Origin of the sequence: Leuconostoc lactis (genome assembly GCF_007954625.1) — a bacterium.
GTDB lineage: Bacteria > Bacillota > Bacilli > Lactobacillales > Lactobacillaceae > Leuconostoc > Leuconostoc lactis_A.
Genome location: NZ_CP042420.1, coordinates 942501 through 1000171, shown reverse-complemented (window position 1 = coordinate 1000171; position 57671 = coordinate 942501). Strand labels below are relative to the sequence as shown.

At 44.6% G+C, this 57671-nt stretch carries 54 protein-coding genes and 1 tRNA gene (2 of these 55 cut by a window edge); 5 read left to right on the top strand and 50 right to left on the bottom strand.

Annotation, left to right across the window (positions count from 1 at the left end; all coding sequences use genetic code 11):
* Positions 1–1227 carry the 3' portion of an NCS2 family permease gene (locus tag FGL80_RS05050; protein WP_055308217.1) on the top strand. 81 nt of this gene lie to the left of the window's left edge, so the window shows 1227 of its 1308 coding nt (coding positions 82–1308); its start codon lies off the left edge, out of view; its stop codon occupies positions 1225–1227.
* 29 nt (positions 1228–1256) lie between these two features.
* Here the strand turns inward: FGL80_RS05050 and recN are convergent, their stop codons facing one another.
* The 22 genes from recN to gnd all read right to left on the bottom strand — a co-directional run bounded on the left by recN (position 1257) and on the right by gnd (position 28872).
* On the bottom strand, positions 1257–2951 hold the full coding sequence (gene recN / locus FGL80_RS05045; RefSeq protein WP_055308218.1) for a DNA repair protein RecN: 1695 nt from the start codon (positions 2949–2951) through the stop codon (positions 1257–1259).
* Between the two features lie 34 nt (positions 2952–2985).
* Positions 2986–3441 (bottom strand): arginine repressor, encoded by a 456-nt coding sequence (locus tag FGL80_RS05040; protein WP_010002025.1) that lies wholly within the window; start codon positions 3439–3441, stop codon positions 2986–2988.
* Positions 3434–4276, bottom strand: coding sequence for a TlyA family RNA methyltransferase (locus tag FGL80_RS05035; protein ID WP_010002026.1), 843 nt, complete (start codon positions 4274–4276; stop codon positions 3434–3436). Before FGL80_RS05035 ends, FGL80_RS05040 begins: the two co-directional genes overlap by 8 nt.
* Positions 4277–4278: 2 nt before the next feature.
* On the bottom strand, positions 4279–5178 hold the full coding sequence (locus FGL80_RS05030; RefSeq protein ID WP_055308219.1) for a polyprenyl synthetase family protein: 900 nt from the start codon (positions 5176–5178) through the stop codon (positions 4279–4281).
* Positions 5171–5395 (bottom strand): exodeoxyribonuclease VII small subunit, encoded by a 225-nt coding sequence (locus FGL80_RS05025; RefSeq protein ID WP_010002028.1) that lies wholly within the window; start codon positions 5393–5395, stop codon positions 5171–5173. Before FGL80_RS05025 ends, FGL80_RS05030 begins: the two co-directional genes overlap by 8 nt.
* Positions 5392–6672, bottom strand: coding sequence for an exodeoxyribonuclease VII large subunit (gene xseA / locus FGL80_RS05020; protein ID WP_147001832.1), 1281 nt, complete (start codon positions 6670–6672; stop codon positions 5392–5394). Before xseA ends, FGL80_RS05025 begins: the two co-directional genes overlap by 4 nt.
* A 53-nt stretch (positions 6673–6725) precedes the next feature.
* Positions 6726–7868 carry a CamS family sex pheromone protein gene (locus tag FGL80_RS05015; RefSeq protein ID WP_055308221.1) on the bottom strand — a complete coding sequence of 381 codons (1143 nt, stop codon included), beginning with the start codon at positions 7866–7868 and terminating at the stop codon, positions 6726–6728.
* Positions 7865–9910 (bottom strand): NAD-dependent DNA ligase LigA, encoded by a 2046-nt coding sequence (gene ligA / locus FGL80_RS05010; protein WP_055308222.1) that lies wholly within the window; start codon positions 9908–9910, stop codon positions 7865–7867. Before ligA ends, FGL80_RS05015 begins: the two co-directional genes overlap by 4 nt.
* A gap of 40 nt (positions 9911–9950) precedes the next feature.
* Positions 9951–12197, bottom strand: a complete 2247-nt coding sequence (gene pcrA / locus FGL80_RS05005) for a DNA helicase PcrA (protein WP_055308223.1) — start codon at positions 12195–12197, stop codon at positions 9951–9953.
* 97 nt (positions 12198–12294) lie between these two features.
* Entirely contained in the window at positions 12295–12930 is a 636-nt protein-coding gene (locus FGL80_RS05000; RefSeq protein ID WP_010002035.1) for a glycoside hydrolase family 73 protein, read from the bottom strand.
* Complete coding sequence (cydC, locus tag FGL80_RS04995; RefSeq protein WP_055308224.1) at positions 12930–14657, bottom strand: thiol reductant ABC exporter subunit CydC; 1728 nt, start codon at positions 14655–14657, stop codon at positions 12930–12932. The genes FGL80_RS05000 and cydC overlap by 1 nt, the downstream gene beginning before the upstream one ends.
* Positions 14654–16375, bottom strand: a complete 1722-nt coding sequence (gene cydD, locus FGL80_RS04990; protein ID WP_147001831.1) for a thiol reductant ABC exporter subunit CydD — start codon at positions 16373–16375, stop codon at positions 14654–14656. The genes cydC and cydD overlap by 4 nt, the downstream gene beginning before the upstream one ends.
* Positions 16376–16487: 112 nt before the next feature.
* On the bottom strand, positions 16488–17501 hold the full coding sequence (gene cydB / locus FGL80_RS04985) for a cytochrome d ubiquinol oxidase subunit II (RefSeq protein WP_055308226.1): 1014 nt from the start codon (positions 17499–17501) through the stop codon (positions 16488–16490).
* On the bottom strand, positions 17501–18973 hold the full coding sequence (locus tag FGL80_RS04980; protein ID WP_010002039.1) for a cytochrome ubiquinol oxidase subunit I: 1473 nt from the start codon (positions 18971–18973) through the stop codon (positions 17501–17503). Before FGL80_RS04980 ends, cydB begins: the two co-directional genes overlap by 1 nt.
* 181 nt (positions 18974–19154) lie before the next feature.
* Positions 19155–19451, bottom strand: a complete 297-nt coding sequence (locus FGL80_RS04975; RefSeq protein WP_055308266.1) for a DUF1292 domain-containing protein — start codon at positions 19449–19451, stop codon at positions 19155–19157.
* Positions 19452–19589: 138 nt separating this feature from the next.
* Positions 19590–20021 carry a Holliday junction resolvase RuvX gene (gene ruvX / locus FGL80_RS04970; protein WP_010002042.1) on the bottom strand — a complete coding sequence of 144 codons (432 nt, stop codon included), beginning with the start codon at positions 20019–20021 and terminating at the stop codon, positions 19590–19592.
* Complete coding sequence (locus FGL80_RS04965) at positions 20021–20272, bottom strand: IreB family regulatory phosphoprotein (RefSeq protein ID WP_010002043.1); 252 nt, start codon at positions 20270–20272, stop codon at positions 20021–20023. The genes ruvX and FGL80_RS04965 overlap by 1 nt, the downstream gene beginning before the upstream one ends.
* 123 nt (positions 20273–20395) lie before the next feature.
* Positions 20396–23077: an alanine--tRNA ligase gene (gene alaS, locus FGL80_RS04960; protein WP_147001830.1), complete on the bottom strand. Its 2682-nt coding sequence runs from the start codon at positions 23075–23077 to the stop codon at positions 20396–20398.
* 255 nt (positions 23078–23332) lie between these two features.
* Positions 23333–24667, bottom strand: coding sequence for an aspartate aminotransferase family protein (locus tag FGL80_RS04955; RefSeq protein WP_147001829.1), 1335 nt, complete (start codon positions 24665–24667; stop codon positions 23333–23335).
* Positions 24668–24728: 61 nt separating this feature from the next.
* Positions 24729–26156: an APC family permease gene (locus FGL80_RS04950; protein WP_055308229.1), complete on the bottom strand. Its 1428-nt coding sequence runs from the start codon at positions 26154–26156 to the stop codon at positions 24729–24731.
* Between the two features lie 154 nt (positions 26157–26310).
* Positions 26311–27852, bottom strand: coding sequence for a gluconokinase (gntK, locus tag FGL80_RS04945; protein WP_055308230.1), 1542 nt, complete (start codon positions 27850–27852; stop codon positions 26311–26313).
* Between the two features lie 111 nt (positions 27853–27963).
* The gene (gnd, locus tag FGL80_RS04940; RefSeq protein ID WP_055308231.1) at positions 27964–28872 is read right to left on the bottom strand and encodes a phosphogluconate dehydrogenase (NAD(+)-dependent, decarboxylating); all 909 of its coding nucleotides are present in this window, start codon (positions 28870–28872) and stop codon (positions 27964–27966) included.
* Between the two features lie 168 nt (positions 28873–29040).
* Between gnd and FGL80_RS04935 the strand changes: the two genes are divergently transcribed.
* A complete protein-coding gene (locus FGL80_RS04935; RefSeq protein ID WP_055308232.1) occupies positions 29041–29892 on the top strand; it encodes a MurR/RpiR family transcriptional regulator in 852 nt (283 codons plus the stop codon).
* A gap of 40 nt (positions 29893–29932) precedes the next feature.
* Here the strand turns inward: FGL80_RS04935 and udk are convergent, their stop codons facing one another.
* The 4 genes from udk to ccpA all read right to left on the bottom strand — a co-directional run bounded on the left by udk (position 29933) and on the right by ccpA (position 34406).
* On the bottom strand, positions 29933–30565 hold the full coding sequence (gene udk, locus FGL80_RS04930; RefSeq protein ID WP_055308233.1) for a uridine kinase: 633 nt from the start codon (positions 30563–30565) through the stop codon (positions 29933–29935).
* The gene (budA, locus tag FGL80_RS04925) at positions 30565–31278 is read right to left on the bottom strand and encodes an acetolactate decarboxylase (RefSeq protein WP_055308234.1); all 714 of its coding nucleotides are present in this window, start codon (positions 31276–31278) and stop codon (positions 30565–30567) included. The genes udk and budA overlap by 1 nt, the downstream gene beginning before the upstream one ends.
* Positions 31279–31421: 143 nt before the next feature.
* On the bottom strand, positions 31422–33281 hold the full coding sequence (locus FGL80_RS04920) for an acyltransferase family protein (RefSeq protein WP_055308235.1): 1860 nt from the start codon (positions 33279–33281) through the stop codon (positions 31422–31424).
* 117 nt (positions 33282–33398) lie between these two features.
* Complete coding sequence (gene ccpA / locus FGL80_RS04915) at positions 33399–34406, bottom strand: catabolite control protein A (protein ID WP_055308236.1); 1008 nt, start codon at positions 34404–34406, stop codon at positions 33399–33401.
* 206 nt (positions 34407–34612) lie between these two features.
* Here ccpA and FGL80_RS04910 point away from each other — a divergent pair, with 206 nt between their 5' ends.
* Entirely contained in the window at positions 34613–35710 is a 1098-nt protein-coding gene (locus tag FGL80_RS04910) for a M24 family metallopeptidase (protein ID WP_055308237.1), read from the top strand.
* A gap of 46 nt (positions 35711–35756) precedes the next feature.
* Here FGL80_RS04910 and FGL80_RS04905 read toward each other — a convergent pair whose 3' ends face one another.
* From FGL80_RS04905 to FGL80_RS04850, 12 genes are all read right to left on the bottom strand, one after another.
* Positions 35757–36482: a CPBP family intramembrane glutamic endopeptidase gene (locus tag FGL80_RS04905; protein ID WP_055308238.1), complete on the bottom strand. Its 726-nt coding sequence runs from the start codon at positions 36480–36482 to the stop codon at positions 35757–35759.
* A gap of 2 nt (positions 36483–36484) precedes the next feature.
* Positions 36485–36715, bottom strand: a complete 231-nt coding sequence (locus tag FGL80_RS04900; protein WP_055308239.1) for a hypothetical protein — start codon at positions 36713–36715, stop codon at positions 36485–36487.
* Positions 36699–37532: a Cof-type HAD-IIB family hydrolase gene (locus FGL80_RS04895; protein WP_147001828.1), complete on the bottom strand. Its 834-nt coding sequence runs from the start codon at positions 37530–37532 to the stop codon at positions 36699–36701. Before FGL80_RS04895 ends, FGL80_RS04900 begins: the two co-directional genes overlap by 17 nt.
* A 52-nt stretch (positions 37533–37584) precedes the next feature.
* Entirely contained in the window at positions 37585–38046 is a 462-nt protein-coding gene (locus FGL80_RS04890; protein ID WP_244297898.1) for a SprT family protein, read from the bottom strand.
* Entirely contained in the window at positions 38043–39557 is a 1515-nt protein-coding gene (locus FGL80_RS04885; RefSeq protein WP_055308241.1) for an ABC transporter permease/substrate-binding protein, read from the bottom strand. Before FGL80_RS04885 ends, FGL80_RS04890 begins: the two co-directional genes overlap by 4 nt.
* A gap of 104 nt (positions 39558–39661) precedes the next feature.
* Positions 39662–40141, bottom strand: a complete 480-nt coding sequence (locus tag FGL80_RS04880; protein ID WP_055308242.1) for a GAF domain-containing protein — start codon at positions 40139–40141, stop codon at positions 39662–39664.
* A gap of 366 nt (positions 40142–40507) precedes the next feature.
* Positions 40508–40756, bottom strand: coding sequence for an acyl carrier protein (locus FGL80_RS04875; protein ID WP_019040020.1), 249 nt, complete (start codon positions 40754–40756; stop codon positions 40508–40510).
* Between the two features lie 42 nt (positions 40757–40798).
* Complete coding sequence (plsX, locus tag FGL80_RS04870) at positions 40799–41851, bottom strand: phosphate acyltransferase PlsX (RefSeq protein ID WP_055308243.1); 1053 nt, start codon at positions 41849–41851, stop codon at positions 40799–40801.
* A 119-nt stretch (positions 41852–41970) separates the two neighbouring features.
* Positions 41971–43356 (bottom strand): amino acid permease, encoded by a 1386-nt coding sequence (locus tag FGL80_RS04865; RefSeq protein WP_055308244.1) that lies wholly within the window; start codon positions 43354–43356, stop codon positions 41971–41973.
* Positions 43357–43762: 406 nt separating this feature from the next.
* A tRNA-Lys gene (locus FGL80_RS04860) sits at positions 43763–43836 on the bottom strand.
* Between the two features lie 168 nt (positions 43837–44004).
* The gene (rpoE, locus tag FGL80_RS04855) at positions 44005–44589 is read right to left on the bottom strand and encodes a DNA-directed RNA polymerase subunit delta (protein WP_010002071.1); all 585 of its coding nucleotides are present in this window, start codon (positions 44587–44589) and stop codon (positions 44005–44007) included.
* Positions 44590–44614: 25 nt separating this feature from the next.
* Positions 44615–45064, bottom strand: coding sequence for a YwiB family protein (locus FGL80_RS04850; RefSeq protein WP_147001827.1), 450 nt, complete (start codon positions 45062–45064; stop codon positions 44615–44617).
* A 148-nt stretch (positions 45065–45212) separates the two neighbouring features.
* On the opposite strand from FGL80_RS04850, the gene FGL80_RS04845 reads away from it, so the two are divergent.
* On the top strand, positions 45213–46568 hold the full coding sequence (locus FGL80_RS04845) for an HD domain-containing protein (RefSeq protein WP_055308246.1): 1356 nt from the start codon (positions 45213–45215) through the stop codon (positions 46566–46568).
* Between the two features lie 502 nt (positions 46569–47070).
* Here the strand turns inward: FGL80_RS04845 and miaA are convergent.
* Both miaA and FGL80_RS04835 read right to left on the bottom strand, forming a co-directional pair.
* On the bottom strand, positions 47071–47964 hold the full coding sequence (gene miaA / locus FGL80_RS04840; protein WP_055308247.1) for a tRNA (adenosine(37)-N6)-dimethylallyltransferase MiaA: 894 nt from the start codon (positions 47962–47964) through the stop codon (positions 47071–47073).
* Positions 47957–48712 (bottom strand): glycerophosphodiester phosphodiesterase family protein, encoded by a 756-nt coding sequence (locus FGL80_RS04835; protein ID WP_055308248.1) that lies wholly within the window; start codon positions 48710–48712, stop codon positions 47957–47959. The genes miaA and FGL80_RS04835 overlap by 8 nt, the downstream gene beginning before the upstream one ends.
* 85 nt (positions 48713–48797) lie before the next feature.
* Between FGL80_RS04835 and FGL80_RS04830 the strand changes: the two genes are divergently transcribed.
* Positions 48798–48980 (top strand): DUF3042 family protein, encoded by a 183-nt coding sequence (locus tag FGL80_RS04830; RefSeq protein WP_029509042.1) that lies wholly within the window; start codon positions 48798–48800, stop codon positions 48978–48980.
* 169 nt (positions 48981–49149) lie between these two features.
* Here FGL80_RS04830 and FGL80_RS04825 read toward each other — a convergent pair whose 3' ends face one another.
* From FGL80_RS04825 to FGL80_RS04780, 10 genes are all read right to left on the bottom strand, one after another.
* A complete protein-coding gene (locus FGL80_RS04825; RefSeq protein WP_055308249.1) occupies positions 49150–49509 on the bottom strand; it encodes a PH domain-containing protein in 360 nt (119 codons plus the stop codon).
* Positions 49493–49888, bottom strand: coding sequence for a TetR/AcrR family transcriptional regulator (locus tag FGL80_RS04820; RefSeq protein WP_055308250.1), 396 nt, complete (start codon positions 49886–49888; stop codon positions 49493–49495). Before FGL80_RS04820 ends, FGL80_RS04825 begins: the two co-directional genes overlap by 17 nt.
* A 68-nt stretch (positions 49889–49956) precedes the next feature.
* Positions 49957–50739, bottom strand: coding sequence for an alpha/beta fold hydrolase (locus FGL80_RS04815; RefSeq protein ID WP_055308251.1), 783 nt, complete (start codon positions 50737–50739; stop codon positions 49957–49959).
* A 72-nt stretch (positions 50740–50811) separates the two neighbouring features.
* Positions 50812–52221, bottom strand: a complete 1410-nt coding sequence (gene lpdA / locus FGL80_RS04810; RefSeq protein WP_055308252.1) for a dihydrolipoyl dehydrogenase — start codon at positions 52219–52221, stop codon at positions 50812–50814.
* Between the two features lies 1 nt (position 52222).
* Positions 52223–53533, bottom strand: a complete 1311-nt coding sequence (locus tag FGL80_RS04805) for a 2-oxo acid dehydrogenase subunit E2 (protein ID WP_055308253.1) — start codon at positions 53531–53533, stop codon at positions 52223–52225.
* Positions 53526–54506 (bottom strand): alpha-ketoacid dehydrogenase subunit beta, encoded by a 981-nt coding sequence (locus tag FGL80_RS04800; protein WP_055308254.1) that lies wholly within the window; start codon positions 54504–54506, stop codon positions 53526–53528. Before FGL80_RS04800 ends, FGL80_RS04805 begins: the two co-directional genes overlap by 8 nt.
* Before the next feature lies 1 nt (position 54507).
* On the bottom strand, positions 54508–55644 hold the full coding sequence (locus tag FGL80_RS04795) for a thiamine pyrophosphate-dependent dehydrogenase E1 component subunit alpha (protein WP_055308255.1): 1137 nt from the start codon (positions 55642–55644) through the stop codon (positions 54508–54510).
* Positions 55637–56647: a lipoate--protein ligase gene (gene lplA, locus FGL80_RS04790; protein ID WP_055308256.1), complete on the bottom strand. Its 1011-nt coding sequence runs from the start codon at positions 56645–56647 to the stop codon at positions 55637–55639. Before lplA ends, FGL80_RS04795 begins: the two co-directional genes overlap by 8 nt.
* A 150-nt stretch (positions 56648–56797) precedes the next feature.
* Entirely contained in the window at positions 56798–57199 is a 402-nt protein-coding gene (locus tag FGL80_RS04785; RefSeq protein ID WP_055308257.1) for a rhodanese-like domain-containing protein, read from the bottom strand.
* A 63-nt stretch (positions 57200–57262) separates the two neighbouring features.
* Positions 57263–57671, bottom strand: partial view of an adaptor protein MecA gene (locus FGL80_RS04780; RefSeq protein ID WP_055308258.1) — the 3' portion only. The gene runs 302 nt beyond the window's last position; 409 of the gene's 711 nt are visible here — the last part of the coding sequence; its start codon lies beyond the right edge, outside the window; its stop codon occupies positions 57263–57265.

Below are 57671 nucleotides of genomic sequence, written 5' to 3'. Positions count from 1 at the left end.
TTCGTGTCAATGGCCTACATTCTGTTTGTTAACCCTTCTGTTCTTGGCGCAGCTGGTATGGATAAAGGCGCAGTTTTCACAGCAACAGCCGTTGCTGCCGCTATTGCTACATTATTCATGGGTATTGTCGCCCTTTACCCAATTGCTATCGCTCCTGGTCTTGGGGTGAATGCCTTCTTCTCTTATTCTGTTGTCATTGGTATGGGCGTTAAGTGGCAAACAGCCATGGCTGGTGTCTTAGTAGCCGCCTTAATTTTCTTGGTCTTGACATTCTTTAAGGTCCGCGAAAAGATTATCAACTTGATTCCACAAAACATGAAATTAGCCATTGCCGCAGGTATTGGTTTGTTCATTGCCTTTATTGGCCTTCACGATGCAGGCTTGATTGTGGCTAGCAAGGATACTATGGTATCCCTTGGTCACCTCACATCGCCAACATCATTGTTAGCCATCTTTGGCATTATTGTCACATTTGTCCTTTTGTCAATGCGAATGCCAGCGGCAATTTTCGTCGGGATGGTGTTGACATCAATTGTTGGGATCATCTTTGGTCTCATCAAGTTGCCTTCTTCCTTAGTGTCACCTGTACCATCATTGGCCCCAACTTTTGGTCAAAGTATCACACATCTTGGTGACATCAACTCAATTCAGTTGATCACAGTCGTGATTACTTTCTTGTTGGTCACATTCTTTGATACGGCTGGTACTATGATTGGCTTGGCCACACAAGCTGGTTTCATGAAGAACAATGAAATGCCACGTGCAGGTCGTGCTTTGATGGCTGACGCTGTTGGTATGACTGTTGGTGCTGTTGTTGGAACATCACCAACATCAGCTTATGTTGAATCATCATCTGGTATCGCTGTTGGTGGTCGTTCAGGTTTGACGAGCGTCTTTACTGGCTTGTTCTTCTTGCTTGCTTTGTTCTTCTCACCATTATTGACAGTGGTAACATCACAAGTCACAGCACCAGCCTTGATTGTGGTTGGTGTCTTGATGGCCAAGAGCCTACGCCAAATTGACTGGGATGACCTTGCCGTTGCGGCACCGGCATTCTTGGTTGTGATTGGTATGCCATTGACTTACTCAATCTCAGATGGTATTGCGTTGGGCTTCATCTTGTACCCAATTACAATGCTTGCAACAGGTCGTGGTAAGCAAGTACACGCTTTGATGTATGGTCTAGCTATTCTATTCGTCATCTTCTTAGCGATTGTCGCGCATTAAGCACACAAAAAAACAACTGACAGTTTATGTCAGTTGTTTTTTTTGTGCTTAATTTTTGGTGCTTGTTGGCGTAATTCTCGTGCATTGGCTAATGCAGTTGTAGTAATATCTTCACCAGACAACATCATGGCAATTGCCCCTTCACGACCAGCCTCATCTAAGGCAGTTACTTGCGTCACCGTACGTTCATTTTCAGTTGTTTTCGCAATCAAAAAATGATGGGTTGCCGCTGCGGCAACTTGTGGTAAGTGCGTGATGGCCAAAACTTGTGAATCGGTAGCAATCGTTAACATCTTACGCGCAATGGCTTGCGCCACGCGACCTGAAACCCCTGTATCTGCCTCATCAAATACAATTGACACAATATGCTGTTGCTTGGCAAAAGTTGTTTTTAACGCGAGCATCAAACGTGCCGCTTCACCACCTGACGCAATTTTAGCTAATGGTGCTAGGCCTTCCCCGACGTTTGTTTGGACATAAAATTCAACTTTGTCTGCGCCCGAGGAAATGTAACCAGTAATTGGTTCAAAGCGCACTGCAAATTCGGCGCCTGACATCAACAATTCACTTAATTGTTGGTTGACAGCTTGTTCCAAGTGCCGCGCCACTTCTTGTCGTACCTCACGCAATTTAACCGCTTGCTTACGGACTACTTGACGCAATTCGTTTTGTTTCACTTGCAATTGTTCAATATCAAACTCATCATGATCCAATACTGCTAATTCTTGATCAATCTTGGCTTTAAATTGTAAGACATCAGCGACTGTTGGGCCGTACTTTCGTTCCAACGTGTGAATCAACTGTAACCGGTCTTCGATGCGTAACAATTCCATTTCGTCATAAGTTAACGCGCCGATTTGTTCATCCACATCACGGCCGACTTCTTGCGCCGTATAATAACTGTCGGCAATCGTTGTCGCTAATTCAGCATAAGCAGCATCAAATTCCGCAATTTCCTGTAATTCATGCATGGCTTGTGCCAGCATGTCTACGGCACCACCTTGTTCACCATTCAAAGCCAACTGGGCATTTTGCAAACGATCCGCAATCTTTTTATGGTTTAAAAGCTTTCCCCGCGCATCCAGCAAAAATTCTTCTTCGTTGGGTTGGAGATCAGCTTCAGCTAATTCTTGTTGCTGGAACTGAAGTAAATCCAACCGTTGGGTCATATCTTGCTGCGATGTTTGAATCTTCCGTAATCGTTGGGTAACAGCACGAAATTCCTGAAATACCTGTTGATAAGCCGCCTTGGTAGCTTGTAACTTCTCCCCACCAAAACCATCTAGCAAAATGAGATGTTCATCCACATTCAACAACTGTTGGGTATCATTTTGCCCTTGAATATCGACCAAATACTGCCCGACACGAGCCAACGTTTTTAAATTAACAACAACCCCGTTTAAGCGGATTAAACTGCGACCATTGGCATTCAACTCACGGTAAATAATCAGTTCCCCATCCTCAATTGGTACCCCAATTTCGGCAAGATGTGCCAACAACTTGTCGTTTTCCGGTAAGCGAAAAACAGCTTGTAGCACAGCCTTTGGACTACCATGACGAATCATTTCCGAACTGGCACGACCACCAGTGAGCATCAATAGCGCATCAATAATGATGGATTTACCGGCGCCAGTCTCACCCGTTAACACACTCATGCCGGCTTCAAATTGCAAATCAACTTTTTCAATAATGGCAAAGTTTTCAATAATCAAATTTTCTAGCATTGCGATCACCGTGCCAAGGCACCTATCTTTCTCGTTATTTTTCCAGTAATTTTTGAATGATATTCGTCATTTGGTTGGCCGTCACGCCGTCTTTCAATAATACGAGGACTGAACTATCGTCACTTAGTGTCCCAAAGACTTCTGGGAAATTGACTTGTTCAAACAAATTCGCAACCATTTGACCGCTACCAGGTTGTACTTTTAAAAAGATTTGGCCGCGTTGCGCCCGTTGACTCAAAAATGATTGTTGCAAAACACGGCGTAACCGCTGCAAATGTGGGCGATCATCTTGTTTTGGCAAATGATAATGAAACCCGCCATGGGCGTTTGGCACTTTAATCAAGCCAAGTTCGTTAATGTCACGCGAAATCGTTGCTTGGGTGACAGTCTCCCCAAGTGTTTCAAAATGCGCCACAATATCTTCTTGTCGCCCAACTTGTTGGGTTTGAATCAAAGCCAGAAGCGTTTTTTGTCGCGTCTTCTTATTCATGCTCATTGCTTCCTGTATGGTTTAATTGTGCATAAGTTTGCGTGAGCAACGCATCAATGTCGATTTTGTCGGCAATTTTTGGCTTGTCATCGCGGGTTAAGACGGCCAAAAATTCAATGTTCCCTTGACCACCCTTGATTGGTGAATACGTGAGCTCTGTCACGGAGAACCCATCATTGACCATCATTTGCGTTACTTTTTGCAAAACTTGTTGATGAACCTTGGGATCTTTAATAATCCCGTTTTTGCCGACGTTTTCTCGTCCGGCTTCAAATTGTGGTTTAATCAACGCCACAACATGCCCGCCCATTTGCAAGATGTTGGCTAATGGCGGCAAAATTAAGCCTAACGAAATAAAGGACACATCAATCGTAGCAAATTCCGGTTGCCCAAACTTAAAATCTTGTAATTGTGAATAGCGGAAATTCGTATTTTCCATCACCTTCACACGATCATCTGAACGTAATTTCCAGGCCAACTGATTGGTCCCGACATCTAAAGCATAGACCAATTTAGCGCCATTTTGTAGGGCGACGTCGGTAAAACCACCCGTTGATGACCCAATATCGAGTACCACTTTATCTTGCACAGTGATATCAAAATCATTGAGGGCTTTCTCTAACTTAAGACCGCCACGTGAGACATACTTCAAGCGCTCACCCTTAAAGTGTAGCGCCGTAGTCACGGGAATTTTTTCCCCTGCCTTGTCCAGGCGTTCTTCATTTTCACCCAGGATTTGCCCAGCCATCACCGCACGCTTGGCCTGCTCGCGAGAACTAAATAACCCTTGCTGGACGAGTAACACATCTACGCGCTCTTTATCTACTGCACCCATACTTAATCTCCAATTAAAGTCAAAAAATCATCCAATAGTGTTCGGTCAAACGCTGGCACCAACATTGTTAACTGTGTCAAACGGTCGTTGGCATCTTGCAAGTAACGATCCCGCAGCGTCCGTGCTGCCGACACGCCAATCAAGTGTGGCAAGGCGCCAATGGTTGCCGTATCATCCTGTTCCAAATCATCAAGATCATCTTGAATTTGGAAAGCCAAGCCGAAATCCAAACCAAACTGCGTCATGGCTTGCGTCGCTTCTGGTACTTGTGTTTGATGAAGCGTGGCTAATTGCGCCCCTAATTTAGCCGCGAATTGAATCAAAGCCGCCGTTTTTGGGGTATAAATTTCTTGCAACAACCAGTCTGTTTCTGTCTGTAAGTTTTGGCCATGATTGGCCATATCATGCATTTGGCCAATCACCATGCCAGCGGCACCCGAAAAATGTGCCAAATCCTGGACAATTGTCACAATGGTCTGGTCGGGAATCTTGGTCTCAGCTGGTGCTAAGGCATTAGCCGTTGTGACCACTTCAAAAGCGCCCGTTAACAAGGCATCTCCAACTAAAATCGCTGCGGCTTCCCCAAATTTCGCATGGACACTTGGTTGCCCGCGCCGTAACAAATCATTGTCCATCGCTGGCAAATCATCATGCACGAGTGAATAAGAATGCACCCATTCAACTGCTGTCGCCAACTTAAGGGCTTGCGGTGTAATGGCTTGTTGAAAACTCGTGATGACAGCCAACGTTAATAACGGCCGTAAGCGCTTACCGCCATTCAAAACGGCATAAGCCATCATCTCTGAAAACTGGGCATCCGTTGTGATTTGTTTTAAATCCTGTGCTAATTGTGCATCAATTTTCGGCCCATAAGTCGCTCGTAATTCTGCAAATTTAGTCATTTGTTAATTCCAAATCCTTTAATTCACCGTCATCTGACATAACTTTTGCCAACGTTAATTCGGCATTTTTCAACGTCTCTTGTAATTCTTTAACCAAGCCAACGCCAGTCTGGAAATCAGCTAACGCGCCTTCTAGTGGCCGATCACCTTGTTCTAATTGGCTCACAATCGCTTCCAATTGTTCTAGCTTGTCTTCAAAAGTTACTTTTTCACTCATTTTAACTGGCTCGTTTCTATAATTTTTGCAGTTGCTTGGCCATCAGCTAAACGTACCGTGACCCTATCTTCTGGTTGCAATTCGTCGACATGACGGACGACTTGGTCGGCTTTAGAGAGCACAACATAGCCGCGCGTCAAGATTTTTAGCGGGCTCATCAAGTCTAATTTTGCGGTCAGTAATTGCACTTTTTCCCGCGGTGCTTGTAATAATGTTTGGCGTAATTGACGCTGGCGTTGCGTGAGATTGTCTAATTGATGCTGTGCCGCCACAAGGCGTTGCTGCATTTGTTGGCTGAGTCGTTGTGATAGCTGATCAACACGCTGATTATAGCCAACATACAAACGATCTGGCTGTTGAAAGATTGGTCGTTGGGCCACGCGTGCTAATCGTTGCTGGCGACTCGTTATCAGTGCCTTCATGCGAACTGTCAAACGCAGCTGCAATTCGTTCAAACGCGCAACCAATTGCGCCAGCGTAACGGGGGTGGCTAATTCAGCAGCCGCTGTCGGCGTTGCGGCGCGATGGTCAGCCACCAAATCGGCCAACGTATTGTCGGTTTCGTGACCAACAGAACTAATGATCGGAATTTTAGCGGCGGCAATAGTCCGCGCCAACGTTTCATCATTAAAGGCCCACAAATCTTCAATGGCGCCACCACCACGACCCACAATTAGCGTGTCATAGTCTCCGCTAGCATCAATGCGCTTAATTTGTTTGACCACAGAAGCAGCGGCTTTATCCCCTTGCACAAGAGCAGGAAACAACACCACCTGCGCCATGGGAAAACGCCGTTGCACGGTGCGCGCAATATCTTCAATCACTGCCCCAGTGGGCGATGTCACCACAGCAATTTTTTTTGGAAAAACGGGTAACGGCCGTTTTGGCAATTGAAATAATCCTTCAGCGGCTAATTTTTTCTTCAGCTGCTCATACGCTAAAAATAATTCCCCGATTCCATCAGGGGTCATCTGTTCCAGAATAATTGAATAAGTGCCGCTGGGCTCATAAACTTGAATCCGACCAACAGCATTCACTTTCATCCCCTCTTCTGGGACAAATTTCAACCGATTAGCGTAGGAAAACATGGCCGCTGAAATAACCGCTTGGCCTTCCGGATCCTTAATGGAAAAGTATAAGTGCCGACCACGACGACGACCAAGGTTCGAAATTTCCCCCGTCACATAGACTTTTTCTAAGTATGGATCGGCATCAAACTTCCTTTTTAAATAGGCCGTAAGGGCACGAATTGTTAAATATTTTTCCGATTCTGACATAGTTTAATTATACCATTTTTTGTATATATACAAAAAAGCATAGCACGCTATGCTTAATTGAGAAGTGTGATTGTAAAGGCCTTATCATTGGCTTGTCGTGTCAAAATAGCTTGCAGCTCGTTAGCCGTACGGACTTCAATACGAATTGGCACATTACTTGGTAAGAACTTCAAAGCTGACTGCGCAACATAAGTGGTAAAACTTTCAATTTCTGTCTGACTGTAGAATTGCGTCGTCACCGTCACGTTCATACTTGATAGTGTCCCTGACTTAAAGTTCGCCACCGCCGTTGCCCCAGCGATGTTTGGGAAGAAATTAGCCACGTCATTTTTAAAGTTGGCAAAACCATTATTTTCATCCGTGCCTAACTTAGACGTATCTGTCGCTTCTTTTGGCAAAACAATCGATTGGTTAGAAAAAGTTTGCCAATCTTTTAACGTTGTCCCTTGATCACTAATAGCTTCAGCGTAAAAATTCCCTGGTGCCAACGAATCTGATGGCGCGTTGGCATACATGGCAATCACAATTGGCGTATCTTTTGATACCCCAGCTTGTTCGCGTACTTTGGCCACAATTTTAGGCGCAATCTTTTTACCATAGGCAATCCGGTCAGCATCCGAAATATTTTGCGTATACGTTGCCCCATACTGCTCTTTTTGATACTCGTCTTGGGTATTCATCGCCACCCCAACGACCATCCCAGCCAATTTCAAATTATTGCCTTCTTTTGACATGAAATCTTGTTCGGTTAAGGTTTGGACATAAATTGGATTACGTGAGTCATCTGTTTTGCCATTATCTTCTGGGTTCAAGCCGTCTGGGTTACTGTTACTCTTGCGATCTAAGAGATTGGTTACCGTATCCGCTGATAAGTATTGGCCTTCTTGGAAAATATATTGACTGGGCTTAAACCTTGTTTTCGCTAAATCCAACAACCCTGATTCAAAGTGTTTCACATCTAAATTATTGGGTTCAGAACTGGCCGTAATACCACGGGCCGCACTGACTAAATAACGGCCATTCTTAATCACGGTTTGATATTGTCCTGGTGCACTTTGCGTAATTTGCACGCCTTGAGCTTTCTTAGTCGCTGTTGGGGTGACGCGATTCATATTAAAAAAATAGAGTCCCGCAACGGCGATAACCAGGATGGCGATTGCAATGATCATATAGCCTCGGAATCCAATTCGCTTCATTTTTCACTACCTTCTTTTGCTTGTGCTTCTAAAAATTCTTGTTCTGTCCAGACAAGCACCCCTAGTGCAGTCGCTTTTTCTAACTTACTACCAGCATCAGCACCAGCAATCAACAAATCGGTTTTTGCTGATACAGAACCCGCAACCTGTGCCCCATGGTCTTGTAACCACTTCGTTGCTGCTGGTCGGCTGCTCTGTTCTAGTTTACCAGTTAAGACGATCTTTTTACCATAGAAAAACGAATTTTCATCAACTTCAACGTCTGATAAATACGTCTGATTCACGCCAGCGGCGGTTAATTCAATTAATAGTTGTTGTGATTCCGGATGTGAAAAATATTGTACAATCGATTGCGCAATCGCATCCCCAATCCCATCAATGCTGGCGATTTCCGGCACGGTCGCTTCGGCAATCGCTGATAAGGTCTTAAACTTTTCCGCTACCAAACGCGCCGCTTTTGCCCCAACAAGTCGAATCCCTAGACCAAATAATAACCGTTCTAACGAATTTTCTTTTGATTGCGTAATAGCGGCTAACAAATTAGCAGCTGATTTCTCTTGAAACTTATCTAGAGACAGTAATTGCGTCATATCTAAACGATAAATTGACGCCACATCCTTGATATAGTTGGCCTTTAGTAATTGATCAATCACGCGTGGCCCCATACCGGCGATATTCATCGCATTGCGTGAGGCAAAATGCGTCAACCCTTCTTGGATTTGTGCCGCACAGAAAGGATTAATACAACGTAACGCCACTTCGCCTGAGATGTGGACTAGTTCTGATCCACACGCTGGACAGACAACCGGTATCGGATACGCGGTACTATCGGCCGGTCGCTGAGATAAAATTACTTGGCCGACTTCCGGAATAATATCCCCAGCTTTATGCAACGTGACCGTATCCCCGATGCGAATATCTTTTTGTTGCAAATAATCAGGGTTGTGCAAACTAGCACGTTGCACTGTGGTCCCAGCCAGTTGAACGGGATCCATGACAGCCGTTGGTGTGACGGCGCCCGTCCGACCCACGGTCCATTCAATATCGCGCACCACCGTCAAGGCTTCTTCCGGTGGGAACTTATAGGCAATCGCCCAGCGCGGAATTTTCACCGTATTACCAAGCTCCACTTGATTATCCAACGCATTGACTTTCACCACCACACCGTCAATCCCATAGGCCAACGTGTCACGCTTGGCTGTATAGGTTGCGATAAAATCAGCAATATCAGCCATTTTTTCAATCACTTGATTATGCGTATCGGTCGGCAAACCAAGCTCAGCAAAACGAGCCAACGCCCCACTTTGGGTCGTGACACCAAGTACCTCTGGTTCAGCCGTGTAGTACACAAAGGCTGATAATTCGCGTTGTTTCGTCACCTGTGCGTCAAGTTGTCGCAATGAGCCAGCTGCCGCATTTCTAGGATTAGCAAACGGTTCCAAGCCATCAGCTTCACGTTGTACATTTAAAGCGGCAAAACTTTTTTTAGGCATATAAATTTCGCCACGTACTTCAATGGTTAAGGGTTCCGTTAATTGTTGTGGAATGGCCTTAATCGTTTTGACGTTACGCGTGACATCCTCGCCAATTGTCCCATTCCCACGGGTTGACGCTTGGACAAGCCGGCCATCAACATAAGTCAACGCCACCGCTAACCCATCAATTTTTAATTCAAGGTTATAAGGCGATTGAAAACCGAGACTTTTGGTCGTCCGTTCATCCCAAGCTGCTAACTCTTCTAAGCTAAAAACATCCCCCAAAGATAACATTGGTGCCGGATGTTCCACTTTGGCTAAGCCAGACTTTGTCAGGGCACCACCAACATTTTGGGTTGGAGAATCTTGGGTCACAAACTGTGGAAAGGCTGATTCTAACGCCACTAATCGCGCATAAAGCGCATCATAGACATGATCTTCAACAAGTGGTGCATCTTGTTCATAGTAGGCGACCCCATATTTAGTGAGATCAGCTTGCAACTGGGCAACTTCTTGTTGTGCTGCTGACGTAGACAATTGTTCAATTGGTGTAAATTCTGGTAACATCCTATTTTCCTAATCTCATATTAAAGTCGCACTTACTTGGCTAGTCAACCTTTGTAATCGGTGCAAAAGCTGCCAGTAACTGCTTCACCCCTTCCGATGGGAAGGCCACTTTAAGTTCTTGATCCGAACGATCACCACTAACGGCAACCACTGTCCCGATCCCCCACTTTTTGTGAGAAACTTTATCCCCAGGTGCCCACGTGATTTGATCGCCACCAGTCGTGCCACTGGTTGTTTTCGTCACTGGGGTCGCACGATAAGTTGTCGCTTGTGCACGCTGGTTTTTCCGATCAAACGGTAAATCACGACGCGGTGTTACCCGTGTATTTTGACCATATTCGGTCTCAAGTAAAGCGGGGGAAATTTCATTAATAAAGCGGGAAGCCTCATTAGATTGTGTTCGGCCATATAGTAAGCGTGAAAAAGCATTGGTTAAGAACAGCTTTTTCATGGCGCGGGTAATCCCAACATACGCCAAGCGTCGTTCTTCTTCAAGCTGATCTTCAGCCATCAAAGCGCGTGACAAGGGGAAGATGCCTTCTTCCATCCCCACCAAAAAGACAACGGGGAACTCCAAGCCTTTGGCTGCATGTAACGTCATCAATGTCACAGCGCCGTCACCTTCTTCAAAGTCATCCAAATCACTCATTAAAGCAGTAGTCCCCAGAAAGTCCGTCATCGGATCAATGGCTTCTGGATCATCCGGTTGATACTTAGCATCAAACTCCTTAGTCACTGACAAGAATTCTTCCAAGTTTTCCAAACGTGCTTGGCTATCTGGATCATTTTTTTCCGCTAGCATTTGCCGATAACCTGACCGAGTCATCACAATTTCAGCGAGTTCCGTCACGTTCAAAAACTCAGCTTGCTGGCGTAATTCATGCATCATTTCAGCAAATTCAAGGAATTTTGACGTTGCCTTCGTTGAAATCGCGGGAGCCAATTCAATGCTTTCGATCGCTGTCATATATGAAACATTCAACCGATTGGCGAGTTCACGCAACCGTGTGATCGACGTTGCGCCTAAGCCACGCTTGGGTTCATTAACAATCCGTTCAAACGCTGCATTGTCATTGGGATTGGTTACCAGTTGCATGTAAGCCATAATATCCAGAATTTCTTTACGTTCATAGAACTTATGCCCACCAACCATCGTATAAGGCATATTAGCCTTCACCAAGGCTTCTTCGACGTTTCGCGATTGCGCATTGGTCCGATACAAAACGGCAAAATCACTGTACGCCATTTGCTTTTCGGCACGCATTTTTTGAATATTAGCTAAAATAAAGTTCGCTTCATCATGTTCAGATTGCGCGCGATAATACGTAATTTTGTCGCCCTGCCCATTTTGCGTCCAGAGATTTTTTGGCAGCCGTTCATTATTATTGTTGATCACGGCATTGGCCGCATCCAAAATATTTTGCGTCGAACGGTAGTTTTGTTCCAACAAAATCGTTTGTGCGTTAGGATAATCCTTCTCAAAGTTCAAAATGTTGTTCATGTTGGCGCCACGCCAACCATAAATTGACTGATCGGCATCCCCAACAACGGCGAGATTTTGTGAGCGCTGCGCTAGCATATTGACAATGGTATACTGCGCATCGTTGGTATCTTGATACTCGTCGACATGTAAATAGTCAAATTGATTTTGATAACGTGCTAAGACGTCAGGTGATGACTGGAACAAATCAATTGTCAACATAATCAAATCATCAAAGTCCACGCTTTGCGCACGCTTCAATTCAGCTTGATACGCCTCATAAATTTCTGCCACGGTCTCTTGGAACGCGTTATCAGCTTGTTGCGCATAGTCCTTTGGCCGCAACATGTCATTTTTCGCGTTGGAAATCATCCCAAGCACGGTGCGTGGCTCGTATTGATTCGTATCCAAGTTGAGGTCATTAATGACGCGCTTCATCAATGTGCGCTGTGCACTGGTGTCAATAATCGTAAAATTACGGGACAAGCCAATATTTTCACCATCACGACGTAAAATGCGCACCGCCAAAGCATGGAAAGTTGACACCCAAATGTCGCGCGCCACATCTTCAGACAATAACGCGCCAATTCGTTCGCGCATTTCCTTAGCGGCCTTATTGGTAAAGGTAATGGCCAAAATACGCCATGGCATTACGTTTAAATCTTTTACCAAATGGGCAATCCGGTGCGTTAACACGCGCGTTTTTCCTGATCCGGCACCTGCCATAATCAAAAGTGGGCCTTGCGTTGTTTGGACGGCTTCGGCCTGCTTGTCGTTCATTCCATTGATGAGTTCTTCTACTGACATGTGTGCTCCTAAAGTGTAAATTAACTCCTATTATTATACCAGATTTCCACACGAACAGAAGTTCGTCAACCACAAAAAAAACGAGCCGAAGCTCGTTTTATTTTTGCGGGATATCAAATCGTGATAATTGCCAAGTTTGAATGATTGAAATGAGTTTTTCCGCATAAGCTGGATCCGTAGCATAGCCATCGCGTGTCAAAGCAGTGGCAGCAGCTTGATAATCCTTTGCGGCTAAGACATGTTGATATTGGGCAGCATTCCAACTCGTGCCATGATAAAGCAGTTCCGCGTGCGCTTTCATACTTTGTTGCCAAGAATCATAGGCCGCAAAACGGCCTTGAATGGTTTTCCATTCCCCATTTTCAAACTCTTGGGTCGGCAATACCACACTTTTTTGCCCCGCACGCGCCTTAATCCCAAAAAGGTTATTATATTGTGTCGATAAGACTGACGTATGCCAATTGGACTCAAGAATTGCTTGCGCGATGCTAATGGAAGCAATCACGCCATATTGTTCTTGCATTTGACGCGCATAAGGGGCAAGTTCATTAATCCACGCGATACGTTGTGCTTTAATGTCGTCCTGCTTAGTGGTTGGTTGCGCTGGTTTAAAAATCGTTGTTTGTGACCAAAAACTAGCGACAATTGCCAGTATTAAAATCGTGCTCACCCAGAGCCATAAATCCAGTTTCAATAAACGTTTTCTGCCGCGTTTTTGTCTTTTTTTTGCCATTAGTTAAAAGTATCCAGTGCTAATAATTGTCTGAAGTGTTGGGACGTTTCCCGTAAGTGCTGTGGGGTGCCTGATAACGTAAAGTGCCCATTTGCCAAGAAATAGACTTGATCGACTTGATCAATCCCCGTCAAGTGATGCGTTACCCAAATAATCGTGCGATCATGTAACACTTTGAAAATTTGGTCCAACACGGCGCGTTCAGTTCTTGGATCCAAACTAACAGTTGGTTCGTCCAAAATAACAATTGGTGCATCTTGTAGTAAGATCCGTGCCAAGGCAAACCGCTGTTGCTCCCCACCGGAAAAGCGTTGCCCTGCTTCTTGCATTTGAGTGTCGTATTTGTCAGGCAAACGATCAATCAATGGCTGCAAACCAGCCTTACGAATGGCTTCTTTCACCTGGTCATCTGTCGCCCCAGGATTGCCCATCCGCACATTATTCAAAATTGTCGTATCAAATAAGTAGGCTTGCTGATCTAACACTGCAACAAGCCGCGCCAATTGATGACGCAGCGCTTGTACCGGCTGTCCGCCAATGGTCACCTGGCCAGTTGTCGGCGTTAAATCCCCCGTAATTAATCGCAACAGCGTTGTTTTCCCTGACCCTGAACGCCCTAGCAAAGCGATTTTTTCGCCTGGTTTAATGGTCAGGGTCATCTGATCAATAATGCGTTGCTGATCATATTGAAAGGTTACATCATGCAACGCAATCGTTGGATCAGTCACATGAATCGGGTTTTCTGGTGTTGGTTCTGGTACTGGCAATTCATTTAACCGCTGAAGACTGTCTTCATAAAAAGGCGCCTCACTCACACCTTGGTTAACACCCAAAAAGCTATCGACTAATGGGAAAATCGCTAACGTAAAGGCCGCAATATAGTTCACCGCAATCGTGTGACCCGCAAATTGATGGCCGGCCCAAAAAATAGTACTCATTGCTAACACTAACACCAGCATTTGGATGATAAAATCACGCCACCAACCAAATGACATCCCCCAATGCTTGGCTGCAGATAATGCCGCCATCGTGCGCCCTTGACGCGCCATCAAATCAGCTTGACGGCCTGACAACACCCAATCTTGTAAACCAAGCACAGCATCTGTTGTTTCCGTATAGAGTTGCGCTTGTAATTGCTTTTGGCGTTGAATGCGTTGACGATTCGCCCAAAAACTCAGAATCGGGATGACAACCAAAATAATCGTTAACATCACCAACCACCAAATCATGAAGCGCCAGTCCACCACGCCAAACCCTAAGTTGACAAACAAATATAACATTAATCCGGCGCCAAGTGGGAAAATTGTGCGCAAATACAGATTCTGTAATTGATCTAAGTCACCCGCTAACAACCCTAGAATTTCACCAGTTTGCAATCGGCCGCGAATGCTACTTGCAGTACTGGCCACACTTTCATAAAGACGTTGGCGCGACTTTGACACAAATTTCAACACCCAATTATGCGAAACAAGGCGTTGTGCATAACGAAAGACTGGGCGCACAATACCAAAACCACGCGTCAAAACAATCGGTACATAGATCAGCAAAATGTTATCTGGCCGCTGGGCTGCGCGTGAAATCAAATAACCCGACACAAACATCAGCGCCCCAGCCGCAAACGTGGTTAAGAACGCCAAAAAAATGGACCAAAACAAGCCTTTCTTTTGTGTTTTCAAGAAGGGTACGATCCAATGATCACGCCGTAAAAGTTGTTTTATTTTTGTCATTGTCCACCTCGTAATTCTGAGCGCAAGTGATTCAAGGCACTCTGACTATCAGCCAATAAGACGGCCGGTTCACCTTGTTCGACAATCTGCCCATCACGCATCACCAACACATAATCCATTTGGTCTAACCAGTGTAAGCGGTGCGTTGCAAAAAAGACGAGATGATTCGCCAAGATGGGCGCAATCGTTTGTTTCAACTCATACTCAGTTTCAATGTCAAGATGGGCTGTCGGCTCATCAAACAATAACACATGCCGTTGTTCATCCAGCAACATCCGCGCTAACGCAATGCGCTGCGCCTGACCACCAGACACCTGGCGTCCACTTTCCCCCATCACCGTGTCTAAACCATCGGGTAACGTCGCCACCAAGCTTTGTAGCCCCGCCTGCTCAATTGCTGCCGTAACGGCTGCGTCAGAAGCCTGTGGGGCGTAAAAAGTGATATTATCGCGCAGTGTTTCATGGAAAATATAAGGGTGTTGTGGCATGTAGAAAAATTGTTTTTGCCAATCTTTTTGCGCAAAATGCGGCATCATTTGGCCAGCAATTTCAAAATCACCACTGTTTGGACGCAAAAAGCCACCTAAGAGATTAAGTAACGTTGACTTACCAGCGCCACTTTCCCCAACAATCGCAATTTTTTGATATCCTTGAGCTTGTAGCGTAATGTTTTTCAACACTAGCGTCCCATCGTACCCAAAATTCATATCGCTAACCGACAAAGTTGACGTTGGTGCCCACGTTGATAAGTGCAAGACATCGCGTTGCGTCACCTCTGGCTTGTCTAACATCTCCAAGACATCTGTTAAGGCATTTTTACCATTGAGGGTGGCATGATAATCATCAGAGAAATTGCGTAACGGTAAAAAATATTCCGGTGCGAGGATCAGAATCGTTAAAGCCGGCAATAACGTCATCTTACCATCCAGTAGGTCAAACCCTAGAAAGACGGCCACAACCGCAATCGATAGCGTAGTAAAGAAATCCAATGCAAACGTTGATGTCATCGCAATCCGTAATGTCCGCATGGTTGTTTTCCGGTAGTCTTCTGAAATTTTAAAAATTTCTTGACTATAATCTTCAGCTAATCCCAACTGCTTTAAAGTTGGTAGCCCACGTAACGCATCGACGAAACGGTTATTCAAATTTTTAAAGTTAGCAAATTCCGCATCGGCTTTACTTTGCGCAGCCAAACCTAAGATCACAAAAAAAACAATGATGACTGGAAAAATCAAGAGCAAGAATAAGCCTTGTTCCCATTTGAGGTAAAAAATATAGCTTAAAATCAACCAAGGAATAATGCCTAAATCAAATACTTTCACTAACAAGAGCTGAAAATAGTTCTTAACGTTGTCTAGTCCCGCACCCAACGTGGTCACGGCATTTCCCGTCCCCTGTTCAGCAACTAATGTTGAACCTAAGGCTGTATAGCGTGCCAACAACTGTACCCGATACGTTTCAACGGCTTGATTCGCATAGTTGGCCATCAATTCATTTTTAACCACGATTAAGATTTGCCGCACAATAAACGCTACCGCAAACCAGCCGATCGACGCCAGTGCCGATTGTATCGGTTGGCCTTGCCAAAGACTCACAATCGCCCGTGCCAGGAAAATACCTTGAGCCAAAATTGCTAGGCCTTGAATCCCAGTTAAAATCACGAGCCCCAGCAATGTGGTCATGATCCCTTTTAGTTTGAAAAGTCTTTTATCAATCATATTATCTTTATCTATTCCTACAAGTTATCTCGATTTGAGATTATGTTGATCATCTCATTGCCAATTAAAAATAAAAAACGTCTACAGTCAATTGTAAACGTTTTTCTCAATGTTATTCAACCACTTTGTGGGAAACGATACGCTTGCGGAAGACCCAGAAGCTCCAAATTTGATAAGCAAGGGTTACTGGCAAAGCTGTAATCACCACAATTGTCATCACTTTCAATGTGTAAGGTGTTGATGACGCATTCATAATATCTAACGTGTGCAATGGGTTATTGGCCACCATCACACGTGGGAATAGCCCAACGAAGAGTAAGACAACCACTTCAACTAATGCCAAACCTGACAAAGTAAATGGCCAAGCTTCTGACTTTGTCTTCAACGCTGTGTACCAACTCATCAACGTTGTGACCACAATGAGGGCCAAAATTGCCAACGTCCATACTGGCTTTGTTTGAATAAAGTCAGTGTAGAAGAATAGCAAAACGGCAAACAACGCTTCCCCAGCTAACAAAACTGGGTACAAGAACTTTAATTGCGTTACTGCACGGTCCCGCAATGGGCCAATAATACGTAGGCGTGTATAGTTCAAGCCGTGCACATAACTCATCAAAGCCACTGCGATACCACCAACCAAAGTAAATGGTGTCACGTAATCAAAGAAACCAGCCGTTAAGTTACCACGGGCATCGATTGGTGTCCCTGATACCATGGCAGTAAAGATCATACCTAAGAAGAATGGTACCATCACTGATGTGATCCCAATCAAGCGTTCCCAAAGTTGCGCCCCTTGAATGGTTGGCATTTGTTCACGGAATTCAAAGGAAACCCCACGATAAATCAAAGCCAACAACACAATCAATAGCATTAAGTAGAAGCCTGAGAACAATGAGGCATACCAGTTTGGAAAGGCTGCAAACATCGCCCCACCAGCTGTGATTAACCACACTTCATTGGCATCCCAGTTAGGACCAATTGCTTCATATAGCGCATCACGATCATTTTCATCGCGGGCGTTAAAGATGAATTGCATCCCGATACCGAAGTCGAATCCTTCAAGGAAGAAGAAGCCAGCCCACAAAACGCCAATTAAAACGAACCATAAAATTTCTAGTGTATTCATTAGGCTTCACCTCCTTTGGCCAAGTGACTGTATGGATCACTTGGAGACAAGTGTTCTGTATCTTCCGCATTTGGGCCAGCGTGCAAAACACGACGCGCCAACCAAATCATCACGCCACCGAGTGAGGCAAATGTCAAGAAGTAAATAATATTTGAAATCAATAGCGAAGCCACTGACACATTTGGCGAAACGGCTTCACTAATTGGCATTAGGCCGTAAACAACCCATGGATAGCGACCCAATTCAGTCACTAACCAACCGGCTGTATTGATCAAGAATGGGACAAAAGTAGCAATTCCCATAATCCACAAGAACCAACGTTGAGTCAAAATTAATTGTGACTTGCGACGGTTCATCCAAAGGGCAACAATGGCCAGTAGCAAGAGTGCGCCAGCCCCCATCGCCATGACACGGAATGAGTAGAACAATGTGTTTTCAGGCACATAGTAACTCTTAATCTCAGGATTTGCCTTACCGTACTTCTTTTGGAATTCCTTTTCCAATTCAGTTGTCCCGATTGTCTTACCACCCGTCAATGAGTGGTTACCCAAAATTGACAAAACATAAGGGATTTCAACGTTAGCAATCACTTCGTGTGTCTTGGGATTGGTTACTGAAATCAATGACCAAGGTTGTGCCTTATCCTTACGGTCAGCTGAATTGATGGTCTTATCAACACCTTCCATCGCCGCATACTTCATAGGTTGCATTGATTGCAAATCATAAGCGTGCTTATCACCTGAAATCAAGGCACCACCAATACCGATCAAACCAACGATTAAGGCAATGTTAATTGACTTACGGAAGAAAGGAATCTCACTGTCACCTTTTTTCAACTTCAATAATTTGAAAGCTGACATACCCGCAACCAAGAAACCAGCTGTGACTAATGTCCCAACAACCACGTGCGGGAATTCAACCCACAACTGCTTGTTAGCAAGTAACGCACTAAAGCTCTTTAATTCGGCACGTCCCATGTGATTGTCAATCGCATAACCAACTGGGTTTTGCATAAATGAGTTAGCCGCCAAAATCCAAAGCGATGACATCATTGACCCAATCGTTGTAATCCAAATGAACAAGACGTGGATACTTGGCTTAAAACGATCCCAAGTAAATACCCACAACCCAATGAATGTTGATTCCGCAAAGAAGGCAACCAACGCTTCAATGGCTAACAATGAACCGAAAATATCCCCGACATAACGTGAATATTCAGACCAGTTCATACCAAATTGAAATTCTTGAATCAAGCCGGTAACAACCCCTACCGCAAAACTCAATAAGAAGATCTTACCCCAAAATTGCGCCATTTTCTTGTATGTCTCATCTTTTTTGATGACATACATCGTTTCCATGATCGACACCACGACACCTAGTCCGATTGACATCGGTACAAAGAAGAAGTGGAAAATCGTTGTCATTGCGAATTGAAAACGCGCAAGGTCAAGTATCCCTACTAATGTAACCATGTGTTCCTCCAAAATATAACTCATCTCGCCATCACTAATGCGTACTTAAAGCAGTTATATCGTCTAATATTTGAGCGATCAAGCAGCTTGCTCACTCTTCTACATAATAGTTTATCACTCGATAAGCCATCAAGTTGTTAAACTTTTGTAACAAAAAAAACGCCATCGCGTTTCTTCATGCTTATGCAAAATTTGAATCGTCTTCTAAGAAAGTATTGAGGACTTCTTCAACCATATCCCATTCTTTATCATCTTCGATTTGGATCAAATCTTCTTCAGTTGCATCCCCATTTTCATCTGGGTTGAAGATGTAAGCTTGGATGTCCACCTCTTCATCATCTTCCACGCCTTCTGGTACAAGCAAGATGTAGTCCTTGCCATATTCTTCAGAATGGAAAGTGAATAAGACTTCGTATAATGCTTCGTCGCCGTTTTCGTCGACAAGTGTGATCTTTTGAATATCTTCTTGGTTTGCCATAATAAATGCTTTGCGCGTATCGTGCGCTGACAACGTTATCGGTTGTCAGCGCCGTTTCTCCCACGCACTCCCTTCAATTTTTGTATCTCTATTATAACGTAAAAACAACGTTTCGCCTAGAAACGTTGTTTCGAGTCTTTACTTGGCTAATTTACCATTAGCATCTAAATAGTTTTGCAGAATAAATTCTGCCGCAATTTTGTCAATGACCTGCTTGCGCTTTTTACGTGAAATATCTGCTTCTTCAATCAACATGCGTTCAGCTTGCACCGTTGTTAAGCGTTCATCTTGAAAATCAGTTGGCAAACCAAATGTTTCTTCAACCATTTTGGCATAACGCCGAGCTGCTTCAGCACGTGGGCCTTCGGAATTATTCATGTTTTTAGGCAAGCCTAAGACAACACCTTTAACCTGCTTGGCCTTGATAATTTCACCTAATCGTTCGAGGCCAAATTCTGCCTCATCTTCGTTGATGCGAATGATTTCAACCCCTTGGGCTGTCCAACCCATAGGATCACTCACCGCAACACCAACTGTTCGACTACCGACATCTAATCCTAATATACGCATTATTTGTTCAAATAGGCGTGCACAAGTTCTTCAATGATCTCGTCACGTTCGTGACGCTTGATCAAATTACGTGCATCATTCAAACGCGGAATATAAGCGGGATCGCCAGACATCAAATAACCGACAATTTGGTTAATTGGGTTATACCCTTTTTCTTCCAAAGCTTGGTAAACAATCTCTAGCGTTTCATGAATCGCCTTAGGCTGTTGATTGCCAAAGTCGAAAATTGCTGTTTCATCTCCTACTGTCATCGCACACGCTCCTTTCTTTAGTTGCTCACGCTTCAGTCTAGCGTGACTAATTGTCCTAAATCTATTTTACCCTATAAATATGACAACTATATCACAGAACCATAAGATTCTAAATAAGTGATGTTAGTTTTGTGCCAAAAAGTCAGCAACTGCTGCAAAGGCATCGGGAATACCAGCTGGATTCTTACCACCAGCTTGCGCCATGTCTGGGCGACCACCACCACCACCGCCAACGCGTGGAGCAATAGCTTTAATCAAATCACCTGCTTTAATACCAGCTGCATTGGCTTCTGGTGAAGCCGCAACAATGAGGTTGACTTTCCCATCAATATCAGCTGCTAGCACTAACACTTCTGATGGATAATTTGCTTTCCAATTATCAGCAACTTGACGTAACCCATCCATGCCAGAAACTGGCAATTGCGCCACAATATAAGTGTGCCCGTTGCTTGTTTTAACGTCGTTAAAGACTTCATCAGCAGCTGCGTTCGCCAATTTCGCTTCAACTGATTCTAATGTCCGTTGCGTTGCCTTTAATTCTGCTTGTAGATCGGCAACCTTGGCCGGTGCTTCCGTAATCTTTTGTGCTTTCACTTGGGCAGCAACTGCCTTTAAGGCGTTTTCTTCTGCCTTATATAAGGCTAATGCTTCCAGGCCAGTCACAGCTTCAATTCGGCGTACACCGGCACCAATACCTGATTCTGACACAATCTTGAACAAGCCAAGTTCCGCCGTTGACTGTGCATGGGTACCACCATCAAATTCCTTGTTAAAGTCGCCAATCGATACGACACGCACAACGTCACCATACTTTTCACCAAAGACTGCGACAGCACCCATTTGTTGCGCTGTTTCAATATCTGTTTCCAACCATGAAATCGGTGCATTTTTAGCGATTTCCGCATTCACCATTGCTTCAATCCGATCAAGATCGGCAGCAGATACTGGTCCTTCGTTGGTGAAATCAAAACGCAAATAGTCCGGTTCGACTAATGATCCTGCTTGGTGGACATCGCCACCAAGCACATTCCGCAAGGCTTGATCCAACATGTGGGTCGCCGTATGATTCTTTGATACCGCAATATGGCGTGCCATATCCACCCGCAAATCAACGTTTTCCCCAAGCGTGATGTCAGCCAGCACATTGACAGTATGCACGTGTTGGCCGTTTGGTGCCTTTTGGACATCAATCACTTCCGCCACGACGTCACCTTGCTTGTTCAAAACTGTCCCAAAGTCAGCAACTTGTCCACCCATTTCAGCGTAGAATGGTGTTTTATCAAAGACTAATTGGCGTTGTTCGCCAGCAACTGCTTGATCAAGTAAAGCATCAATGCCGTCGGCATCTTGACCAATAATGGCCACAACTTCCGCTGAATCAACCGCTGTTTCTGACCAACCAACATATTCAGAAGCCACTTTCAAATCAGTCAACACAGCATTTTGAACACCCATTGACTTGTCATTTGAACGTGCTGCACGTGCACGCGCACGTTGCGCTTGTAATGCCTCATTAAAGCCGTCTACGTCAACTGTTAAGCCAGCTTCGGCAGCTTGTTCTTGCGTCAATTCAAGTGGGAAGCCGTACGTATCTGACAACTTAAAGGCATCCGCACCAGAAATTTGTGTTTTCCCGTCGGCCTTAGCCGCCGCAATCACATCATCCAACAACGCCAAACCACCAGTCAACGTTGCATTAAAGCGCTTTTCTTCAGCCGCAACCGTCTTTTGGATACGTGCCGCGTTTTCCAGCACTTCTGGATAATAGCTTTGCATAATTTCCCCAACAATTGGCACAAGTTGCGTCAAAAATTCGCCTTGAATACCTAACTTTTGACCATGCAAAACCGCCCGACGGAGCAAGCGACGAATGACATAACCACGGCCTTCATTTGAAGGCATCGCGCCATCGCTAATCGCAAACGTGATGGCACGGATATGGTCAGCAATCACTTTAAAGCTGGTGTTGCTGTCAGAATCTTTTGTGCCATCATACTTAAAGTTTGGTGACAAAGCTTCTGTTGCCTGAATAATTGGTAAGAATAGATCCGTGTCAAAGTTTGTCCGACCGTTTTGGAACACTGAAACGACACGTTCAAGTCCCATTCCCGTATCAATGTTCTTGTGTGGTAATTCTGGATACTGTGAATTATCCGTCATACCAGGCAAATGGTTAAATTGTGAGAAGACGATGTTCCAAATTTCAAGGTACCGTTCGTTTTCACCACCTGGATATATTTCTGGATCATCATCTGGCAAATCTTGGAAGGCTGGGCCACGATCGAAAAAGATTTCTGAATCAGGTCCTGAAGGCCCTTCACCGATATCCCAGAAGTTGTCTTCAACTTCATAAATATGACCAGCTGGCAAATCCGTCTTTTCTTCCCAGATTTTCTTGGCTTCTTGGTCTTTTGGATAGACAGTCACATACAAACGTTCTTTATCCAAGCCATACCATTCAGGGCTCGTCAACAATTCCCAAGCCCAAGGAATCACTTCTTCTTTGAAATAATCGCCAATTGAAAAGTTCCCCATCATTTCAAATAATGTGTGATGGCGGGCTGTTTTCCCAACATTTTCAATATCATTGGTCCGAATGGCCTTTTGCGCATTCGTAATACGGGGATTTTCTGGTACGACAGTCCCATCAAAATACTTTTTTAATGTGGCCACACCCGAATTGATCCACAACAAAGTCGGATCATCTTGTGGAATCAAATTTTTTGAAGGGACAACTTCATGCCCTTTTGATGCAAAGAAATCCAAAAACATCTGACGGACTTCTGCTGACGTCAATTCTTTCATTGGTAATTCTCCTTGATTTGAAATATAAAAAGACCAGAACAAAGTGCGGACGCTTCACCGTGGTACCACCGCATTTTGTAATGATCTTCAATCTTTACCTTCATAAACTCATAACGCTGAGGCGCGGTAACCTTTCGATTACAATACGATCTGGGAGCGCAAAATTTGTGATGTGTGTTTTGCATTAACCAACACATTTCTGACTGGCATCGCGCAAATTTTGTATATCCAGATTTCTTTAGTTATTATAGCACATTACCACCCAATATGATGATCAGTTTCTGGTAAGTCGAGTTCATCGGCCATGAATGCCTCAAACGTTTGTGTTAATTTGTCAAAAGCAGTTTGCAATTGGTCTCGCGTGATGACAAGCGGTGGCTGAAAGCGCAACACATTGCCACGTAAACTAATCATAATCACGCCTAATTGAAATAAGCGATAGATAATCTTAGTGGTACCAACAACGTCAGCCTGCCCATCAGCAGTCACAATATCAATCCCACCGTTTAATCCATAGAGGCGCACATCGCCAATAAACGGATACTTTTGTGCCGCCTGTTCGAAAAACTCACTGGCCACATCCCCTAATTCTGCGGAACGCGTGACCAAATGTTCTGCGTCTAATACATCAAGTGTTGCCAATGCAGCTGCAGCAGTGACCGGATTACCAGCCGTCGTATAAACATTTGCCGGTGCGGCTAAACTGGCCATAATCTCACGACGACCAACAACGGCACTTAAGGGCAAACCACTAGCCAACGATTTGCCCATACTCAACAAATCCGGCGCAATCCCAAAGTGATCAATCGACCACATCTTTCCGGTGCGACCTAAGCCCTGATTGACTTCATCAACCGCAAAAACAATCCCGTGTTTCCGCGTGAAATCGTACACCAAATCCATATATTCTTGTGGTACTTTGATGATGCCGCCATCGCCTTGAATCGGTTCAATAATCACCATAGCCACTTCATCGGCTGGCAAATAAGTCTCAAAAGGTAACTTAAACGCTTGAAATAAACGCTGCGAGAATTGTGCATCCGTTTCACCGGCTAATCGTTGGGATGGATCAGGATAAGGCACTTTCACAACGTCCGGCAAGAGTGGACCCATTTTCCGCGTCATATTGAGACTAACACCCGAAATGGACATGGCACCGTAAGTCGATCCATGATAGGCACCCGTAAAACTCACAATATAGGATCGGCCCGTATAGGCACGGGCTAATTTAATCATGGCATCATTGGCATCGGAACCCGAATTACCAAAAAGCGCTTGCTTTTCAAACGCGCCTGGCGTGAGTGCCGTCAAGCGTTGCACGAGCTGGGCCGTAGTCGTATTAGCAAAATAAGCTGGTGTGTACTGAATTAATTTTTGTGCCTGTTGCGTAATCGCGGCCACAACTTTGGGATGGGCATGACCAACATTGGTGGCACTCGCACTAGCCAACAAGTCAATGTAGTCTCGACCATCCGCATCCGTCACAATCGCGCCCTGCCCATGATCAATGACCAGGTCAAAATAATTTACCCGCGATACCGCTGCCAAGTGTTGTTGTTCTGCAGCTAAAATTTCTTGATTGTTTGACATGGCCCACCTCTTTTTCTGACAATAAAAGCCCTGGTTATCCAGGGCTTGAAGGTAAAACAACTTATTTTGACAAATTACTATGACGCGCCCCATAGACCGCATAGATAATCAAACCGATCACAAACCAACCAAAGGCATAGAGTTTCGCTTGGCTGTCCAAATTAAAGAAAATGAAACCTGAACCCAAGGCTGCCAAAGCTGGCAAAACTGGGTAAAATGGCATCTTAAAGCCAGGTTCTTGGATATCTTTTCCTTCACGTGGTCGCAAAGCATAGATCCCAAATGACACAATAATAAAGGCAATTAACGTCCCAGCTGAGATCAAGCCAGCAAGTTCTGTAAAGCTAAAGACTGATCCCACTAAGATGGCAATAATTGACAACGCCAACAACGCATTGTTTGGCAGACCCTTACCATTCACATCCCCAAGGAAGCTTGGCAATAAGCCATCACGACCAAAGGCGTACAACAAACGTGAACCGGCCAACATCATCCCAATGATGGCAGTAAACATACCAACCAAAGCCACAACAGACAACAAGTTAGACGTGAAGCCGTGCCCTGATTGGAGCAAAGCCCAAGCTGCAGGTGCCGCGTTGTTTTCATACTTTGAGTAATGGAACATACCGACCAGTACCAAAGCAACCGTTACAAACAATACTGTGGCCACCACCAGTGACCCAATGATCCCACGTGGCATTGTTCGCTTAGGATCCTTAGCTTCCGCCGAGTTGGCCGCAATTGAATCAAATCCAATATAAGCCAAGAAAATTTGTGAGGCACCGGCAACAATCCCTTGCCAACCACCAAACGTTGTACCTGGCTTATGTTCTGGAATAAATGGCGTATAGTTACCTGGATGGATCGCCGTCAAACCAACACCAATGAAAATCAAGATGACTAAGACTTTTCCAACCACTAAGATATTTTCCACGCGTGCAGTGGAATTTGTGCCCCGCCATAGCAACACTGTGACAATTAACACGGCAAACAAGGCCGAAATGTCAATCACGCCCCCGTTACCGGCAGCAAAAGAACCTGCTAATGCCGGTGGCAAAACGAGATTGTGTGACGCTAGGAACAGCTTAAAGTTAGCTGACCAACCAGATGCGACAAACGCCACGGCAATAAAGTACTCCGCAAGTAATGCCCAACCGGCAATCCAGCCAAACACTTCACCAAAGACGACGTTCGCCCATGAATAAGCTGAACCAGCAAATGGTAATGCAGACGCAAATTCAGCATACGCAAAGGCTGCAAGTCCTGACACAATAGCCGCAATCACAAATGAAATGGCAACGGCAGGTCCAGCATGATCTGCCGCAACAATCCCTGGTAATGTGAAAATAGCAGTTGACACAATTGTCCCCACCCCCAACGCTAGCATGTCTTTGACACCCAGTGTTTTGTGCAAATGTGCATCGCTATGTGAAAAACTTGCCGGGCTTGCTTTATGCAGCCAGCCAGTCCTTGGTTTTGAATCCGACATGAATCTTTCCCTCCAAAGGTTACAAAGTTACCAAATAATATTAACATTTTCTAATATTAGTGTCAATAAAAAAACAGAATGATATATTCTGTTTTCAATGATGTGGTCACTAGCGTTGTTAAAACCCTGTTCATTACGCCGGTAATACCACAAATTATGATTTTGTATGTTTCCGTTGATAAGTTGCAATACTATCATATTCCGTTTGCAGTTGCCGTGACAAACGGATGAAAATTGGGGCCAATTCACGATAAGCTTCAAAGTTTTCTGGCATCGGTTGGTACGTATTGGCTGCGCCAACATATTGTTCAATGTCATATAAATCATCAATGTAACCCAACGCTTTTTGCGCCACAATCACGGCTGCCAATGAACCAGATTCAAACGCTTCTGGCACCGTGACTGGTTGTTCAAAAATATCAGCAAACATTTGTCGCCACAATGGTGAACGGGCAAAACCGCCAGTTGCTTGGATGGCTTTTAAATCACCCACAACTTCTTCCAAAGCCAGACTCACCATATAAACGTTAAAAGTAATCCCTTCAAGGACTGAACGCAACATGTGCGCCCGTGTATGCCCATGATTCAAACCAAAGAATGACCCTCGGGCATTAGCATCCCAAATTGGCGCGCGTTCGCCACCCAAATACGGATGGAAAATCAACCCGTCAGAGCCCGCTGGCACGCGGGCAGCAATTTGCGTCATCAAATCATAGGCATCAACACCTAATAACGCTGCCGTTGACTTCTCTGCGTCAAACATATTGTCACGGGCCCAACGGAAGACATCTCCACCATTGTTCACCGGCCCACCAACAACCCAATGATCTTTGTCCAAAGCATACGTAAAGGTACGTCCCTTTGGATCAATCACTGGTTGGTCCGACACCACGCGAATGGCACCAGATGTACCAATGGTAATCGCGGCAACGCCTGGCTTCACCGCATTGACGCCAAGATTGGATAATGGGCCATCTCCAGCCCCGTAAACAAACGGTGTATCAGCTGGAATTCCTATCACCGCAGCATATTCAGGCGCCATGGTTGTTTCATATTCATAAGGTTCAACTGGTGTTGGCAGTTGCGCTTTCGTAATCCCTGTCACAGCCAATGCTTGTTCATCCCAATCTAACTTAAAGATGTTAAACAAGCCAGTCCCAGAAGCTAACGAAATATCCATTTTGTTAGTCCCAAAAAGTCGATGGAACAAATACTCTTTAATCCCCATATAATGGGCTGCTTGGTTAAAGATATCAGCGTGTTCCGCTCTTAACCACAGCAATTTGGACAAGGGTGCCATTGGGTGAATGGGTGTCCCCGTCTGACTATAAATCTCTTGTCCTAAGCCGGTCGCCTTCAACTCTTCCGTGTATTTGACCGCCCGCGTATCTGCCCAAGTTATAACCCGTGTTAACGGTTGCCAATCTTGATCAAAGGCAATTAGCGAATGCATCGCTGATGAGAACGATACAGCAGCAATTTTATCGTCACCTTGTAACTTTGCTGCGCGAACCACTTCACTCAAGGCATCAATCAAGGCCTCAAAAATTTCATCCAAATCTTCTTCAGCCATATCAGGCGCATCGCGATACAGTTTGTAGCCTTTATTAGCACTGGCAACAACTTGATTGCGATCGTCAAACAACACCGCTTTCGTTGATGTTGTCCCCAAATCGACGCCAATCATATATTTCATAGTTTTTCCTCATATATCAATGATAATCGTTCAACAACTTGTGCAGATACAGAAAAAGCCCCCTAGCGGGAGCTATCTGTTCAAAAAAAGATTGAGCAGGTTAAAAGTTAATTACTTTGCTGAATCCATTGCGTGACCACCGAAGCCGTTACGCAAAGCTGAAACAACCTTACCTGTAAATGTGTCATCTTGCAATGAACGGTAACGCATAGCAAGTGACAAGTAGATAACAGGTGCTGGTACTTCAAGAGCCAATGATTCTTCAACAGTCCACTTACCTTCACCAGATGAGTGCATACGACCAGCGATGGCATCCAACTTAGGATCCTTAGCGAATTGTTCTTCAGCCAATTCCATCAACCATGAGCGGATAACTGAACCGTGGTTCCACAACTTAGCAACTGCTTCGTAGTCGTAGTCGAATTGTGAAGCTTCCAAAACGTCGAAACCTTCGGCGATGGCTTGCATCATACCATATTCGATACCATTGTGGACCATCTTCAAGTAGTGACCTGAACCCAAACGACCTGTGTACAAGTAACCATCTTCTTCAGCAAGTGAGTTGAACAATGGTTCGATTGTCTTCCAAGCTTCGGCGTCATCGCCACCGATCATGAAGTTACCACCGTTACGTGCACCGTTCATACCACCAGAAGTTCCGGCATCGAAGAACTTGATACCAGCAGCAGTTGTACGCTTGTTTTGTTCCAAGTTGTCCTTGTAGTTAGAGTTACCACCATCGATGATGATGTCGCCCTTGTCCATCTTTTCAATCAATGTGTCGATTGTTGAGTTTGTTGGGGCACCAGCTGGTACCATTACCCAAACAATCTTTGGTGAAGGCAACTTTGACAACATGTCGTCAATGTCAGTTGCGCCTTCAACAGCTGATGAGTATTCAGTTGCTTCGCGAACAAATTCAGGGTTCAAATCGAACGCAACAACTTCATGGCCGTTATCAACGGCGTTCTTTACCAAGTTCAAGCCCATCTTACCAAGGCCGATCATCGCAAACTTCATGGTTCACATACCTCTTATGTTTTTTGTATTTTTACTACACTCTTATTATATGAAAATATTTTACACATTGCAAGCAAATGATTGTAAAAAGTTTTCGTTTCTTGTATAGTTAATTTATAAAAATGACGTGACTTTGCGCACTGCGCAATATCAATAGGAAGATGCCCCATGGCTCACAATATTATCGCGCAACTGCGCGCACAAAAAAATCAGTACAATGCGACTGAAAACAAATTAATTAATTATATTTTAGCTGACACAAAACATGCACAAGAAGCAACCATTCAAGAACTGTCTAACGGCTCTGGGGTGTCCACGGCAACGATTTCACGCTTTGCGAAAAAAATTGGCTTTGACTCGTTTCGTGAATTTTCTGTCGCAATTGCCAGTGCTGCATCAGCCGTAACACCCGTTGATTTTTTCGGTGAAATTACTGACGACGACGATACCATGGCGATTTCACAAAAAGTTTTTGCCGGTGCTACCAATGCCTTGCATGCCACGTTAAACCATTTAACCGCTGATGATTTGGAGACTGCTAGTGGTTATCTCATTGCAGCACGGCGCGTTGGCTTTTTTGGCATTGGCGGTTCCTCAATTGTCGCTTTTAATGCGTATCACAAGTTCTTAAGAACGCCCCTCGATGTCATTGCACATCCAGATTACGACATCCAACTGATGCAGGCTGTTAAGTTAGACCATGACGATGCGGCCGTGGTGATTTCCCATTCTGGTCGCAACAAAGATACACTACTGGTCGCCCAAAAGTTAAAACAAAATGGCGTGAAAGTCATTGCTATTACGTCTTTTGCTGACTCACCGCTGGCAAAAATTGCGGATTTAGTCCTATTGTCGTTGGCAGAAGAAATCAATTTCCGTAGTGAATCGATGAGTTCGCTCATTGCTCAAATCACTTTGATTGATACCCTCTTTACTCTGGTGGGCTCATATTTTTCACAAAATACTCAAAACGTAGTCGATAACATGCGCAGCGTCATCGAAGAAACGCGTGCCCATTAACTAAAAAACAACCAAACGGTACGACCGTTTGGTTGTTTTTTTAATCTTTTTTCAGCATTGCTTTTGCTTGGTTGGTTAACATATCAATTGCGACAAGGTTTTCGCCACCTTCAGGCACAATAATGTTGGCATATCGTTTTGTTGGTTCCACGAACTGATGATACATTGGTTTCACGGTTGCCAAATATTGCTCAATCACCCCACGGACCGTGCGACCACGCTCTTCAATATCGCGTTCAAGCCGGCGCAAGAAGCGAATATCGTCATCCGTGTCAACAAATATTTTCATATCCAAAAGATCACGTACACGCTCATCGTTAAACAATAAAACACCATCAACGATTACGACATTAGCTGGTTCAACCCGTTCCACTTGTTTAGAACGCGTATGGTTAGCATAATCATAGATTGGCTTATCGATGGGTTCATTGCGTAATAAACGCCGCAAATCAGAAACAAAGAGATCTGTTTCAAAAGAATCTGGGTGGTCATAGTTCGTCAACACCCGTTCTGACATGGGCTTGTCCGACTGATCCTTATAATAAGAATCTTGTTGTAACAAAATCGCGAGCGACCCATCCGCCGTTAAACGTCGCACTAATTCCCGACTAACAGTGGTTTTACCTGAACCAGAACCACCTGTAATACCAATCACTAAAGGTTTATTTGCCATTATTGTTGCCCTCCTTCACTCGCTTCAATCCCAGCCAGTAAGCCATCAAAATCAAGCGTCATCTCACGGTATGCCGGATCATGAATTGGTAGATGTTGTACAAATTCATCAAATACTTGCAGCGTACCTGAGATTTGGCTTGCTGAAAAATCTAAAATATGACCAGCAAATTGCAAATCATCTGACAAGAAATGCACGTGCCAACCGGCGGCCGTTGGGCCGTTAAAAATTTGTGGCGCAAAATAACCAACGACCGTACCTGTCACGTGTTCACGTTCAAATTCCGGTTGATTTTCCGCAACAGCCAACAAACTTGGGTATGGCGGTACTTGTTTAGGCGCAATGCGCACATGGACACGAGAAAATTCCCCATGAAATTTTACTGCCGCAAACACATTTTGTAACTGTTCTGCTTTTAGTTTTGCACTTAACGTTGAAAAATCAACTTGTGAAAACGGCAATTGTTGCGTAGGCGCATCAAAATGCACTGAAGCAAACGGCATCAGCGTATCAGGGTTCGTAATGTGGTTAACTTGCCCGTCACTTTGCGCCTGATAGACTTCGCCATCCAACAAAATGACTTCACCATCTAAACCTGTCAGAGTGCCGATGCCGGTATCGCCATGTTGTCGCAATTCAGCAACTGTGATCGTGCCTTGCATTTGTTTGCCCATGAGCATTGCCAATGTTCCGTGCTGATATAAACGACTCATTTTATTATATTGATGTGTCACGCGACACACTTCCTCCAAATTATACTGTCTTATATTTTAAGCGAATAAAAATCGACTGTAAAGGGTTACGACTTGTTTTTTTCATGATTGGCTACTAAATAAAAAAACTACCTGACGGTAGTTTACTTAACACCTGACACGTGGCCCACCGTTTCAACAAGCAACCGGACATATTGCCGATCGCCTAACGGGCCTTGATGCACCCCATCATCGGCAAACCAGTCGCCGTGTTGCTTAGCAACTGCGTACCAATCAACGACGTGCAAATTTTTATAAGTTTTCTGCGCGGTTTGTAACAATTGATTGTTACTATCCTGCCAAGGTCGTGACTGCACAAAGTTGTTCATCCAATAGACCTGGCGCTTTTTACCGGCAATTGCCATAATTTGATCTAAGTCTTGTTTCTTAATCGTTCCATTTGTGCCCAAACCAATGAGAAGATTATCGGCTAATGGTTGTGAGGCGGCGGCTTGTGCCATGATTTTTGGCGTTTGATAAGCCTGTCGACCCACTGCCGCATCCACCACCATGTGCGGATTAACTTCTTGTAAATAAGGCGCAGCATCCAACATCACCGAATCACCAAAAGCTTGAAATGGCATAGCTTGGAAAGCTAAATACTGGGTTGGCTGCAAGTCGTATTTTTCAACAATTTTTTTCTGTTCTGATGACAAGTTAGTCGACTGACCTTTTTTGGCTGATTCAGCATCACTACTTTTCTTAGCCAGTGCGTTACGTTTTTCAACCGCTGCTTGATTTTGGCGTAGTTTCTTTTCCAAAGCGGTTTCTGGTCGGTCTTGGCCAGCTTGCGGTGACAACAAACCATAACCGATCAACACGATCACAGCACTTGCGGCCGCCAAGACGATAAAGAAGCGATTACGCGATTCAGATAAATGTGCGATTTGTCGGTGAAAGTAATTCGGCCGTCGGAAAGTCGTTTCGACAAACCGATAACTCAACTCACTCAAGGCCAACACAATGATCACTTCTAAAAAGAGATGCCAGAAAGTTGGCCGATAATTTGGCATAAACTTTTCATAAAAGATAAAGACAGGTAACTGATAGAGATAAATACTATAACTCCGTGTGCCCAGATACGACATCACGGGGTTATCTAACCCCTGACCGAGCCACGATGATGGATGTGCCACTACGGCAATGAGAATAGCCATAATGGCAGTCATCAAGTACATCAAACCATAATACGTCGCTGGGCTTTGACCGTTTAACCACAAGAAACCAATCACCGTTATGGCTAATGCAGTGCCACCAACAATGTCTAACCCTTTTTTAACTTCAGGATGCACTGCCGGATTGAGATGTGTTGAGGGCCAAATGAAGGCTAACGCAGCGCCAAGTAAGATGGCAAAGAGCCGCGTATCAGCACCGTAGTAACTCCGGTTAATGTTACTAGGATCATACAGCACCGCCATTAATACCGCGCTGATAACTGACAGTGCCAACAACCCAAGCGCCACATATTGGCGTTTTAGACGTAGTTTTAAAATCCCCCATAAGACAAACGGCCAAATGAGATAAAACTGGCCTTCAATCGACAGTGACCACAGATGGGTAAAGGGTGAAGCACCGCCAAATTGTTGGAAATAAGATTCCCCATGGCCAATGGCCCAAAAATTATAAACATACAATAAATTAGTCAGCACGACATAACGTATATTGTAAATTAGTTGTCGATCAAATAAGAAAATAACCGTCACAGTAATTAGCAATAAGACCAGTAGTGCTGGGTAAAGACGCTTAAGTCGCCGCGCATAAAATTGCCACGGTGCAATTTTGTCCTGATGATCATACTCTTGTATCAACAGATCCGTAATCAAATAACCTGATAGCACAAAAAAAAGCGGTACGCCCAACCAACCCCCAACAATATGAGTTGGTAAAAGATGAAAGGCAATAACACCAATAACGGCAATGGCACGCAGGCCGTCAAATCCTGTGATGTAACGTCTTTTTCTCATTTGGAACGAACCCCTTCAAGCACTGATGGCAAAATAAAAAGCAAACTACTCTCACTAGTTTACTTTTTTAACGTTTAAATGTCAATTGTTACTATTATATTTCTTTAAAATGAGAAATTAGTCAAGGGTTGTCCCGCGACGTTCTAATGTATGCGGTAACTGTACCTGTGTATCGTCAATAATTTCGTTATTCATTAACTTCGTCAACATGCGCATGGCTACCGCCCCAATATCATACTTTGGTTGCCCGATTGACGTTAGTTCTGGACGTGTCACAATAGCAAACTTGGTATCGTTAGACGTGATAATTTCAAAGTCTTCTGGCACGCGTTGGCCGTGTTCTTGCACATAGTTCATAATGCCCAAGGCCACTTCATCATCATAAGCAATGACTGCATTAGCCCCTGCTTGCAAGACTTTTTCAGCGATTTGCATCCCAGCCGCGTAATCTTGATGGGCCGTAAAGAGCAACGCCTCATCAAATTCAATGTCAGCAGCTTCCAGCGCTGCTTGATACCCAACTAACCGGTGTAAGCGATTAATGGCGTGTGACATTGGCCCAGTCACCAACGCCACGCGACGATGACCATGATTAATGACTGTCTCCGTTGCCTCTTGAATCGCCGCCACATAGTTGATATTCACACTTGGTAACTTACCTTCACTATCCACTGAACCCGCTAACACCACTGGGGCATCAGCCGCAGCAATCGTATTCAAAACTTCGCGATCCAACTCGTTACCCATGAAAATAATGCCATCGACTTGTTTACTAGACAAATTGTTCACGGCCATTGTTTCCCGAACTGGATCTTCATCTGTATTGGTCAACAAGACGTCATAGTGATACATGTTCGCCACGTCATCAATACCACGGGCCAATTCGGCATAATACATATCAGTTACGTCTGGCATGACCACGCCAATCGTTGTTGTTTTCTTTGAAGCTAACCCACGAGCAACAGCATTAGGATGATAGCCAAGCTCTTCAATGGCATCAAGTACCTTACGTTTTGTGGAATCGCGGACGTTGCTGTTCCCATTGACAACCCGTGACACAGTGGCTAGTGACACCCCGACACGATTTGCCACATCATAAATTGTTGCTGAACTTTTCTTCTGCATAGTTGACCTTCTTTTACTTTTATCTTTAAGAAACCGTTTACATCTTCATATACCTCTTTTTATTATAGCAAAAATCAATCATATTGCAAACGCTTACAAGGCCATATCGTCAAGTTTTCATCATTGTTTCAGTTTGTTACAAGAAAAGACACTTTTTTGTGAAAGTGTTAAAATGGAAATAATACATTTTAACAAAGGAGCGATAAATGACTAATCAAAAACTCACGACACTAACACAATGGCTCACGGACCAACAATTAGATGGTGCCATCTTAACAAATTTCCATAGCGTGGCCTATCTTTCGGGGTTTGAATCTGACCCAATGGAACGTGTCCTTGCCTTGGTTATTTTCGCCGACCACGATCCGTTTCTATTCGGACCAGCCCTTGAAGTCAATAGCATGAAAGCCAGTGGCTGGCCTTATCCAGCCTACGGCTATGATGACCAAGAAAATCCTTGGGCCAAGTTGGCACAACATATCCGCGCGCAATCTCATGGTACCGCCTTTGCCATTGAAGCGGATAATTTGACTGTGACGCGCTACAACGCCTTACAAGCTGCTCTACCAGGTGTTACGCTGCAAAAGGACATTACGGCTGAAATTAATCGTTTGCGGTTGATTAAAACACCTGATGAAATTCAACACATGTTAGCGGCCGGCCGTGATGCTGATCGGGCTTTTGAGATTGGTTTTGCTGCCCTCGCTGAAGGCGTTACCGAATTAGGCGTTGCTGCCAAATTGGAATACGAACTCAAGCTTTCTGGTGTGCCAGGCATGAGCTTTGACACATTGGTCCAGTTTGGCGCACATGCGGCTGATCCCCATGGGGCGACATCATCACGGCAGTTACATGCTGGCGAAATGGCGCTTTTTGACCTAGGCACTATGACTGAAGGTTATGCCTCTGATGCAACCCGAACCGTTGCCTTTGGCCCAATCAGTGACCAAGCCAAGGTCATCTACGACGTCACCCTTGAAGCCCAATTGGCTGCGCAATCTCAGGCCAAAATTGGGATGACTGCTGGTGAACTGGATGCCATTGCCCGTGATATTATCACAAAGGCCGGTTATGGTAATTATTTTGTCCACCGCCTCGGCCACGGTCTTGGTGCCTCTGTCCATGAATACCCTTCAATCATGGCTGGCAGCGATTTGGTACTACAAGAAGGGATGGTCTTCTCGATTGAGCCAGGTATTTATATCCCTGATGTGGCTGGTGTCCGGATTGAGGATTCTGGCTATATGAGTCCCGATGGGTTCGTCCCTTTCACACACACGCCAAAAACATTACAACAATTCTAAAGCAAAAGACCCTAACACAGCCGTTAGGGTCTTTTTCAGTGTTGTATTACCGGAAAACTTGTAAGATAAGCGGTAACATGGACAACGCATTATTCAAAAAATGGATGGCAATACTATCTTGAATATTACCAGTCTTCTTGTACACATAAGCTAGCACCATCCCCATACTCATATACAAGACATAGCTCAGCAAGTCAGGCAAGTTCGTTGGAATATCACCCATGTGTGGGAAGGCAAATAACAAACCAGACAAAATAATGCTGGCCCACCACCAACTGTGACGGAAAAAATAATTAATCACTAAACCACGAAAGACAATTTCTTCAACGACGGGTGCTAAAAATACCGCATAAATCAACATCCCAACCATGGTAATGTTGACCTGTGATACGAGCGCTTCAATAGCCACTTGATTCTCAGTATCAACACTGCCAGTGACAACCATTCGAATCATATTAATCCCATATTCGAGGCCAACCATGACAAAAAACATGCCCACAATATACCACAGATGACGCCAATCACGGATATTTGGTTGGTGAAAAACTGGTTGGCGCGTCGTCTTTTTTAACAAACGATACGCAAGGTAGCCTAACACGCTATAACTTGCTAACATCAAGCTCACATACAGGAGTTGTTGGCCAACGGATTGCTGCGCGTTGGCGGCCACTAACAAACTCGGCGTTAAGATTAACAAAAAAGCCAGCCCGATAAAATTAAACAGGCGTCGACCTAATGATTTAGGGTTTGGATTTTGGGATAAATCAAGCAAAATTATTCATCATCCTTTTCTTCATGTAATAACTGTTGTCGCCGAGCCAGCCAAAATAACCAAATATAACCTGCGTTGACGAGGACAACTAAAATAATCGTCAGACCTAACGTTAAGGCTAATGACCAATGCTGCCAATCACTCACCAGAAACAGCGTCAAAAACAATATAATTGCTAGTCCGCCAAGCAAGAGCCGTGCAAGCAACAGCGCTAATTTATGATTTTTGGGCATAGTGCTTAATAAAATCGGCAACTGCCGCTTCGTTATTGGTTGTCGTCAACACAACATCAGCTAAGGCTTTAATTTCCGGTTTGGCATTGGCAACCGCCACACCAACACCGGCGGCTTTAATTTGTGCCTCATCATTCAAATTATCACCAATCGCCGCTGTATCGTCACGGGCAATGCCTAAAATATCGGCTAACTCTAAGCCCGTCACCCCTTTATCAACGCCCTTCGGGTTAAATTCAACGTACCGGTTTGAACTAAAAGTGACCAACACCTCATCGCCAACAACGGCGGTCACCGCATCAGCGATGGCCTGTTGGACAGCAGGATCTGGATGTTCAAAAATAACCTTCATGACAGGCCCTTCGTTAGCCATAAAGCTTAAATCAGTTGTCGTGATTTCAGTATAAGGCACTTGCCGCTCTGTCATGTAGCGTTGATCGGTTGCTGAGATATTGTAAATGTACAAGTTATCGCGCGTATAAACGTGCGTGTCGACGGCGTCGTTCACTTGACCCAAATCAAATATTTTTTGGGCTAATGTCAACGACATGCCGTGTTCAACAACAATTTCTTCCTGACCATCTGGGGCAATAGCCACAATAGCCCCACCATTATAGGACACGACGTATTGCGTTGTTTTGTTAAGGCCAAGTTGCGCTAATGTCCCATAAACCGACTTGTATGATCGGCCAGTATTGGGTACAAAATAACCGCCATTTTGGGTAAAATCCTGAATGGCTGCGATATTTTCCGGATGGATTGTCCCATCATCGTTGAGTAAAGTTTCATCAAGATCCGATAGAATAAGTTGTATCATATGTCACTCGCTTTCTCGTTACTGATGTCTTTATTATACCTGAATGTTGCCACTAAGAATGGGGAACTTCCCCAAGCAACCGTAACGTCCCATGACATTGGCCACAGCGGTACTTGTCGACTTGAATGCGTCGCTGTCTGGTTAGCACATGACCATTGCAACACTGATAACGCCACAGATGTTTTGGCTTAGTCGCTGTTGTCGCCGCTAATTTAGGGGCGTAGCGCGCCCCACCGACTGCTGCCAGCAACTGCTTAAAATCACGATCGCGATGCCGATAACCTTTATGTTGCAGATGCAGATGATAATGCACCAATTCATGTTTAATAATCGCGTCAAATTCAGGCAGCGCCGCCATTTTCGGATTAAATTCGAGATGGTGACTATGCGTGAAATAACGCCCACCAGTTGTTTTTAAACGGGCGTTAAAGGTGGCTTGATGTTGAAACGGTCGACCAAATACTTGTTGCGAGAGCAACATTACCCGCTGTTGTAATTCTGCTGGCGTCATCATTTGAGTAATTTGTGTGCTTTCAAGTAATTGCGGGCGACTTGTTCCGCTGATTGATGGTCGACATTGACAGCATAATTCATCGCTTGCATCTCCTCATTAGTGATGTGACCCGCTAATTGATTCACCGCACGCACAATTTCTGGGTGGTTTTTGGCAAAATCTGAGCGCATCAGACCAACCCCTTGATATACTGGGAAAACATGCCGATCATCAGCCAACACCTTCAAATGATATTGTTTAATTTGTGAATCAGTTGTGTAAGCATCAACCACTGATACTTGCTGTTCACGCACAGCTTGATAACGCAGCGCTGGGTCCAAACTCACCTTTGGTACATTCAAACCATACGTCTGCTCAATTGCCGGCATGCCATCAGGGCGATCTAAGAACTCTGCCGTCATCCCTGCCTTGGCATGCGGGAGGTGCTGCAAATCCCCAATCGTTGTTAAATGATATTGCTTGGCCAAATTTTGCGGTACGGCAATCCCATACGTATCGTTGAATTGCATGGGTTGCGTCATCGTAAGCTGTTGTGCTTGGGCGACTTTTTTAGCAGCTAAATAAGTCGTTTGCGCATCAGCACCTACTGGTAAGGTCACTGGTGGTTTAGCCAGCGTTGCGGTGATTGTGCCGGTGAATTCTGGATAAAGGTCGATCTTTTTGCTGGTCAACGCTTCATACAGAAATGTGGTCACCCCAAAATTTGGTTTTAAAATCACCCGCGTCTCTGGTTGAGACTGTTTAATCAACGCCGCATACATGTGAATCAAAATTTCTGGTTCAGATCCCAGTTTACCAGCAATGGTGATTGTCTGGGGGGCTTGTTTTTGCGGTAATAACGGCGCGACACTGCCACCAATAAAAAGCACACTCAAACTAATCAACACGATCCGGCGCCAAGTATGCTGTAATTTGGCGAGCCACTGAACACCAAAACTCCCAATTAACGCTAAGGCCGCTGAGGCAAACGCCCCGATTAAAATAAGATTGGTATTATTGCGATTAATGCCAAGTAAAATGAAATCACCTAAGCCACCAGCACCAATCAGCGCCGCTAAGGTGGCCGTGCCAATAATCAACACAACAGCCGTCCGTAGACCAGCCATAATACTTGGTTGTGCCAGTGGTAATTGAATCCGTCGCAGTATCTGACGTCGGGATAAACCTAATGCACGGCCCCCATCAAGAACACCTTGATCAACCTCCGTTAAACCAAGATAGGTATTTTGGAAAATTGGTAATAACGCATAAATAACCAAGGCAATTAATGCCGCAGGTGTCCCAATACCGACCACAGGAATCAGTAACCCTAAAACTGCCAATGATGGCAAGGTTTGAAAGAGACCTGTTAGTTGTAATAACCATTCTGCGTAGCGCCGATGATTTTCAGCCCAAATCGCCAATGGTATCGCAATCAGTGCCGCAATCACGAGTGCGGCGACTGTTAATTGAATATGTTGCCATAGCGCTGTCACGAATTGATCGTGACGCGTCATGAGTGTTTGCCACATGTTTGTTACCCTTTTATGTACGGTTATGTGTCTTAAACACACAAACCTCAAGGTGCATGATAATGCGCCCTGCCCCCTAATTTAATGTTGTTGCGTTATTGGCACTATTTAACATAGGCTAATAACGTTTGCACAAAATGTTCTAAGTCCGCACGATCTTGTGCCGAGAAACGCTGACGCGTTGGTGAGTCAATGTCTAAGACGCCAAGACGGCGGCCATCAGCCGTTGTCAATGGGATCACAATTTCAGCGTTTGAATTAGGATCGCAGACAATATGATTGGCAAAAGTGTTCACATCATCAACCACCACGGTTTCTTGGACACTAAACGCGTGCCCAACAACCCCAGCTTCCGGTGCAATCAACGCAACCGCTGGCTTGCCCAGAAATGGGCCAACGACTAATTGATTTTGGGCATCATCATAAAGATAAAACCCAACCCAGTTAATGTCAGCGACATTTTGATATAAAATAGCGGCCGCATTGGCATAGTTGGCCATTGGGAAGTCTTGGCTCCCCTCACCTTGAATCCAAGTGTCAAGTAACTGAGAGATGAGTGGTGCTGGTGATTGAACTGCTGACATGTTTTTTCCTCCAAAAATGCTGTTTTAGTTGTGGTCATCATTATTGTATTAAAAAAGCGTCACTACACGAACGCTATGATTCGTATAGGGACGCTGTTTGCGTGGTACCACCCATGTTCGTAGTGTTAACTACCTCAAAAAATCCGCTGACTTTTGATCAGCAAGATTAGGGAAGATAACGGCTCCCACCGATCGCTTAGCTTGCACTGCACGAACGTGTGTCATGAGTTCATCTTCACATTGCCAAAGTGGCTGTTTTCACCAAACACAGCTCGCTGAACACTCCAACAATATTACTCTTCTCAACACATTAAAATGATTAACTTGAAAATCAGTATAGCTTAATGTCGCACGGCTGTCAAATGACTAATTTTGATGTGCGACGATGTAGTCAACTGTTTGTTGTAACGTCACCAAGTTTTCAGCATCTTCATCTGAAATGCTGACATTAAACATATCTTCGACTTCTAATACTAATTCCACGAAATCAATTGAATCAGCATTCACATCCGTCAAAAAGTTTAAATCTGGTGTCACTGCTTCACGCTTAATACTAAAGCGCGTTGCAATTTCATCTGCCATCATGTTGTAGATTGCTTCTTTTTCCATCGCCATTTGTTACTCTCCAATATATCTTCCAATATTCACAGCTAGCCATTAGCCGTTAACTTGTGTACTTAAAGCTTCTTTCCCAGCTTGTAGTTCGTCTTTATGTTCTGCAATAAATGCTTCAATATCTGGCACCAATTGGTGATCCAACATTGTCTTGATTTGCCCCATTGTGTTGGCCACTGCCGGTGCCTTAGCTGAACCGTGCGTCTTAACAACAGGTGCCTTCACACCCAAAATAACTGCGCCACCGGCTTCATTATAATCGAGTTGCTTTTGCACTGTCTTAAAGGCAGGCTTTAAGAGTGCACCACCCAACTTACCACGCAAACCAGCAGCCATAATTGCTGCTTTAAGTTGCTTAAGCATCATCAAAGCAGTGCCTTCTGTTGCTTTCAAGGCAGCGTTACCAGAGAAGCCATCCGCCACGACAACATCAGCAGTGCCGGCCAATAATTCACGCGCTTCAATGTTACCTAAGAAGTTAAAGGCTGTCGTGTCTTTCATCAAAAGATGGGCTGTTTTATGCACCTCATCACCTTTATCTTCTTCCGCACCATTATTCAACAAGCGCACGGTTGGCTCTTTAATACCAAGCACATGTGAGGCATAGAAGCTCCCCAAAATACCATATTGGTAAAGGTGGGCTGGTTTACTCTCGGCGTTTGCGCCTAAATCCATAAAGACAAATTGATCATGTGCCCCACCAAAACTTGGTAAAGCTGTTGCCAAAGCCGGTCGATCGACCCCTTTGATCCGGCCCACCAAGAAAATAGCACTGGACAACAACGCACCAGTATTACCGGCACTAAACAAGGCATCTGCCCGACCGTCTTTAACTGCCAAGGCTGCTTGCACCATTGATGAGTCCTTTTTACGGCGCATGGCTTTGACAGGTTCATCTCCCATCTCAATCACTTCTGTTGTGGGAATCAGTGTCAAGCGGTCCCAGTTTTGCACCAGTGGCTTAATCGCTGATTCAGTGCCAAATAACAGAAACTCTAGTTCAGGATAACGGTCACGTGCCAGCTCAACCCCTTTGACAATTTCAAGTGGAGCGTAATCGCCACCCATGGCATCTATTGCGATTTTTTTAGTCATCTATATCGTTGGTTGCTGGTCCGGTCCGTCTTTGACCGATTTGACCTAACAACCCTAGCCTCCAAATTTCAATCTTTATCTATTTTATCATTTTTCACGACCAACCGCCGAAGATATTCTTACTGTTGCTTGGCTGACTTGTGATGGGTGATAAAGAAAACGACCGACATCACCAACAAAAAGGCTAGTCCAATGAGTAGTGGTATCCGTGTTTCTGGATTAATCACCATGTAAACCAATGTCAGTACAAGCATGGCAATGGCAAAGTAATTGGTGTACGGTGCCCAAGGCATCTTAAACGGATGTCCTGCCAACAAGTCTGGATTGTCACGCTTAAATTTCATTTGGCTGATCAAAATGACAAACCATGGTACCATACCTGGTAACGTACTTGCCGAATAAACGAGCACGAAGACACTTGAGCTACCGCGCCAAAAGAGTGGTAATAATGCATTAAGCACAATTCCAATCAAAATACCACCTGACATCGCCAACACTGGCAACGTTGGCACGCGATGCTTTGAAAGTTTCAAAAACTTTGGCGACAATTCCTTGTTCAACGCCAACGTGTAAAGCATACGACTTGAACTAAAAATACCAGAGTTCAAAGCAGACATAGCAGCTGTTAGCATCACAAAGTTAATGATACCCGCAGCGGCAGTAATGCCGACACGCGAGAACGTCTCCACAAAGGGTGAGCCAACTTGATCCAACTTATCCCATGGATAAATAGTGATGATGACAAAAATAGCCCCAATGTAGAAAATTAAAATACGCGCCACAATGGACTTAATAGCTGACACAATCGCGTGCTTAGGATTTTGCGTTTCCCCAGCCGTAATCCCGATAATTTCAATACCTTGATAAGATGTCATGACAATTGACAAGGCAAACATAAAGCCTTTTATGCCACCAGCAAAGAATGGACCATGCGTCCACAAATTAGAAAAACCAACGGGATGCCACCCATTACCGAATCCTAGCAAGATCACCATAAAGCCTAAAATGATCATTAAAATAATCGTGACCACTTTAATCATTGAAAACCAAGTTTCCATATTGCCATATGCTTTCACCGTAGCCATATTTGCTAAGGTCAACGTTACCAAAACGACAATACCAGTGACCCAAATTGGCACCCCTGGGAACCAGTAGTTCAGATAGACCCCGACGGCAATCGTTTCTGAGACCCCAACAGTCAACCACTGAAAGACATTCGCCCAGACGGTTAAATAACCGGCGAGTGGGTGAATATATTTTGTCGCATAGTTAGCAAATGACCCGACTGTTGGATCAACAAATAACATTTCCCCCAGTGCTCGCATCACCAGGTATAAAACAAATCCGGCCAACGCATAGGCAAAAATAACTGATACACCGGTCCATTTAATCGTCGCCGATGATCCCATAAACAAGCCGACCCCAATCGTCCCGCCCAAGGCAATCATTTGCATTTGATTTGACGATAAATCTCGGTTTAACTCTCTGTTCCGTTTATCTAACATTGCTCTTTCCTCACACTTTTCCCTCGTTGCACGTACGGCATAAAAAAAGCGCCCCTAGAACCTAATCTAGGGGCGCTTTTGCGCGGTACCAACCCAATTTCAAGCCTGTCTGTCGACAAGCCACTTAAAGCAATTGGGGTAACGGCCAATTACACCGACAATCCTTTCAGCTTGCACCTAATCAGATTATGCATCAACGGTAGTTAGTCCACTAGTCCCTTCATCATTTTCACCAACCATGATGTCTCTACTAAGGCGATCTAGTAACCCGTCCGTCTCAACGCTTGTATCAATAATACTATGATTCAATTTTTTTTGCAATGTATTTTAGACAAAAAGAAAAGCAAGTAACAAAGTTACTTGCTTTTCCTGGAATATCCCAAAGGTCACCTGATAGTTAAATCAGTGCTCCCTCTCGGACTCGAACCGAGGACCTTGGGATTAAAAATCCCCTACTCTAACCAACTGAGTTAAAGGAGCATACATGCCGTAGCACATTTATATATATTACAGATGTTGCGCCAAAAATGCAACCCTTTTTCAAAACTTTTTTTATTACATTTTTAATACATTATCAAAACCCGTTATTTTAGGCCGCCAACACGTCAATAGCCACAAAAAAAATGCCGTTAACACGGCATTTTAACATTACTTTTCAATATCACCGTCGCCCAAATCATCAAGATCGTTTGTGCCGGCTAATTCTGTTAAGTTATCATCAATTGATTCATCATCGCCAACGATAATATCTGTGTCGTCATCATCGTCTTCAACTTCAATTTCAGCGTCGTCAACGTCAACATCGACTTCTTCTTCAGCAACTTCACCAAAGTCTTCGTCTTCAGGATCGTCATCGTTATAATCGATCACATCATCATCTGCTGCTGAGTCTGCAAAGACGTTAACCTTCTTTGCAACCTTCTTACGCTTTGGTGTGTCATCGTCATCATCCATTTCGTGGATTGATTCGTCAATGGCATCAACTGGATACCATGCACGCAAGCCCCATTCATTGTTACCAAGTGAGATGAATGAGCCATCTGTATTTAAGTCGGTATAAAATTGTGAGAGACGTGACCGGAACGTCTCCGCATCAACTGCCAAAAAGTCCTGAATTTCTTGAACCAGTGAGCTAAATGGCATAACTGTCTTGTGCTCTGCCAAAATTGCAGTTGCAATTTCAACCAATGCTAATTCTTCTTTTGGGTGATTGCCTAATTGTGTGAGTGCCATAGTGCACGTCCTTTCGAGTTTCTAACTAATTAAGTTTACTAGATTTAGCTTGGAATTGCAACCGTAACGCGTATTCGCCAACAATCTGGTCATTGGCAATGAGTTGATAGTCAATCGCAATTTTACCTTGCGCCTTTTCCGGATCGATTGCTGTCTGTAACTGCGTGGTATAAGTTGCCAAATGCATTTGCCCAGCCGGTGTTTGATAGAAAGCTGGCACCTGTTGTCCCAGCGCAAAAACCAGTTGGGTTTGGTGCCCGTCACCTGTCCGGTGCAATCGGACCTTGTCTGGTTCAAATTTAAACCGGACTTTGGTTTGCTGTTCCGCAATGATTTCCGTATAACGTAAGTAGACATGACCATTTTTAGCCAATAACTCCCCCGCAGTGTCAAAATTAAAAGTCTCGACGTCGTCATCTTGACGAACAGTTGTTGTTAATGATAATTGGACCATTTGTTTTTGTGTTTGTGACATAGTTCCCCCTTAGACTCAGGTCATACGACACACTAGCCTATCATGTGTCAACCGACGGTTGTGTGGCACATCTGATAATCCGCCGACATTTTTCATTCATTTCGTTAATTATCTATTATAATATAAGAAAGGTCAAAAGGGACAAATGATGTTAACAGATAAATTACACAACGAGAAGGTCCTACGTGACCCCATCCACAAATTCATTCACATTCAAGATCGTGTGATCCTTGATCTCATTAATACGACTGAATTTCAACGCTTACGCCGGATTCAACAGCTTGGCATTACCAGCGCTGTTTTTCATGGGGCCGAACATTCACGTTTTGGCCATTCTGTTGGTGCCTATGAAATTGCCCGTCGGATTACCGAGCATTTTGAACAGTATTATGCGTCCACTTCACCAGAAGATGGCCTCTGGGATACCAACGAACGGCTGGTAACGCTATCTGCTGCCCTATTGCACGATATTGGACACGGGGCTTTTTCCCACACTTTCGAACATCTTTTTAACACCGATCATGAAGCGATGACGCAAGCTATTATTACGGGTGACAGTGAAATTCATGCCGTATTGGCAAGTGTCTCCCCTGATTTTCCCAATAAGGTGGCGAGTGTCATCGCTAAAACTTACCATAATCCCCAAGTCGTCCAATTGATTTCCAGTCAGCTTGACGTCGATCGTATGGATTACCTCCTACGCGATGCTTACTATACTGGGACAAAATATGGTGAATTCGATATTGACCGCATTCTACGCACGATGAAACCGACCCCCACAGGGATTGGCTTTGATATTGCTGGCATGCACGCTGTGGAAGATTATGTCGTGAGTCGCTATCAAATGTATCTGCAAGTTTATTTCCATCCTGTATCACGTGGCATGGAAGTTTTGCTGGAGCATTTACTGCGGCGCGCACAAGAACTTTATCGCACCGAATCGAGTCAAAACACCAGCACGTTCGGTCCCTTATTAACACCACTATTTAACGGTGAACAATTATCGACCGCAGACTATTTACGCCTAGATGACCATGTTTTTATGGCTTATATTGCGATGTGGCGCGATCACCCAGATAAGATTTTATCTGATTTATCCCGTCGTTTCCTTGATCGTCGACCGCTAAAGTCAATTGTTATTGACGATAATACCGCACCACTTTTGGAAGAATTGGAACAATTAGTGGCCTTTACTGGTTACAATCCAGTTTATTACACAGCTAGGAATGACGCCTATGACCTCCCTTATGATGACTACAAGCCAAATGTGGCTAAGCCGCGGACACAGATTGAATTTATTTTAGATGACGGCTCACACCGTGAATTATCAGAGTTGTCACCCTTAGTTGCCGCAATCAAAGGTAAAGCGTCATTAGATCAGCGGTTCTTCTTCCCAAAAGACATGTTAAGCATCGAACCAGATGATTTGTTTGCGGATACCTTTAAAAAATTTCGCAGCTATATCCATAATAATGCCTTAACAATCCCTAATCCGGAAAGTTAATCTATCAAACGTGCTCATAACTCAATTTGCACGTTTTTTAGTATCGACCAGCATGACTTGCCCAGTTTAAAACCTTGGAGATTGCACATGCATACACTCCCCGTTGTATCCCTGTTACTGATTACCCTTCCTTTATATAGTATTAAATAATGTTATAAAGGCGTTTGTTAGAAAAGAATTATTTATAAAGCTGTGTCAAAATAGTTGCTCGTCCCTAATTTTTTAATAGCAAAACAAAAAGCCTAACCATAATTTAATTCAGTTAGGCTTTTAATGTAGTTAATTTTTTACCACTATGATTGAGCCACTAGGCAAGTACTGTATTCATCAACTAAAGCGTTGATAGATGCTGTTAACAATTGGATACTGTATGACAACAACACACGAATCCAAACAAAATTAAACGGCCACTCATCGGTAGAATACCGGCAACTGGCCGCTTGATGAACTAAAATATTTTACTTTAACTTTTTGAGCACACCACAACAATGGCGTGGTCTTGTTACTCTGATGCTGCTAACCACGTTGTTAACCAGTCTGATAACGTCGTGGCAGCATGCTGACCTGATAACCAAATCAAGCCAGGAATTTGATGCCGTAAATAAGTCAATTGACGTTTTGCATAACGGCGCGAATCTTGTTGCATTTGCGCAGTGGCTTCAGCAAGCGTCACATCCCCAGTTAAATACGGGAAGAATTCTTTATAACCAATGGCTTTACCAGCTTGAATGGTTTCGCCACCCGCCGCTAAAATCCGGTCGGCCTCATCAAGCAACCCTGCTGCTAACATCTTCTCGGCTCGGGCGTTGATCCGCTCATACAAAACCTCACGTGGCCAATCCAATCCCACCACGAAGGCCTCATAGTTTGGTCGTGCTGGCTGTTCATCGTGTTTGCCGTGTCGTGCAATCTGGATGGCGCGGATAACGCGTTGTTTATTGTTTAAATCAACTCGTTCGGCCAACGATTGATCTAATCCCTGCAACGTCGCGACTAAGTCAGGTAACGCCTCAGCTTGTAACGCTGCGACCTCTGTCGCATCGCTAGCGACATAATCTAGCGTTTGTGCCCCAAGTAATGCTTTTACATAAAAGCCGGTCCCACCAGCAATAATCGGTAATTTACCCCGTGACACAATGTCAGCAATCGCTTGATCTGCTTGCGCCACGAAATCAGCTACCGAAAAGGTATCTGTCATATCAACAATATCAATTAAATGATGCGGCACCAATTCTTGCTCCTCTGGACTCACCTTCGCTGTACCCACATCTAACGTACGATAAATTTGCATGGCATCGGCGGAAATAATTTCACCATTAAACTGTTGCGCCATTTTAATGGCTAAATCACTTTTACCAGAAGCAGTTGGTCCCGCAATTACGACAATTTTAGTCATGCTGCTCTCCTTGTATTTCTTGACGAATGCGCGTCGCCAGGGCGACGTTATTCGTGATCAGACCACGTAACCCCGCTTTAAACACACGGCGCATATCAGCTTCGTTGTCCACAGTCCAAACACGGGTATGCCAGTTTGAGCGCCAAAAAATTTTCGGCTTATGCTTTAAAATGCGCATATCAACATGGACATAGTCAAAGACCCCGCGCCATTTTAACCAATAGACCTTATAGCCACCCCATACAGCTAACGCTGCGACATCAGCTGTTGGCGCTAACCGACGAATGGTCTTTAGGGTCTCCAAGTTAAAACTTTGATAAATAATTGGATAACTTGGCTTAAACTCAGCCACCAACGCTAAAATATCAGCCTCAATACCTGGATAATCCTGATGATCTGTCTTAATTTCAATCAATAACGTTTTAGCAAAATGTTGTGCTTGCAAAAACGTTAAAAATTCCGCAAAAGTTGGCACCGTCACGCCGGGCATTTTGGGGTCTTTATATTGACCAGCATCTAACGCCTTAATCTCAGCCAAAGTTAGGTCTTTGACAAGACCAGTCCCGTTAGTTGTGCGATCAACCGTTTCGTCATGAATCACGACAAGGTGGCCATCTTTGGTCCGATGCAAGTCCATTTCGAGCATATCAATGTCATACGCCAAGGCTGCTTCAAACGCTGGTAACGTATTTTCAGGGGCCACCGCGCGATAACCGCGATGCGCAATAATTTGTGTTTGTTTTGTCATAATTTTTATTATACTAAATTCGTTTACAAATAAGGCAAAATAGTTGATAATAGACTTTAGAAAAACGTAAGAAAAGAGAGGGATTATGAAATCATTTAAGTCAGGCGTTATCGTTGGTATTATTGGATCAGCCCTTGTTGCTGCTGCTTCTGCACTTGGGTATCGCCAAACAGTTATCAAGCCAGCCGAAGAAGCCGAAGCACAACACGAAGAAGTATCAAAGCAAGCTATTCGTCGCAGCATCGCGGCACATCAATCACGCTTTTAAACCCAATCAGCCGTTAGCGGCTGATTTTTTTGTTTAATTAATTGCTAACCATTGATTATGCAAGCAAAAATATAACCGATCATTAGCAAAAAGGATTAGCACATCAGCTAATCCTTTTTTCATGACCAACAGACGTCACGTAGCAAGCTTTGACAGACGTTGTACCAATTTAATCGTGTCCCGCCACCCAATTATTAATCTGATTGACGAGTTCCCGTGGCTGCGCGACACCAATTACTAAGCGGGTGTAACGCTCATCTTTGAGCTGAATCACAACTGATTCACTAGTTTGTTTAATGTTAAAAAACGTCTCTTCGCCTGTTTTACGAAAAGTCCCAGCCCAATAGCCCGGAATAGCTGTCCCGGGCATACGTAGCCCTTTCTTTTCCTTTAGGATGCCCGCATCAATCGAAGCGCCCACCACATGCGCCCTTGGTACACGTACGGCTTCTTTTAACGCAGCAATTTTTGTTATCCCAACTGGTGTCACGACTAACATATCTGCTGTTAATTCAACTGTGTTTTCCATCTGGTAATGCCTCCTTTAAAATACCACTTTGATTCAATAGTTGTTGCCCTAACTGCGCGAGAACTGTTGTCGCCTCTTGTTTGCGATACCATTCTTGGATCAACGTCCGAACGGCTATGCTTGTTTGGGTTAATTCTAATAATGCTACTAAAATCAAACGCCACGTTAATTCTGATTGTGGCTGTTTGGCTAAACCTGCTGTCAGGCACGCAATAAACATCCCCTGTTTACTACCAAATGCGCGATATAAGCTGCCTCGTAAGACACCCGTTGCGGCCACTAAATCATCCAGTGCGGTCCCTACATAGCCAAAGCGCGCAAAAACTTGGCTCATTTGTAACATAACGACATCGTGATCAAAACTTGTTTTTCTTCCCATGCCTTGATTATAGTTTTTGTTGACTGATTAGTCAAAAAAAAGCAACAACCTTTATGGCCGTTGCTTTTTTATAAACGATTTAAGAAAGTCAAAATTGCGTCATTAAACGTCGCTGGATCTTCGATATGGGGGATATGGCCGGCTTCAGGTAGAATGACGTATTGCCCATGCGCCGTCATCTGTGCTAACACTTTGGCATGTTCAGCTGGCCATAATGGTGACTGGCCACCCGCAATAAACAAGTGCGGCACCGCTTCACGCCGCAAAACATCCCGCCAATCTTGCACTGCGCTATTTTCCAATAACGGGGCATTCAATTTGAAATCAAAAGGTTGGAAATGTTGCCCAATTGCGCGTTTGATGTCAGCTGAAAGCTTCAGGTTCGTTAATTTCGTGGTGGGTAATTGCGTCAAAGCTGCTGGTAAATGCTGCCAATCGGACCCTAATAAACCATAAGGCCAATCCGCTGTCTGAATCATTTTGGGGATTTGATCTTCAGTGATCACGGCACGAATATCAGCATCCCCGAATAGGGACAAATACGCCCAAATTGTGCTGGCGCCCATCGAATGCCCTAATAAAATGGGCTGTTTGAGTGCTAAAGCTGAGATAATCGTGGCGAGATCCATCCCGTGACGCGATAGCCGCATGCCGTAAGCCACTTGATCACTCTGCCCATGATTGCGGCGGTCATAAGTAATCACTTGATACCCGGCTGCTACGAATGCCGGAATTTGTGCTGTCCACGTCGCTTGGTTGCCAGAATAGCCAGCAATTAAAATAATGGGCTGGCCAATTCCATGAACGTGATAGGCTAATTGTACGTTGTCGTTTGTTGTAATATGAGCCATAACTCTCCTAGAATTAAAATGACGTTGCCAAGTGTTGGCAACGTCATTTGCTGCTTATGTCAGTATTGCATGCTAAATGTGAACGGGTAACCCATCTGCCAATTCAGCAGTATCCATAATCGCCTCACCCAAGGTTGGATGTGGGTGAATCGTCAATGAAATATCTTGTGTGGTCAGGCCGTTTTCAATTGCCAGTGCTAACTCAGCAATCAAATCTGAAGCACTTGGGCCAACAATTTGCGCCCCTAACACTGCATTGGTGGTCTTATCGCTGATTAAGCGGATGAATCCCGCCGTTTCACCCATTGAAATGGCACGACCATTGGCCGCAAAGGGGAATTTAGATACTTTAACGTCCAGTTGGTTGGCTTGGGCTGATTCGGGTGTCTCGCCAACGGTTGCCATCTCGACTTGCGTATACGCAACGGCTGGTAACCCATAATGCAGGTCGTGTGCTTGCGGATCCCCCGCAATCGCTGCAGCAGCAATCTTACCCTGGAAGCTCGCCTTATGGGCCAGTTGTGGCCCTGCAGTCACATCCCCAATGGCATAAATATGCGGCACGCTCGTCTGCATGTTATCCGCAATTTCAATCAACCCACGATCTGTGAGTTTCACATCCGTGTTGTTTAAGCCCAAGGTGTCCGTGTTTGCCCGACGGCCAACTGCCACGAGTAGATAATCACCAGTAATCGTGTGCTCCTCGCCAGCCACGGTGTACGTGAGACGCACCTCATCATCAGTTTGCGTGGCCGACTTGGCCTGCGCGTCAGTGACGATAACGCCCCCCTTTTGCTTAAAGTCAGCCAAAACTGGTCGTGTCATTTCGGCATCAAACCCATTGAGGGTATGATCTAGTCCCTCAATGATTGTGACTTGTGCACCAAGGTTGGCATAAGCGCCACCTAACTCGGAACCAATGACGCCGCCACCGACAATAATTAAACGCTTAGGCACTTCAGGTAAACTTAAGGCACCCGTTGAATCAATAATGCGGCCACCAAATGGCATACTTGGAATAGCAACTGGACGTGACCCAGTCGCAATAATGGCATTGTTGAATTGTAATAATTCATGACCGTCTTCTTGCACCACGTTTAAGGTTTCATTATCGGTAAAAGTCGCTTCGCCATGGACAATTTCCACCTGATGCTTTTTCAGCAACATCGCCACACCACTGGTTAAGGTATTCACGACTTGATTTTGCTTCCAATCTTGGGTTTGTTGCCAATCTAAGGTTGCCCCACTGGTTGTCAGACCAAATGGTGTGTTTGCTTGGGCTTCTTGGTAGCGATGGCCAACATGGATTAACGCTTTTGATGGAATGCAGCCGACATTCAGACAAACGCCGCCAATGGCGTCGCGCTCAATAATGGTCACCTTTTGCCCCAATTCGGCGGCGCGAATGGCTGCCACATAGCCGCCAGGCCCAGAACCAATCACAACTGTATCAATTTCACGTGCTTGTGCGCCAACAACCATCTTACACCTCCATCAACATATACGCTGGATCAGCCAATAACTGCTTCAAATAATTCAAGGCACTTTGACCTAACATACCATCAATCAACCGGTGATCATAAGTTAAGGACAGCTTCATATTCTGACCGACAACAATTTCCCCAGCCGCATTGACGACTGGCTCCTTAACAATTGAGCCTAAGCCAAGAATCATCACTTCATGGCCATTAATAATGGGTGTGAACCAAGTGCCCCGTGCTGAACCGAGGTTAGAAATCGTCATCGTGCTGCCTTGCATTTGCTTAGGCGAAATCGACCCATCACGCACGGCATCGGCCAAAATGGCAATTTCTTTGGCAATTTGGAAAATCGACTTCCGATCAACTTGCGCCACGACCGGTACAAATAAACCAGACGGTGCATTCACCGCAATCCCCATGTTCACGTCGTCATGGTAAATAATTTCTTGGGTGGTCATATCCAAACTGGCATTAATTTCTGGGAATTTTTTAGCCGTCGCCGCCAACGCTTTCACCACATAAGCCAAGTAAGTCAAATGAATCCCTTGTTCAGACGCCTGTGCTTTAAACTGTTGACGATGTGCCACCAGCTGACTCACCTCAACACTATCAAAATTAGTGACCGCCGGAATCGTTGCGTTCTGGTTGGCCATTGCTTTGGCAATGACCTTCCGGATTGGTGTCATTGGTTGCCGACCTTCATGTAGTGGCGCTGGTGCAACAGGTCGTTCTGATTTGCTATCTGCAGGCTTTGGTGGGGTTGGTGCCGCTGGGGCCACAGCAGCCACCGGTGTGGGCGCTGCTGTGGTATCTGCTTGGAAGTTCATGACATCGGTCAAGGTCACATGACCATGTCGACCAGTTGCAGGTACTTGCGTGAGATCAATGCCTTTTTCAAACGCCAAATGACGAACTGAAGGCATCGCCAAGACATGACCGTTAACCGTTTGGACAGTACTTGCCGTAGGACTAGGTGTAGTCTGTGCTTGTGGTGCCTGCTCAGTCACAGGTGCAACTGGTGCCACGTCAGGTGTTGGTACAGCAGTATCAGCCACTGACGCAGTACCACCACTACCATCGCCATCAAATTCAATCAAGGGATCGCCAACGGATACAGTTGTGCCAGCCTCGACAAACAACTTCGTCACTTTCCCCGCATAGGGTGATAAAATTTCTTGAATTAACTTATCATTTTGCACTTCGGCAACGGGATCATCCATGGCAATCGTGTCACCAACTTTAACCAGCCATAACGTAATATCACCTTCGGCCATCCCTTCACCAATATCTGGCATTTTAAAAATCTCAGTCATAATTCACAACCTCCATCACTTTTGCCACAACATCATCTGCTTTAATCATCCAATCATTTTCGGCTTGACCAAATGGATAAACTGAGTCCGGTGCCGCCACGCGGCCAATCGGTGCCTTCAAGTCCAAAATAAATCGCTCTGAAATTTCACTCATCACGTTGGCGCCGATGCCTGCCATGCGTTGGGCTTCTTGGACAACGACCACTCGACCGGTCTTTTGTACTGTGGCGCCAATACTTGCAATATCAAGTGGCGAAACTGTCCGTAAGTCTAGAACCTCGGCCGAAATATTCTCTTTGGCTAAGGCTTCCGCTGCCTTCAACGCAACTGGTACACCGCCACCATAAGAAATAATCGAGACATCACTACCTTCCCGCGCAACGGCCGCTTGATCAAGCGGTGTTGTGTAGTAACCTTCTGGTACTTCGCCTTTTAATGAACGATAGAGATGCAAATTTTCCAAAAAGACCACAGGATCATTTGATTCAATTGCACTGAGCAATAAGCCTTTAGCATCTGCTGGGTTGGCGGGCATCACAACACGAATACCAGGGATTTGGGCCACAATGCCTTCCAAGTTGTCCGCATGCATCTCCGGTGTCTTTGTGCCACCGCCATAAGGGGCACGAACCACAATTGGCATTTGCTTTGTCCCACCAAAGCGGAAACGATTACGGGCCATTTGGCCAGCGATTGAATCCATCACTTCAAATACAAAGCCAAAGAATTGAATTTCCATCACTGGTCGATAGTTTTGTGTGGTTAAGCCAATGGCTAGTCCACCAATACCTGACTCAGCTAAGGGCGTATTAAAGACCCGATCTTCGCCATATTTGGCTTGCAGCCCATCGGTGGCACGGAACACACCGCCATTTTTACCAACATCTTCACCAAAAATGAGGACGTTCTCGTCTTGACCAAGGGCAAGATCCATTGCCTCGCGGACAGCATCAATATAACTTTTAACAGCCATCTTACTTCCCCTCACTTTCAAACTTTGCGATTTGTTCTGTCATAGCATAACTTGGAACTTCCAGTGTATTTTTAATAAAGTCAGAAATTTTTTGCTTTGGCACATTATCTGCAATTTTAATCTGTTCATCAATTAAGGCATTGACTTCCGCAATATAGGCGGCTTCTTTAGCCTCATCCCAAATGCCTTGGTCGGTCATAAACTTGCGCATCCGAATGAGGGGTTCTTTTGCCCACCACGCATCAATGTCATCTTGTGTGCGATAACGCAATGGATCGTCACCTGCAGTTGAATGCGGCTCTAAGCGATCTGTCAGCGTTTCAATCAATACTGGCCCATTACCGGATACTGCCCACTGACGCGCCTCCTTAGCTGCCAAATACACGGCAATTGGATCATTCCCATCAACCACGACACTTGGCACCCCAGCAGCCCAGCCTTTGGCCGCCAAGTGCGTTGCCGCAGTTTGTAATCCACGTGGTGTTGAAATAGCATAGCCATTATTTTGAATAAAGAAGACGGCATTGGCTTGATAGGCACCAGCAAAATTGACCCCTTCGTAAAAGTCACCTTGTGACGACCCGCCATCACCCGTATAGGCATAGGCGACCGCGTCTTTTTGCCGCTTTTTGAGTCCTAAGCCAATTCCAGCTGCTTCAACGTATTGGGCGCCAATGATAATTTGTGGCATCCAAGCATTGACGGGTTGATCATCTGACGTTGTGAACACATTCCCTAAAACATGGCCGCGTGACCATAGAATCGCTTTCCAAATTGGCCACCCCTTCACGATAATTTGTGGAATATCACGATATCCCGGCATTAACCAATCGCTATCATTAAAGGCATACGATGAAGCCATTTGTGAGGCTTCTTGCCCAGCTGTTGGCGCAAAAAAGCCAAAGCGACCTTGCTTGGCAAGCTTTGTTGACCGAATATCTAATTGCCGGCTCAACAACATCCGTTGCATAATTTGGACTAAATCTTCCGATGATAGATCTGCACGCGCTAAACCAGCTTCATCAACAATCTCACCCGCAGGATTTAAAATCTGTAGTGTTGGAAATGTCTCATCCTGTAGCGCTAATTGGCCACTAAAGTCCAAAATTTTCTCATTTGTTACTGTGATATCAGACATGTGTTTCTACCTCATCTTTCTGAAAAAATACTGCCAAAAGTTCATCGTTCGTGATCGTGCCAAAGTACTGACCGTCTTGGTTCGCTAATAACACGTCAGCTACCGCAGTCTTGGTAAACGGCAAGCCAATAAATTGTGATTTAATCTCACGCCAATCACGCACACCCAAAAAATCACCAGTAAAGTCAATATCAGTTATTTTCCCGTCAACAGCATTGACATGCACGTCAATGCTGCCACCCTGATATTTAGCATGGTTTTGATACATGAAATCCGGACTTTGCCCATAATTCCATGACCACTGGGCAAACTGTTGATCTCGTAAGGCTAAAATCGCTGTCTTCTGTGTGTCTGTTAATTGATATTCACCATCTCGCCCTTCATTAGTGAGGTAATAGCGCAATTGTTTGATAAATGCATCGATGGTTAAATTATCAGGGGCATAATCCTTAATATTACCCACCCGTGCGCGGACTGATTTCGCTGCTTTTGAAATAAATTTTTCGTCAGCCACGTTTAACGACCGTACCATCGCATCCACATCCGTATCCCACAACAATGTACCATGATGCATTAAATAGCCACCCGCATAGCGCTGCGCATTACCAGAAATTTTCTTGCCATCGATTTCCAAATCATTACGGCCAGAAATTGTGACGTCAATGCCAACTGCAGCTAAAGCATCTGCCATTGGTTGCACAAATTGATGAAAATCAACATTGGCACTGCTAACAACCGGTACAAAAAAAGTAAAGCAAATGTTCCCTAAATCATGATAAACTGCGCCACCACCAGAAACCCGTCTGACAACTTGCACATCATTTTCAGTGATATAATCAGCATTCACTTCAGAAAACGTGTTTTGATTTTCACCAACAATAACGGCACGCTGATTTTGCCACAAGGCAAAAACCGGTTCAGTTGGCTTTAAATGCTTCAGTAACCACGCATCCATGGCAATATTTGTGTAGGCATCATGATTAAAGTAATTAATGTATTGCATGGCTTTCTCCTTTTTGTAACCGCTTACATTTTCAATTATACACTTCTTTATTAAAATTTAAAGCCATCGACACCATCATTATTTTTAGCTGCCCATATAAAAAAAGGTTGTGATACATAAGCCGTATCACAACCTTCTTGGCGTTATTATTTAATTTGTTTTCTTCCCAGTATATTGTGAGAAGCCCCCACGCAAAATAAAAATACGATTTTTTTGGTACCCTTGCTTCTTCAAAATTTTGCTCACACGTGTCACTTCACGCAAGCGGTCATCATAAAGAAAAATATCACGATCATGACGCAAGCCAGACTTTCCTTGTGAAAAGTTTATTGCCGGAATATTACGTGCCCCCATAATGTGTGAGCGCTTATAGGCAGCAGGTTCACGTACGTCGATAATTTGTGCATTTTCATTGGCTAATTTATCCGCAAATGCTTCGGGCTTGAGTAATGTCCCACTCGATTTTGCTGACAAAATAACCCATAGCCAGCTGCCAAAAGCAATTAAAATCCACGCAAGAATAACGGTTAGAACTGTTCCTAATATACTCATTTTTTACCTCTTCTAATAAAGTCAATGTTTATATTATATCAAAAAAACGCGTTACCGCGTCCTTTAGAATAAGTTTTTAATTTGCTTGAGCGCATCGCGTTGCATGACTAACTCACCATGTTCCCTTAAGACATCATTTTGTACTGCCGCAACAGTCGCATACTCGAGAATCATCGCCTTTTGGTCCTTCATCATATCATGACTCACATTGTCCTGTTCGTAGTGTAGCGTGAGGTAAAAATCGGACTGATAGCGATATAAGTCTGAAGCACGATCTAACCGGTTGGCTAAATGCGCAATTGGGATAATCGCTTCAAAGTACGGCAATTTAACGGTCAATAGATTGTCCACAGGCTGTTGGTTGGTGTCTGAGGCAGTTGTGGTCGCTTGCTGTTGTGACGGCGATGAGACCGTTTGCCCATCATCCGTTTGCCTTAACGCTGAGCGACGTTCATCAGAAACTTGGTCAATC

What these genes read in the sequence shown, in the direction of transcription:
- recN (WP_055308218.1), bottom strand. Translation starts at nt 2,951, where the DNA reads ATGCTAGAAAATTTGATTATTGAAAACTTTGCCATTATTGAAAAAGTT.
- FGL80_RS05040 (WP_010002025.1), bottom strand. Translation starts at nt 3,441, where the DNA reads ATGAATAAGAAGACGCGACAAAAAACGCTTCTGGCTTTGATTCAAACC.
- FGL80_RS05035 (WP_010002026.1), bottom strand. Translation starts at nt 4,276, where the DNA reads ATGGGTGCAGTAGATAAAGAGCGCGTAGATGTGTTACTCGTCCAGCAA.
- FGL80_RS05030 (WP_055308219.1), bottom strand. Translation starts at nt 5,178, where the DNA reads ATGACTAAATTTGCAGAATTACGAGCGACTTATGGGCCGAAAATTGAT.
- FGL80_RS05025 (WP_010002028.1), bottom strand. Translation starts at nt 5,395, where the DNA reads ATGAGTGAAAAAGTAACTTTTGAAGACAAGCTAGAACAATTGGAAGCG.
- xseA (WP_147001832.1), bottom strand. Translation starts at nt 6,672, where the DNA reads ATGTCAGAATCGGAAAAATATTTAACAATTCGTGCCCTTACGGCCTAT.
- FGL80_RS05015 (WP_055308221.1), bottom strand. Translation starts at nt 7,868, where the DNA reads ATGAAGCGAATTGGATTCCGAGGCTATATGATCATTGCAATCGCCATC.
- ligA (WP_055308222.1), bottom strand. Translation starts at nt 9,910, where the DNA reads ATGTTACCAGAATTTACACCAATTGAACAATTGTCTACGTCAGCAGCA.
- pcrA (WP_055308223.1), bottom strand. Translation starts at nt 12,197, where the DNA reads ATGTCAGTAGAAGAACTCATCAATGGAATGAACGACAAGCAGGCCGAA.
- FGL80_RS05000 (WP_010002035.1), bottom strand. Translation starts at nt 12,930, where the DNA reads ATGGCAAAAAAAAGACAAAAACGCGGCAGAAAACGTTTATTGAAACTG.
- cydC (WP_055308224.1), bottom strand. Translation starts at nt 14,657, where the DNA reads ATGACAAAAATAAAACAACTTTTACGGCGTGATCATTGGATCGTACCC.
- cydD (WP_147001831.1), bottom strand. Translation starts at nt 16,375, where the DNA reads ATGATTGATAAAAGACTTTTCAAACTAAAAGGGATCATGACCACATTG.
- cydB (WP_055308226.1), bottom strand. Translation starts at nt 17,501, where the DNA reads ATGAATACACTAGAAATTTTATGGTTCGTTTTAATTGGCGTTTTGTGG.
- FGL80_RS04980 (WP_010002039.1), bottom strand. Translation starts at nt 18,973, where the DNA reads ATGGTTACATTAGTAGGGATACTTGACCTTGCGCGTTTTCAATTCGCA.
- FGL80_RS04975 (WP_055308266.1), bottom strand. Translation starts at nt 19,451, where the DNA reads ATGGCAAACCAAGAAGATATTCAAAAGATCACACTTGTCGACGAAAAC.
- ruvX (WP_010002042.1), bottom strand. Translation starts at nt 20,021, where the DNA reads ATGCGTATATTAGGATTAGATGTCGGTAGTCGAACAGTTGGTGTTGCG.
- FGL80_RS04965 (WP_010002043.1), bottom strand. Translation starts at nt 20,272, where the DNA reads ATGACAGTAGGAGATGAAACAGCAATTTTCGACTTTGGCAATCAACAG.
- alaS (WP_147001830.1), bottom strand. Translation starts at nt 23,077, where the DNA reads ATGAAAGAATTGACGTCAGCAGAAGTCCGTCAGATGTTTTTGGATTTC.
- FGL80_RS04955 (WP_147001829.1), bottom strand. Translation starts at nt 24,667, where the DNA reads ATGTCAAACAATCAAGAAATTTTAGCTGCAGAACAACAACACTTGGCA.
- FGL80_RS04950 (WP_055308229.1), bottom strand. Translation starts at nt 26,156, where the DNA reads ATGTCGGATTCAAAACCAAGGACTGGCTGGCTGCATAAAGCAAGCCCG.
- gntK (WP_055308230.1), bottom strand. Translation starts at nt 27,852, where the DNA reads ATGAAATATATGATTGGCGTCGATTTGGGGACAACATCAACGAAAGCG.
- gnd (WP_055308231.1), bottom strand. Translation starts at nt 28,872, where the DNA reads ATGAAGTTTGCGATGATCGGCCTTGGTAAGATGGGCTTGAACTTGGTA.
- FGL80_RS04935 (WP_055308232.1), top strand. Translation starts at nt 29,041, where the DNA reads ATGGCTCACAATATTATCGCGCAACTGCGCGCACAAAAAAATCAGTAC.
- udk (WP_055308233.1), bottom strand. Translation starts at nt 30,565, where the DNA reads ATGGCAAATAAACCTTTAGTGATTGGTATTACAGGTGGTTCTGGTTCA.
- budA (WP_055308234.1), bottom strand. Translation starts at nt 31,278, where the DNA reads ATGAGTCGTTTATATCAGCACGGAACATTGGCAATGCTCATGGGCAAA.
- FGL80_RS04920 (WP_055308235.1), bottom strand. Translation starts at nt 33,281, where the DNA reads ATGAGAAAAAGACGTTACATCACAGGATTTGACGGCCTGCGTGCCATT.
- ccpA (WP_055308236.1), bottom strand. Translation starts at nt 34,406, where the DNA reads ATGCAGAAGAAAAGTTCAGCAACAATTTATGATGTGGCAAATCGTGTC.
- FGL80_RS04910 (WP_055308237.1), top strand. Translation starts at nt 34,613, where the DNA reads ATGACTAATCAAAAACTCACGACACTAACACAATGGCTCACGGACCAA.
- FGL80_RS04900 (WP_055308239.1), bottom strand. Translation starts at nt 36,715, where the DNA reads ATGCCCAAAAATCATAAATTAGCGCTGTTGCTTGCACGGCTCTTGCTT.
- FGL80_RS04895 (WP_147001828.1), bottom strand. Translation starts at nt 37,532, where the DNA reads ATGATACAACTTATTCTATCGGATCTTGATGAAACTTTACTCAACGAT.
- FGL80_RS04890 (WP_244297898.1), bottom strand. Translation starts at nt 38,046, where the DNA reads ATGATGACGCCAGCAGAATTACAACAGCGGGTAATGTTGCTCTCGCAA.
- FGL80_RS04885 (WP_055308241.1), bottom strand. Translation starts at nt 39,557, where the DNA reads ATGTGGCAAACACTCATGACGCGTCACGATCAATTCGTGACAGCGCTA.
- FGL80_RS04880 (WP_055308242.1), bottom strand. Translation starts at nt 40,141, where the DNA reads ATGTCAGCAGTTCAATCACCAGCACCACTCATCTCTCAGTTACTTGAC.
- FGL80_RS04875 (WP_019040020.1), bottom strand. Translation starts at nt 40,756, where the DNA reads ATGGCGATGGAAAAAGAAGCAATCTACAACATGATGGCAGATGAAATT.
- plsX (WP_055308243.1), bottom strand. Translation starts at nt 41,851, where the DNA reads ATGACTAAAAAAATCGCAATAGATGCCATGGGTGGCGATTACGCTCCA.
- FGL80_RS04865 (WP_055308244.1), bottom strand. Translation starts at nt 43,356, where the DNA reads ATGTTAGATAAACGGAACAGAGAGTTAAACCGAGATTTATCGTCAAAT.
- rpoE (WP_010002071.1), bottom strand. Translation starts at nt 44,589, where the DNA reads ATGGCACTCACACAATTAGGCAATCACCCAAAAGAAGAATTAGCATTG.
- FGL80_RS04850 (WP_147001827.1), bottom strand. Translation starts at nt 45,064, where the DNA reads ATGTCACAAACACAAAAACAAATGGTCCAATTATCATTAACAACAACT.
- FGL80_RS04845 (WP_055308246.1), top strand. Translation starts at nt 45,213, where the DNA reads ATGTTAACAGATAAATTACACAACGAGAAGGTCCTACGTGACCCCATC.
- miaA (WP_055308247.1), bottom strand. Translation starts at nt 47,964, where the DNA reads ATGACTAAAATTGTCGTAATTGCGGGACCAACTGCTTCTGGTAAAAGT.
- FGL80_RS04835 (WP_055308248.1), bottom strand. Translation starts at nt 48,712, where the DNA reads ATGACAAAACAAACACAAATTATTGCGCATCGCGGTTATCGCGCGGTG.
- FGL80_RS04830 (WP_029509042.1), top strand. Translation starts at nt 48,798, where the DNA reads ATGAAATCATTTAAGTCAGGCGTTATCGTTGGTATTATTGGATCAGCC.
- FGL80_RS04825 (WP_055308249.1), bottom strand. Translation starts at nt 49,509, where the DNA reads ATGGAAAACACAGTTGAATTAACAGCAGATATGTTAGTCGTGACACCA.
- FGL80_RS04820 (WP_055308250.1), bottom strand. Translation starts at nt 49,888, where the DNA reads ATGGGAAGAAAAACAAGTTTTGATCACGATGTCGTTATGTTACAAATG.
- FGL80_RS04815 (WP_055308251.1), bottom strand. Translation starts at nt 50,739, where the DNA reads ATGGCTCATATTACAACAAACGACAACGTACAATTAGCCTATCACGTT.
- lpdA (WP_055308252.1), bottom strand. Translation starts at nt 52,221, where the DNA reads ATGGTTGTTGGCGCACAAGCACGTGAAATTGATACAGTTGTGATTGGT.
- FGL80_RS04805 (WP_055308253.1), bottom strand. Translation starts at nt 53,533, where the DNA reads ATGACTGAGATTTTTAAAATGCCAGATATTGGTGAAGGGATGGCCGAA.
- FGL80_RS04800 (WP_055308254.1), bottom strand. Translation starts at nt 54,506, where the DNA reads ATGGCTGTTAAAAGTTATATTGATGCTGTCCGCGAGGCAATGGATCTT.
- FGL80_RS04795 (WP_055308255.1), bottom strand. Translation starts at nt 55,644, where the DNA reads ATGTCTGATATCACAGTAACAAATGAGAAAATTTTGGACTTTAGTGGC.
- lplA (WP_055308256.1), bottom strand. Translation starts at nt 56,647, where the DNA reads ATGCAATACATTAATTACTTTAATCATGATGCCTACACAAATATTGCC.
- FGL80_RS04785 (WP_055308257.1), bottom strand. Translation starts at nt 57,199, where the DNA reads ATGAGTATATTAGGAACAGTTCTAACCGTTATTCTTGCGTGGATTTTA.